Origin of the sequence: Devosia sp. ZB163 (assembly GCF_028613635.1) — a bacterium.
GTDB lineage: Bacteria > Pseudomonadota > Alphaproteobacteria > Rhizobiales > Devosiaceae > Devosia_A.
Genome location: NZ_JAQRMY010000003.1, coordinates 630,269 through 685,664 on the forward strand (window position 1 = coordinate 630,269; position 55,396 = coordinate 685,664).

General features: G+C 65.4%; 55 protein-coding genes (2 of these 55 cut by a window edge). 28 read left to right on the top strand and 27 right to left on the bottom strand.

Features of this window, described 5'->3' with window-relative positions:
• The 3 genes in view from PRN20_RS16860 to PRN20_RS16870 are tightly spaced (at most 3 nt apart) and all read left to right on the top strand, a layout consistent with a single transcriptional unit that may run on beyond the window.
• Window positions 1-289: the 3' end of a trimeric intracellular cation channel family protein gene (locus PRN20_RS16860; protein WP_273958720.1), read on the top strand. The gene continues 326 nt to the left of window position 1, outside the view; only the last 289 of its 615 coding nucleotides appear in the window; its start codon lies off the left edge, out of view; it ends in the stop codon at window positions 287-289.
• A complete protein-coding gene (locus PRN20_RS16865; protein WP_273958722.1) occupies window positions 289-648 on the top strand; it encodes a DUF4326 domain-containing protein in 360 nt (119 codons plus the stop codon). The genes PRN20_RS16860 and PRN20_RS16865 overlap by 1 nt, the downstream gene beginning before the upstream one ends.
• Before the next feature lie 3 nt (window positions 649-651).
• On the top strand, window positions 652-1,776 hold the full coding sequence (locus PRN20_RS16870) for an iron-containing alcohol dehydrogenase (protein WP_273958723.1): 1,125 nt from the start codon (window positions 652-654) through the stop codon (window positions 1,774-1,776).
• Here PRN20_RS16870 and PRN20_RS16875 read toward each other — a convergent pair.
• Entirely contained in the window at window positions 1,773-2,483 is a 711-nt protein-coding gene (locus tag PRN20_RS16875; protein ID WP_273958725.1) for a GntR family transcriptional regulator, read from the bottom strand. The genes PRN20_RS16870 and PRN20_RS16875 overlap by 4 nt on opposite strands.
• A gap of 67 nt (window positions 2,484-2,550) precedes the next feature.
• Here PRN20_RS16875 and uxuA point away from each other — a divergent pair, with 67 nt between their 5' ends.
• On the top strand, window positions 2,551-3,768 hold the full coding sequence (gene uxuA / locus PRN20_RS16880; protein WP_273958726.1) for a mannonate dehydratase: 1,218 nt from the start codon (window positions 2,551-2,553) through the stop codon (window positions 3,766-3,768).
• Here uxuA and PRN20_RS16885 read toward each other — a convergent pair.
• From PRN20_RS16885 to PRN20_RS16910, 6 genes are all read right to left on the bottom strand, one after another.
• Window positions 3,765-4,907, bottom strand: coding sequence for a succinylglutamate desuccinylase/aspartoacylase family protein (locus PRN20_RS16885; RefSeq protein ID WP_273958727.1), 1,143 nt, complete (start codon window positions 4,905-4,907; stop codon window positions 3,765-3,767). The two genes, uxuA and PRN20_RS16885, sit on opposite strands and share 4 nt — an antisense overlap.
• A gap of 13 nt (window positions 4,908-4,920) precedes the next feature.
• Window positions 4,921-5,664 carry an ABC transporter permease subunit gene (locus tag PRN20_RS16890; protein ID WP_273958728.1) on the bottom strand — a complete coding sequence of 248 codons (744 nt, stop codon included), beginning with the start codon at window positions 5,662-5,664 and terminating at the stop codon, window positions 4,921-4,923.
• Window positions 5,664-6,506 carry an ABC transporter permease subunit gene (locus tag PRN20_RS16895; RefSeq protein WP_273958730.1) on the bottom strand — a complete coding sequence of 281 codons (843 nt, stop codon included), beginning with the start codon at window positions 6,504-6,506 and terminating at the stop codon, window positions 5,664-5,666. Before PRN20_RS16895 ends, PRN20_RS16890 begins: the two co-directional genes overlap by 1 nt.
• A 52-nt stretch (window positions 6,507-6,558) precedes the next feature.
• Window positions 6,559-7,320 carry a transporter substrate-binding domain-containing protein gene (locus PRN20_RS16900; protein WP_273958731.1) on the bottom strand — a complete coding sequence of 254 codons (762 nt, stop codon included), beginning with the start codon at window positions 7,318-7,320 and terminating at the stop codon, window positions 6,559-6,561.
• A 121-nt stretch (window positions 7,321-7,441) separates the two neighbouring features.
• Complete coding sequence (gene prmB / locus PRN20_RS16905; protein ID WP_443112579.1) at window positions 7,442-8,332, bottom strand: 50S ribosomal protein L3 N(5)-glutamine methyltransferase; 891 nt, start codon at window positions 8,330-8,332, stop codon at window positions 7,442-7,444.
• 29 nt (window positions 8,333-8,361) lie between these two features.
• A complete protein-coding gene (locus PRN20_RS16910) occupies window positions 8,362-9,144 on the bottom strand; it encodes an ABC transporter ATP-binding protein (protein WP_273958735.1) in 783 nt (260 codons plus the stop codon).
• A gap of 132 nt (window positions 9,145-9,276) precedes the next feature.
• On the opposite strand from PRN20_RS16910, the gene PRN20_RS16915 reads away from it, so the two are divergent.
• Window positions 9,277-9,477, top strand: a complete 201-nt coding sequence (locus tag PRN20_RS16915; RefSeq protein ID WP_273958737.1) for a CsbD family protein — start codon at window positions 9,277-9,279, stop codon at window positions 9,475-9,477.
• Between the two features lie 170 nt (window positions 9,478-9,647).
• Here the strand turns inward: PRN20_RS16915 and PRN20_RS16920 are convergent, their stop codons facing one another.
• Window positions 9,648-9,815 carry a DUF1328 domain-containing protein gene (locus tag PRN20_RS16920; protein ID WP_273958739.1) on the bottom strand — a complete coding sequence of 56 codons (168 nt, stop codon included), beginning with the start codon at window positions 9,813-9,815 and terminating at the stop codon, window positions 9,648-9,650.
• 113 nt (window positions 9,816-9,928) lie between these two features.
• Entirely contained in the window at window positions 9,929-10,723 is a 795-nt protein-coding gene (locus tag PRN20_RS16925) for a response regulator (protein WP_273958741.1), read from the bottom strand.
• A 177-nt stretch (window positions 10,724-10,900) separates the two neighbouring features.
• Here PRN20_RS16925 and PRN20_RS16930 point away from each other — a divergent pair, with 177 nt between their 5' ends.
• Together PRN20_RS16930 and PRN20_RS16935 are read left to right on the top strand one after the other, a co-directional pair.
• Window positions 10,901-11,086 carry a NepR family anti-sigma factor gene (locus PRN20_RS16930; protein WP_273958743.1) on the top strand — a complete coding sequence of 62 codons (186 nt, stop codon included), beginning with the start codon at window positions 10,901-10,903 and terminating at the stop codon, window positions 11,084-11,086.
• A gap of 4 nt (window positions 11,087-11,090) precedes the next feature.
• Entirely contained in the window at window positions 11,091-11,645 is a 555-nt protein-coding gene (locus PRN20_RS16935) for an RNA polymerase sigma factor (RefSeq protein WP_273958745.1), read from the top strand.
• Here the strand turns inward: PRN20_RS16935 and PRN20_RS16940 are convergent.
• On the bottom strand, window positions 11,638-12,012 hold the full coding sequence (locus PRN20_RS16940; protein WP_273958747.1) for a hypothetical protein: 375 nt from the start codon (window positions 12,010-12,012) through the stop codon (window positions 11,638-11,640). The genes PRN20_RS16935 and PRN20_RS16940 overlap by 8 nt on opposite strands.
• 278 nt (window positions 12,013-12,290) lie before the next feature.
• Between PRN20_RS16940 and PRN20_RS16945 the strand changes: the two genes are divergently transcribed.
• Together PRN20_RS16945 and PRN20_RS16950 are read left to right on the top strand one after the other, a co-directional pair.
• The gene (locus tag PRN20_RS16945; RefSeq protein ID WP_273958749.1) at window positions 12,291-13,688 is read left to right on the top strand and encodes a sensor histidine kinase; all 1,398 of its coding nucleotides are present in this window, start codon (window positions 12,291-12,293) and stop codon (window positions 13,686-13,688) included.
• 80 nt (window positions 13,689-13,768) lie between these two features.
• Window positions 13,769-14,692 carry a diacylglycerol/lipid kinase family protein gene (locus PRN20_RS16950; protein WP_273958750.1) on the top strand — a complete coding sequence of 308 codons (924 nt, stop codon included), beginning with the start codon at window positions 13,769-13,771 and terminating at the stop codon, window positions 14,690-14,692.
• A gap of 58 nt (window positions 14,693-14,750) precedes the next feature.
• On the opposite strand, the gene PRN20_RS16955 is transcribed toward PRN20_RS16950, so the two are convergent.
• From PRN20_RS16955 to PRN20_RS16990, 8 genes are all read right to left on the bottom strand, one after another.
• Window positions 14,751-14,984, bottom strand: coding sequence for a hypothetical protein (locus tag PRN20_RS16955; protein ID WP_273958751.1), 234 nt, complete (start codon window positions 14,982-14,984; stop codon window positions 14,751-14,753).
• A gap of 102 nt (window positions 14,985-15,086) precedes the next feature.
• Window positions 15,087-15,554 (bottom strand): hypothetical protein, encoded by a 468-nt coding sequence (locus PRN20_RS16960; protein ID WP_273958753.1) that lies wholly within the window; start codon window positions 15,552-15,554, stop codon window positions 15,087-15,089.
• 3 nt (window positions 15,555-15,557) lie between these two features.
• Complete coding sequence (locus PRN20_RS16965) at window positions 15,558-15,953, bottom strand: DUF883 family protein (RefSeq protein ID WP_273958755.1); 396 nt, start codon at window positions 15,951-15,953, stop codon at window positions 15,558-15,560.
• A 172-nt stretch (window positions 15,954-16,125) separates the two neighbouring features.
• Complete coding sequence (locus PRN20_RS16970; protein WP_273958757.1) at window positions 16,126-16,284, bottom strand: DUF3309 family protein; 159 nt, start codon at window positions 16,282-16,284, stop codon at window positions 16,126-16,128.
• 12 nt (window positions 16,285-16,296) lie between these two features.
• Entirely contained in the window at window positions 16,297-16,464 is a 168-nt protein-coding gene (locus tag PRN20_RS16975; RefSeq protein ID WP_273958759.1) for a hypothetical protein, read from the bottom strand.
• Between the two features lie 119 nt (window positions 16,465-16,583).
• Window positions 16,584-17,462 (bottom strand): transglutaminase family protein, encoded by an 879-nt coding sequence (locus PRN20_RS16980; protein WP_273958761.1) that lies wholly within the window; start codon window positions 17,460-17,462, stop codon window positions 16,584-16,586.
• 14 nt (window positions 17,463-17,476) lie between these two features.
• Complete coding sequence (locus tag PRN20_RS16985) at window positions 17,477-19,885, bottom strand: circularly permuted type 2 ATP-grasp protein (protein ID WP_273958764.1); 2,409 nt, start codon at window positions 19,883-19,885, stop codon at window positions 17,477-17,479.
• A gap of 79 nt (window positions 19,886-19,964) precedes the next feature.
• A complete protein-coding gene (locus PRN20_RS16990) occupies window positions 19,965-23,303 on the bottom strand; it encodes a transglutaminase family protein (protein ID WP_273958766.1) in 3,339 nt (1,112 codons plus the stop codon).
• A 99-nt stretch (window positions 23,304-23,402) separates the two neighbouring features.
• Here PRN20_RS16990 and PRN20_RS16995 point away from each other — a divergent pair, with 99 nt between their 5' ends.
• Window positions 23,403-23,933, top strand: coding sequence for a hypothetical protein (locus PRN20_RS16995; RefSeq protein ID WP_273958768.1), 531 nt, complete (start codon window positions 23,403-23,405; stop codon window positions 23,931-23,933).
• A gap of 153 nt (window positions 23,934-24,086) precedes the next feature.
• Here the strand turns inward: PRN20_RS16995 and PRN20_RS17000 are convergent, their stop codons facing one another.
• Window positions 24,087-24,356, bottom strand: a complete 270-nt coding sequence (locus PRN20_RS17000) for a hypothetical protein (protein WP_273958770.1) — start codon at window positions 24,354-24,356, stop codon at window positions 24,087-24,089.
• 191 nt (window positions 24,357-24,547) lie between these two features.
• Here PRN20_RS17000 and PRN20_RS17005 point away from each other — a divergent pair, with 191 nt between their 5' ends.
• From PRN20_RS17005 to PRN20_RS17035, 7 genes are all read left to right on the top strand, one after another.
• On the top strand, window positions 24,548-25,471 hold the full coding sequence (locus tag PRN20_RS17005; protein WP_273958771.1) for a LysR substrate-binding domain-containing protein: 924 nt from the start codon (window positions 24,548-24,550) through the stop codon (window positions 25,469-25,471).
• 145 nt (window positions 25,472-25,616) lie between these two features.
• Window positions 25,617-26,774 carry an ABC transporter substrate-binding protein gene (locus tag PRN20_RS17010; protein WP_273958773.1) on the top strand — a complete coding sequence of 386 codons (1,158 nt, stop codon included), beginning with the start codon at window positions 25,617-25,619 and terminating at the stop codon, window positions 26,772-26,774.
• 151 nt (window positions 26,775-26,925) lie between these two features.
• A complete protein-coding gene (locus tag PRN20_RS17015) occupies window positions 26,926-27,927 on the top strand; it encodes an ABC transporter ATP-binding protein (protein ID WP_273958776.1) in 1,002 nt (333 codons plus the stop codon).
• Window positions 27,924-28,883, top strand: a complete 960-nt coding sequence (locus tag PRN20_RS17020) for an ABC transporter permease (protein WP_273958777.1) — start codon at window positions 27,924-27,926, stop codon at window positions 28,881-28,883. The genes PRN20_RS17015 and PRN20_RS17020 overlap by 4 nt, the downstream gene beginning before the upstream one ends.
• A 215-nt stretch (window positions 28,884-29,098) precedes the next feature.
• The gene (locus PRN20_RS17025) at window positions 29,099-29,914 is read left to right on the top strand and encodes an ABC transporter permease (protein WP_273958778.1); all 816 of its coding nucleotides are present in this window, start codon (window positions 29,099-29,101) and stop codon (window positions 29,912-29,914) included.
• Window positions 29,915-30,074: 160 nt separating this feature from the next.
• Window positions 30,075-31,502 carry a gamma-aminobutyraldehyde dehydrogenase gene (locus PRN20_RS17030; protein ID WP_273958781.1) on the top strand — a complete coding sequence of 476 codons (1,428 nt, stop codon included), beginning with the start codon at window positions 30,075-30,077 and terminating at the stop codon, window positions 31,500-31,502.
• Between the two features lie 120 nt (window positions 31,503-31,622).
• On the top strand, window positions 31,623-34,664 hold the full coding sequence (locus PRN20_RS17035; protein WP_273958783.1) for an alpha-mannosidase: 3,042 nt from the start codon (window positions 31,623-31,625) through the stop codon (window positions 34,662-34,664).
• 3 nt (window positions 34,665-34,667) lie between these two features.
• Here PRN20_RS17035 and sseA read toward each other — a convergent pair whose 3' ends face one another.
• Genes sseA through PRN20_RS17065 form a run of 6 tightly spaced genes read right to left on the bottom strand, consistent with a single transcriptional unit; the run spans window position 34,668 to window position 40,987 of the window.
• A complete protein-coding gene (sseA, locus tag PRN20_RS17040; protein WP_273958785.1) occupies window positions 34,668-35,504 on the bottom strand; it encodes a 3-mercaptopyruvate sulfurtransferase in 837 nt (278 codons plus the stop codon).
• Between the two features lie 32 nt (window positions 35,505-35,536).
• Window positions 35,537-37,051, bottom strand: coding sequence for an alkaline phosphatase family protein (locus PRN20_RS17045; RefSeq protein ID WP_273958787.1), 1,515 nt, complete (start codon window positions 37,049-37,051; stop codon window positions 35,537-35,539).
• Between the two features lie 30 nt (window positions 37,052-37,081).
• Window positions 37,082-38,149 (bottom strand): ABC transporter ATP-binding protein, encoded by a 1,068-nt coding sequence (locus tag PRN20_RS17050; protein WP_273958789.1) that lies wholly within the window; start codon window positions 38,147-38,149, stop codon window positions 37,082-37,084.
• 3 nt (window positions 38,150-38,152) lie between these two features.
• The gene (locus tag PRN20_RS17055) at window positions 38,153-38,941 is read right to left on the bottom strand and encodes an ABC transporter permease (protein ID WP_273958790.1); all 789 of its coding nucleotides are present in this window, start codon (window positions 38,939-38,941) and stop codon (window positions 38,153-38,155) included.
• Window positions 38,938-39,876, bottom strand: a complete 939-nt coding sequence (locus tag PRN20_RS17060; RefSeq protein WP_273958793.1) for an ABC transporter permease — start codon at window positions 39,874-39,876, stop codon at window positions 38,938-38,940. Before PRN20_RS17060 ends, PRN20_RS17055 begins: the two co-directional genes overlap by 4 nt.
• Before the next feature lies 1 nt (window position 39,877).
• Window positions 39,878-40,987 (bottom strand): ABC transporter substrate-binding protein, encoded by a 1,110-nt coding sequence (locus PRN20_RS17065; RefSeq protein WP_273958794.1) that lies wholly within the window; start codon window positions 40,985-40,987, stop codon window positions 39,878-39,880.
• 358 nt (window positions 40,988-41,345) lie between these two features.
• On the opposite strand from PRN20_RS17065, the gene PRN20_RS17070 reads away from it, so the two are divergent.
• From PRN20_RS17070 to PRN20_RS17085, 4 genes are all read left to right on the top strand, one after another.
• Window positions 41,346-42,599: an imelysin family protein gene (locus PRN20_RS17070; RefSeq protein WP_443112580.1), complete on the top strand. Its 1,254-nt coding sequence runs from the start codon at window positions 41,346-41,348 to the stop codon at window positions 42,597-42,599.
• 99 nt (window positions 42,600-42,698) lie between these two features.
• On the top strand, window positions 42,699-44,201 hold the full coding sequence (locus tag PRN20_RS17075) for a di-heme oxidoreductase family protein (protein ID WP_273958796.1): 1,503 nt from the start codon (window positions 42,699-42,701) through the stop codon (window positions 44,199-44,201).
• The gene (locus tag PRN20_RS17080; protein WP_273958798.1) at window positions 44,201-45,271 is read left to right on the top strand and encodes an imelysin family protein; all 1,071 of its coding nucleotides are present in this window, start codon (window positions 44,201-44,203) and stop codon (window positions 45,269-45,271) included. Before PRN20_RS17075 ends, PRN20_RS17080 begins: the two co-directional genes overlap by 1 nt.
• Window positions 45,272-45,273: 2 nt before the next feature.
• Complete coding sequence (locus PRN20_RS17085; RefSeq protein WP_273958800.1) at window positions 45,274-46,371, top strand: DUF1513 domain-containing protein; 1,098 nt, start codon at window positions 45,274-45,276, stop codon at window positions 46,369-46,371.
• Here PRN20_RS17085 and PRN20_RS17090 read toward each other — a convergent pair.
• On the bottom strand, window positions 46,368-46,814 hold the full coding sequence (locus PRN20_RS17090; RefSeq protein ID WP_273958803.1) for a multidrug/biocide efflux PACE transporter: 447 nt from the start codon (window positions 46,812-46,814) through the stop codon (window positions 46,368-46,370). The two genes, PRN20_RS17085 and PRN20_RS17090, sit on opposite strands and share 4 nt — an antisense overlap.
• Window positions 46,815-46,906: 92 nt before the next feature.
• Between PRN20_RS17090 and PRN20_RS17095 the strand changes: the two genes are divergently transcribed.
• Together PRN20_RS17095 and PRN20_RS17100 are read left to right on the top strand one after the other, a co-directional pair.
• Complete coding sequence (locus tag PRN20_RS17095; RefSeq protein ID WP_273958805.1) at window positions 46,907-47,773, top strand: LysR family transcriptional regulator; 867 nt, start codon at window positions 46,907-46,909, stop codon at window positions 47,771-47,773.
• Window positions 47,774-48,103: 330 nt separating this feature from the next.
• Window positions 48,104-48,997, top strand: a complete 894-nt coding sequence (locus tag PRN20_RS17100) for an alpha/beta hydrolase (protein ID WP_273958807.1) — start codon at window positions 48,104-48,106, stop codon at window positions 48,995-48,997.
• A 309-nt stretch (window positions 48,998-49,306) separates the two neighbouring features.
• Here the strand turns inward: PRN20_RS17100 and PRN20_RS17105 are convergent, their stop codons facing one another.
• Window positions 49,307-50,338, bottom strand: coding sequence for a substrate-binding domain-containing protein (locus PRN20_RS17105; protein ID WP_273958809.1), 1,032 nt, complete (start codon window positions 50,336-50,338; stop codon window positions 49,307-49,309).
• Window positions 50,339-50,806: 468 nt separating this feature from the next.
• Between PRN20_RS17105 and PRN20_RS17110 the strand changes: the two genes are divergently transcribed.
• The 5 genes from PRN20_RS17110 to PRN20_RS17130 all read left to right on the top strand — a co-directional run.
• Complete coding sequence (locus PRN20_RS17110; RefSeq protein ID WP_273958811.1) at window positions 50,807-52,075, top strand: ABC transporter substrate-binding protein; 1,269 nt, start codon at window positions 50,807-50,809, stop codon at window positions 52,073-52,075.
• Between the two features lie 80 nt (window positions 52,076-52,155).
• Window positions 52,156-53,136 carry a carbohydrate ABC transporter permease gene (locus PRN20_RS17115; protein ID WP_273958813.1) on the top strand — a complete coding sequence of 327 codons (981 nt, stop codon included), beginning with the start codon at window positions 52,156-52,158 and terminating at the stop codon, window positions 53,134-53,136.
• A gap of 5 nt (window positions 53,137-53,141) precedes the next feature.
• Window positions 53,142-53,975: a carbohydrate ABC transporter permease gene (locus PRN20_RS17120; protein ID WP_273959049.1), complete on the top strand. Its 834-nt coding sequence runs from the start codon at window positions 53,142-53,144 to the stop codon at window positions 53,973-53,975.
• Window positions 53,976-53,979: 4 nt separating this feature from the next.
• Window positions 53,980-54,987 (top strand): ABC transporter ATP-binding protein, encoded by a 1,008-nt coding sequence (locus PRN20_RS17125; protein WP_273958815.1) that lies wholly within the window; start codon window positions 53,980-53,982, stop codon window positions 54,985-54,987.
• Between the two features lie 167 nt (window positions 54,988-55,154).
• Window positions 55,155-55,396: the 5' portion of a ThuA domain-containing protein gene (locus PRN20_RS17130; protein ID WP_273958817.1), read on the top strand. It continues 529 nt past the right edge of the window; only the first 242 of its 771 coding nucleotides appear in the window; the start codon lies at window positions 55,155-55,157; its stop codon lies beyond the right edge, outside the window.

Genomic DNA, 55,396 nt, shown 5'->3' on the forward strand with positions numbered 1-55,396 from the left:
GATGGGCCAGCAGCCGATCATCGTCATCGTCGCGGGGCTCCTGACCGGCATTGTGGGCGGCGTCCTGCGCGACATCCTGTGCGGAGACGTGCCGCTGGTGTTCTCGTCCGAACTCTATGCAACGGTCGCCATCGTTTCTGGCGTGCTCTACTATTTCGGGCACATCTCCGATCTGCCTCATGATCTCGTAGTAATCGGCACAATCGCGTTCGGCTTCACCTTCCGGGTCCTCGCCATCCTCTTCAAAATCCAGATGCCCAAGTTCGTCTACGACAAGGAGCTCCGCTGATGCCCAGGCCGCAACGCATGCAGCTCTCGCACCGGGCCGGCTTCAACCTGCAGGAGGCGTCGCACGCCCTCAACGGCCTGCCGGCCAAGCTGATCACGCGACCGGGCAAGTGGGGCAACCCATTCACCATCGAGGATACAGGCAGGCGCTACGGCCTCGACAAGGGGGCCGCGCAGGTCAAGGCGGTCGAGCTGTGCGGGCATTGGCTGCTGGGCACGCTCGATCCCGACCTGTCCCCTGGACCGCCGCCCAGCCGCGACTTGATCCGCGCAGAACTAGCCGGCCACAACCTCGCCTGCTGGTGCAAGGCGGGCACGCCCTGCCACGCCGATGTCCTTATTGAACTCGCGAACGGATAGACCATGGCCCGCATCAATTACCTCACCAGCATCGAGTTTGGCGCGGGCGCGCTGCCCACGATAACCGAGGCACTGGAGGAACTGCATGTGCAGCGTCCGCTGCTGGTCGCCGATCACGGCATCGCCGGCGCGGGACTGGTGGCGGAAATCCTCGCGCACATGCCCGCCGGCACGCCAGTCTTCCTCGATACGCCGCCCAACCCCACCGAAGCGGCCGTCCATGCCGCGCTCGCCCTCTACCGGGCCGAGAGCTGCGACGGCGTGGTCGCCATCGGCGGCGGCTCGCCCATCGATCTCGCCAAGGGCGTGGCACTGCTCGCGACGCATGCCGGCACGCTCGAGCAGTACGCCATGATCTATGGTGGCCTCGAGCGTATCTCTGCCGTGGCGCCGATGGTCGCCGTGCCGACCACCTCAGGTACCGGAGCCGAGGTTGGACGCGCCGCGCTCATCACGCTGGACGATGGCGGCAAGCTCGGTTTCATTTCTCCTCACCTCATTCCCAAACGCGCCATCTGCGATCCGCAACTGACCTACGGCCTGCCGCCGGGGCTCACCGCGGCGACCGGGCTCGATGCGCTCAGCCACTGCATCGAGACCTATTGCTCGCCGCGCCTCAATCCGCCGGCCGAGGCCATTGCGCTCGACGGGGCAGGGCGCATCTGGCGCAACATCGAGACGGTCGTCGCAGACGGGCGCAATCACGCCGCGCGGTCCGAGATGATGATGGGGGCCCTCATGGGCGGGCTGGCGTTCCAGAAGGGATTGGGCGCCGTACACGCTCTCAGCCACGCTCTCGGCGGGCTCAAGGATGTCTCGCTGCACCACGGTACGCTCAACGCGATCCTCATGCCGCCGGTGCTGCGCTTCAACCAGCCGGAGATCGGCGAGAAGCTCGGCCGGCTCAAGGCTGCGATGGGCCTGCCGCTGGCGGCCGATCTCGCGCTCGAACTCGATGCGCTAAACCGCAGGCTCGGCATTCCGGCGAACCTGCGGGTCCTCGGCGTGCGCGAGGATCACTTCGACTGGGTGATCGAACGGGCGCTCGCCGACCACAGCCACGCGACCAACCCGCGCCTCGCCAGCGCTGCCGACTATCGGGCGCTCCTCGAAGCAGCGATGGATTAGCCCTCGGCCGCGAACAGGTCCGGATGGGTCTCGGCCAGGTGCGGGAGCGACGGCACGATCTCGTTGAGGTGCTTGTGCATCATGGCCGAGGCTGCGTCGCCATCGCGCTGCTCGAGGGCGTCGACGATCTTGGTGTGCTGGTCCACCACCTGCGGGCGGGGCGTGGCATCGGGGAAGCCGAGATAGCGCACGCGGTCGAGCTGGGCCTTGAGGCTCACGATATGCCGCCAGGCGTGCTCGCAGTCGGCGAGCCCGGCAATCGTGGAGTGGAACTCGTCGTCGAGCTGCATGAACTCTTCCAGCCGGCCCTTGAGCGCCACCTGCTGTGCCGCGAGCAGCCTGCGCAACTCGGCAATGTCGGTGGAAGTCACCGCTTCCGCGGCCTTGCGGACCACGGCGAGCTCGATCGCCTCGCGGAGGAAGCGGGAGTTCTTCACCTCGCGAATGGAAATGAGCTTCACGAAGGTGCCGCGCTGCGGCCGGACTTCAACCAGTCCCGCCTCGGTGAGCTTGATGAAGGCCTCGCGCACCGGCTGCCGTGAAACCCCGAGCTGGCGCGCCAGTTCGGCTTCGGACAACAGATGCCCCGGTCGAAGCTGCAGTTGCACGATGGCACTGCGCACCGCGTCGTAGACGCGCAAGCTCATCGACGCCTGACGCACTCCAGCACCGCTTGGCTGCGTGCCGAGCTCCAGTTCAATGGTCATGTTGACTCCCCGTCGTGTGCCATACTAGCACCGGCCGAGGCGGATGTAAGCGTCGGGAGGACACAACATGCGGCAAACTTGGCGTTGGTTCGGACCTGCGGATCTGGCGAAGATCGACGACATCGTGCAAGCCGGCGCTAAAGGTGTGGTGACGGCGCTCCACCACGTGCCCAATGGCGCGGTGTGGACCGCCGAGGAGATCGGCCGGCGCCAGGCGCAGATCCGCGTCCGCAGCGACGGCAAGCCCTCCGGTATCGAGTGGGATGTCATCGAGAGCCTGCCGGTGTCCGAGGACATCAAGAAGCAGAAGGGCGACTGGCGCGCCCATGTCGAGAATTACAAACAGAGCCTGAGGCACGTCGCGGCCGCCGGCCTGCGCGTCGTCTGCTACAACTTCATGCCTGTGCTCGACTGGACACGCACCGACCTGCGCTACGAGGTTGCCCATGGCGGCACCTGCATGCGCTTCGACATCAACGACTTCGCCGCCTTCGACATCCACATCCTGCAGCGTCCCGGCGCGAGTAGGGACTTTTCGCCCGAGGTCGTCGCCGAGGCTGGCCGCCGTTTCGCCGGCATGGATGAGCCGACGCAGAAGCAGCTCGCTCGCAACGTCACGATGGGCCTGCCGGGCTCGACCGAGAGCATGACGCTCGACGATGTTCGGGCGCATCTCGCCGAATACGGCCACATCTCCGTCGACCAGTTGCGCAAGCACTTCATCGACTTCCTTTCCGAGATCGTGCCGGTCGCCGAGGAAGTCGGCGTGCGCATGTGCTGTCACCCGGACGACCCGCCGTTCGCGCTGCTCGGACTGCCGCGCATCATGTCGACGGCTGCCGACTATCGGCAGGTGCTCGGCGCGGTCGATAGCCCCGCCAATGGCATGACGCTGTGCTCCGGCTCGCTCGGCGCACGGCCGGACAACGACCTGCCTGCGATCATGGATGAGTTCGGCCCCAAGGTGCACTTCCTGCACCTGAGGAACGTCAAGCGCGACACCGACGACATCGCCGGCTCCTTCTACGAGGCCGAGCACCTGGGTGGCGACACCGACATGGTGGCACTCATTGCCGCGATCCTCAGGGAAGAGACGCGCCGCAAGGCTGAGGGCCGCGAGGATGCGCAGATTCCGATGCGGCCCGACCACGGGCAGGACATTCTCGACGACCTCGGCCGTCGCGCTCAGCCAGGCTATCCGACGATCGGCCGCCTAAAGGGCCTCGCGGAACTGCGCGGCGTGATGACGGCGCTCGGCCACAAGGAGTTCGGGCTCAACACCTAGTCCTCCAGCAGGTACGCGCCCTTCCGGCCAACAAGCGGTGCGGTGCCGACGATCTTCATGATCCCGGCGCCGCGCGGTGCGTACTTCGCCATGGCCCGCGACAGCACCAGTCCGTCCGTTCCTGCGAGGATCGGCGTGCGCGCCATGAAGGCCTCCGGCCCGTCGAGCGCGATCAGGTCCGCCACCGGCTGGCCCTTGCGCACCAGTTCGCCGAGGTCGACCCGATAGGCCACGAGCCCGGGGCGGTCAGCGCGCACGATCTCGGTCGCATCGAACGGCGTGGCCTGCGACAGCGGGGCAGGGCGCTCGCCCGGATCGGCGTCGATCAGGTTGCGGCCGCAGAGGAACCCCCACAGCCGGCGGGCGTCGTCGGCGCCCAGTTCGTCGAACACATCGGCCTGGCCGCGATATTCCAGCGTCGCCGTCGCGCTCGCCATGGGAACGGGCTTGCCGGGATTGGCCAGCGCGACCTTGCGGTAGAGCTGCGGCAGCACCTCGTCGAACGAGCCGCCGCCGGAATCGGCTGCCGTCAGCGTCGCCGCGGCGCCCATCCAGTCGGCGAGGTCCTGTAACTCCGGCATCAGCTCGGGCGAGGTGAAGATGTGGATCAGCGAGTCATCGTCGCAGTGGAGGTCGAAGACGAACTCGGCGTCGTGCGCCTCCTTCATCACCAGCAGACGCAACTGCTCGGCCGCCGACCGCGGCTGCTGCGCGTCGATCCAGTTTGCGACGGCCTTGCGGATCAGGTTGACGTTGAAGCGCTCGTCGTCGCTCAGCCGTCCGGCAAGCTGGCTACGCACCGCCTGGAACAGGTCGGGCCAGCGCCGGTTGAAGTTTATGCCGGTGTTGGCGTCGTAGCGGCCGATATGCCGGCGCAGCGAGAAGGTCGCCATCCCGAGTGGGTTTACCAGCGGCATCACGGTGAAGCGCGCCCGCAGCAGTCCCTGATCGTCGGCCTGCCGCAGCATGGGCAGGAGATGGTGCAGCACCATGGTGCCGGGGTGTTCGTCGGCGTGCAGCGCGGCCTGCAGGTGCACCTTCTCCGGAGCATCCTTCGGTCCGACCACGTAGTAGGTAAACTCGGTGATCGCACCTGGCGTGTCGCCACGCAGTGGCACGACCTTCCTCTCGAATGCCATGACTTGTGGCCTCCTAACGCATCCAGCGCGGCGAGAATCGCATCGCCGGCGGCTTGGGCAGGTGTCGCATGAGATGGCGATAAACGCGCCCGAAAACGAAGAAGATGGCGGCCGAGATGGCGAGGAAATAGAGCGCCGCGATCGGGTAGTGAAGGAAGGCGTTGAAGTCGCGTTCGAACAGCTCGCCGGCCTTGTTCATCAGGTCCTTCTGGTCGTTGATCACCGGCAGGGTGAGGTAGACCAGCGCGGTGGCGTGGAACATGAACACCACCTCGTTGGTGTAGGCCGGCCAGGCGATGCGGATGACATTGGGCCATATCACGGCGCGGAACTGCTGGGCGCGGCTCATGCCGAAGGCGCGCGCCGCCTCCACTTCGCCCCTGGGCACCGTCATCAGTGCGCCGTGGAGGATGTTGGCCGTGTAGGCCGTGGTGTTCAGCGCCAGCACTGCCGGTCCGAGGATCAGTGGGTTGAGCACGATCCAGTCGATCCCCAGGGGCTTCCACACGCTCAGGTTGAAGGCCAGCGCCAGCGAATAGAACATGAAGAGCTGGATGAAGAAGGGCGAGCCGCGGAACGCGTAGATGTAGCCCCGGCAGAGCCTCGAGATCAGCGGGTTCGACGAGCCCTTGCCCAGCGCCATGAAGATCGCGAACACGAATCCGACGGGGATCGAGGCGATGGCGAAGTAGATGTTGAACAGCGCCGGCTTGGCCAGCAGCACGAGATCGGTGGCGATGGCGTCGAGCATGGTCATCAGACTGCTCCCGCCGTTGCCATGCCGCGACCTGCCCAGCGGGTCAGGGCAGCGAACACCTTCTCGGAGATGAAGGTGATGAGGATGTAGAAGGCGAGCAACACGAGGTAGTAGCCCCAGCGCCAGTCCGGATGGACGAGGCCCGCCGAGCGCGTGAAGTTGGGTGCGCCGAGGCGGTCTGCCCAAAGTACCATGTCGGAGATCTGCAGCAGCGACAGCAGCGAGGTCGACTTGAACAGCAGCATCCAGACATTGGAGAGGCCGGGCAGTGCATAGACCCACATCTGCCGGATATGGATGCGCGTCATCACCTGCCAGGGGCTGAGACCAAAGGCCCGGGCCGCCTCGAGCTGGCCGCGCGGCACAGCGTTCATCGCCCCGGAGATCACGTTACCGGCGAAGGCGCCGTAGACGATGCCAAGCGAAACGCCGGCGAGGATCAGGTATTCGCCCGTGCCGAGCAGAAGGTTCGCCGCAGTGCAGGGCGGCCACTGACCGGACGCCAGTTCCATGGGGCTGCACACGGCCTGCGCCCGCAGCCACTCCATCCCCTGCTCGAAGGCAAGCGGGAAGAACAGGAAGAACAGCACGTCGGGGATGCCGGGCAGCACCGAGGTGTAGATGCCGCCGACCAACCGCGCCGGGCCGAAGCGGGAGTTGCGTCCGGCGGCGGCGAGGGTGCCCAGGGCGAGCGCCACGACAGCACCAAGGACGCCGGCGGCCAGCGTGTACTGCACGCTCGCATACCAGCTCAGATGCTTGCCGTTGGTGAAGTAGCCCAGCCAGAACAGGACATCCTGCCCAAGGAAGTCCTGGAGCCATTGCGGCAGTAAGTCGACCATCAGGGTCCCGAAAGTCAGCCGGGGCGGGAAGGCCCGCCCCGGTAGGATGACATCAGCCGCCGGCGAAGATCGGGCCGGGCGCCTTGTCGGGGAACCACTTGATGATCAGCGCGTCGAGCGAGCCGTCCTTCTTCATGGCGTCGATTGCGCTGGTCAGCTTGTCGCGCAGGTCGGTATCCGCCTTGCGGACGCCGGCGCCGACGCCGTTGCCGAGCATGACCTCGGGGCCCACCACTTCGATGGCGCCGCCCGAACCGGCGACGATTTCGGAGATGTAGGAGCCGTCGGCGAGGACGACGTCAACGTTGCCGGCATTGAGGTCGGCCAGCGCCTGGTCGGCGGTCTCGAACGCCTTGATGGTGTTGCTGCCGCCGAAGGTGGTCTCGGCATAGCCGGCCTGGATGGTGCCGCCCTGGACGCCGATGTTCTTGCCGCTCAGCGCATTGAAGTCGATCTGGGTGCCGGTCCGGACCATGTAGTTGGACGGATCGGGCGGGAAGTAGTTGGTGGTGAAGTCGATGGTCTGCTTGCGCTCATCGGTGATCGACATGCCCGCCATGATCACGTCGTAGTTGCCCGCGACCAGGTTCGGGATGATCGAGTCCCACTCGTTCACCTGGAAGCTGCATTCGAGAGCGGCGCGCTTGCACAGCTCGTTGCCGAGATCGATCTCGAAACCGGCGGGCTTGCCGGCGTCGTCGAGGAAGTTCCACGGCGCATAGGCGCCCTCGGTCGCGATACGGATAGCCTGCGCGTTGGCAGAGGTCGCGAAAAGGGCAAGCACCGTCGCTGCTGCGAGGACTAGCTTATTCATACGTCTCTCCTGTCGCCGACGTTCGGTCGGCACAATTCTTGGGCCGGTCCTGACCCCGGCCATTGGCACTCTGCCCCCAAGCGGCGAGCTCGGCCTAACGCTATCGGTTTTTACCGTTTGGTCAATCGTTGCGGAATTGTTGCAGTGAATCAGCGCCCAGCCAAAAGACTTCGCCCTCACTGTCTTCGGTATCGAGCCACACGAAGGGCAGGTCCGGGTACTCTTGTTCGAGGAAATGGCGCCCGGTGCCGATCTCGCAAATCATTCCGCCGCCAGGCGTAAGGTGTTGGCCCGCCTGGGCAATGATCTCGCGCACGAGGTCCAGCCCGTCCTCGCCGCCCAGATGGGCCATCTGTGGTTCGCTGGCGTACTCGGCCGGAAAGGCTTCGACCTCGCCGGCGGCCACATAGGGCGGGTTGGTGATGATCAGGTCGTAGCGCCGCCCCGCCAAGGGGGCGAAGAGACTGCCCTCGAGCAGCTCGACATGCTCGCCGACGCCGTGGTCATCGACGTTCAGCCGGGCCACGCCCAGCGCGTCAGGGCTGAGATCGACGGCATCGATCCGGGCGTGCGGAAAGCACATGGCGGCGAGGATCGCGAGGCACCCCGACCCGGTGCAGAGATCCAGCACCGAGCCGACCTCCGACGGATCGTCGATCAGGCCGAGGCGGTCCGGGCCCAGTTCACCGTGGAGCAGCAACTCGGCGATGAAGGAGCGTGGGATGATGACCCGCTCATCGACGCGGAATGGGATGCCCTGGATATAGGCCTTGCCCACGAGATACGGAGCCGGCTTCCGCGTCTCGATGCGCGCATCGAACAGGCCCACCAGCTTCTCGCGCTCGCCGAGGGTCAGGCGGGCATCTAGCCAGGGGTTGATATCGTCGACGGGGAGGCGAAGTCCTTCGAGGATCAGGAAGGCGGCTTCGTCCAGAGCGTTAGCGGTGCCGTGGCCATAGGTGAGATTGGCCGTGTTGAAGCGGCTGACAGCATAGCGCAGCAGGTCGCGCACCGAGATGAGTTCGTCGGCAACTCTCATTGTCAGCCATGGCCTGCCGCAATGAGGAACTGCTTGAGCCGCAGGGACTTGGTGTTACCGAACACCTCAGCCACCGTGCCCTCTTCCTCGATCTTGCCCTGGTGCAGGAAGACCACCTTGCTCGCCACGGTCTTGGCGAACTGCATGTCGTGGGTGACGAGGATCATCGTCCGCCCCTCGTCGGCGAGCAGCTTGATCACCCGAAGCACTTCGACCTCGAGTTCGGGGTCGAGGGCGGAAGTCGGCTCGTCGAAGAGCATGACCTTGGGGTTGATGCAGAGGGCCCGGGCGATGGCGGCACGCTGCTGCTGGCCGCCGGAGAGCTGAGCCGGGTAGCTGTCGGCCTTGTCGCGAATGCCCACCTTGGCCAGCATCGCGAGCGCTTCCTCGCGCACTTCGGCCTTGTCGCGCTTCTGCACCCGCAGCGGCGCTTCCATGACGTTCTCGATGATCGTCATGTGGCTCCACAGGTTGAACGACTGGAACACCATGCCGAGCTCGGAGCGGATGCGCCGGATTTGCCGCTCGTCGGCGGGCCGGCGATGCGGCGGGCTGCCGACGAGCGCGATCTCTTCTCCAGCCACGCTCACCGTGCCGCTTTCGGGTACCTCGAGCATGTTGATGCAGCGCAGTAGCGTCGACTTGCCCGAGCCGGAGGAGCCGATAAGGGCCACGACATCGCCCTGGCGGGCGGTCAGCGTGATGCCCTTCAGCACCTCGACAGGGCCGTAGGACTTGTGGAGATCGGCGAGTTCGACGACGGGTTGGGGCAGGCTGTTCAGCATCGGCGCACCAAACCCAAACAAGCGCGTGCTGGCAAGCAAATTGCGGAACCCCTCCTTTCCTGACGGCGTTTGTCTTTCACTGGGGGCCCCGTGACAGGCCTCCTGTCTCAATAGCAATCAAGGAGAAGTCCGATGAATTGGAACCAGGTCGAAGGAAATTGGGAGCAGCTCAAGGGTAAGGTGCAGACCCAGTGGGGCAAGCTCACCGACAACGACCTCGACATCATCAAGGGCAACCGCAAGCAGCTCGCCGGCAAGATCCAGGAGCGCTACGGCAAGGCCCAGGAGATTGCCGAGAAGGAAGTGGACGACTGGTTCAAGCTCCTCAACTGAGGCAGATCAAGCAACCGATCAAAGGCCCCGCTCCGGCGGGGCCTTTTCTTTGGGCAGCGATTGTGAGGACGGGCCCGAAAAAGCTGGCGGCCCCATCCATTCGGAAGGGGCCGCCGCTACCTCGAACCGCGGACCCGGCAGGGACGGCTCGAGCTATCGATCCTGAATTTCTAGGATGCGCGCCGGAACAGGCCGATGATCAGCGAGATCACCAGGAAGGCGAGGAAGAGGAAGAACAGGATCTGCGCGATGCCCGACGCCGCGCCGGCGATGCCGCCGAACCCCAGGACGCCGGCGATGATCGCGACAACCAGGAAGACCAGAGCCCATTGTAGCATTTTTCTTGTTACTCCGTTGATCCGATAGGCAATAAACGGCAGGCAAGGCCAAGAGTTCCGGCAAAAAAGAGGGCCGGGCAACGGCCCGGCCCCAACATATCATGCGATAACGGCTATGCCGCTGCGCGCGAGCCTTCGTCGAAGAACAGCGCCTGGCTGATCAGTGCGCGCACCATATCGGGGTTGAACGGCTTGGTGACGAGGAAGGTCGGCTCCGGCCGCTCGCCCGTGAGCAGGCGCTCCGGGAACGCGGTGATGAAGATCACCGGGATCGGGTGTGTGTGCAGGATATCGTTCACCGCATCGATGCCCGACGAGCCGTCGGCGAGCTGGATGTCGGCGAGGATCATGCGCGGCTGGGTCTTGTGATAGAGCGCCACCGCCTCCTTGTGCGTGCGCGCGATGCCGACCACGCGATGGCCGAGACCCTCGACCATCTGCTCGATATCCATCGCGATCAGCGGCTCGTCCTCGATGATGAGGATGTCGGTCGCCACCTGGCGGGAGATGTCGGCGGAGGCCTGAGCGAGCAGGTCGGCGAAATCGCCGGCGCTCACGTCGAGCACTTCGGCCGCTTCTTCATGGCTGAAGCCCTCCACGGCCACCAGCAGGAACGCCTGGCGTGCCCGGGGGGCGAGATTGGCGAGATTGGCCGCCGCCCGCGATTCCCAGGGGAAGGTCGAGGTCGGTTCCGGCACCCGGATGGCTGAACTCGAAAACAGCTTCGAATAGAGCCGGTACAGGGCGATGCGATCGTTGGAGGCTTCAGGGAAGATCGACAGGTCGGCGATCAGGGCTTCCAGAGTTGCTGCCACATAGGCGTCGCCTGAGGTCTGCGATCCCGTTACGGCGCGCGAAAATCGGCGCAGGTAAGGAAGGTGCGGCGCAATCCGCGTGGACAAAGACATGGACAATCTACTCCCGTGACGCTTGTAGAGCTTACCATGCCCAAAACGATGGGCCGCGAACTTGGTTCCGCAAAATTGGAACTTTTCCCGTTGTGACGCATTTCTGTGCCGCGGCCGGATGCTGGGGGCTTCAGAATCCCGCTGTGGGGCGAAGGGTTTATGCGAGAAAAAACCACCATGAATGATTTGGGTTTACTGCGGCGGCGCCGGGACGATGGTCTAGGGCCGAACTCGGACATCGGAAACAAGCTTCGGGCGCTCTACGGCGCCGTCCAGAGCGAAGAGATACCCTCGAAGCTGATCGACCTGCTTGAGCAGCTCGATGCAGTCGAAAAGCAGGCCAAGCCGGCGAAGGGTGAGTGAGCTTATGGATGCCGAAAAGCCGAGCTTCAAGCGCGAGCTCCTCCAGACTCTGCCGAGCCTAAGGGCGTTCGCCGTGTCGCTTTCGGGGCGACACGACAAGGCTGACGACCTCGTGCAGGACACCGTCATGAAAGCCTGGGCGAAGCAGGAGAGCTTCGAGATGGGCACCAACATGAAGGCGTGGCTGTTCACGATCCTTCGCAACGAGTTCTACAGCCAGATGCGCAAGCGCGGACGCGAGGTGCAGGACACCGATGGTGCGTTCACCGAGAGGCTGTCGGTCCACCCGTCGCAGTACGGCTCGATGGACCTGGTCGATTTCAAGGCGGCGCTCGACAGGCTGCCGGACGACCAGCGCGAGGCGATCATCCTGATCGGTGCGTCGGGCTTCTCCTATGAGGAGGCGGCCGAAATCTGCAAGTGCGCCGTCGGGACGATGAAGAGCCGAGTCAGCCGCGCCCGCACCAAGCTGCAGGAAGTGCTGCAGGTCGCCGGCGAGTCCGACTACGGACCGGATTCCGTTTCGGCTCAGGTCACCACCGGCGCGCGGTTCACATAACCTCTTCAGGCGGGGCGACGCCACGGAGCGCCGCCTCGCACGCAGCCAGCAACGCAGCGGTATCGAAGGGCTTCTCCAGGGGGGCGGTGCCTGTGAAGAGCGACTGTATCGCTCGGTCTGCCGACGTGATCACCACAGCGACACCCGCTTCGCGCAGCCGTTCCGCGAAATCGAGAACTTCTGGGCTACCCAGCCTCGCCTCGATGACGGCGAGGGCGAAGCCACTCAGCGGGCGGCCGCTCCGGCTGAACTCCGGCACATCGCGGTACACTTCAACTCCGGGTACGCCCGCCGAGATCAGCGTCTCCTCGATATCGGACGCAATGAGGTACTCTTCCTCGATCACGAGGGCGCTCGCGTTGAGCATGTGGGGGGATTCCTTGACGCCTTCTAAGGGAGGTGCATCCTTGACCTTCGGGCGCAGCGGTTCATTAAACAATGATATGCCCGGAACGAGCGGCCTATCCGGCGGGAGCACGGGCGTTCGGACACTTGCACGACCCTGTGGATACGGTCCCCGAGGTGGCATCGGGCCCAAATCTCGCCACCCATTGCGACTAGAAGGCGGACCGGTTCCGGTCGTGGGCTCGGGGGGCGAAATCCGGGCGCGAAGGACCCATCGAGCAGGCGAAGGGCGGCGCCTCCATGACTGAGCTGAGTACGGACGGCATCATTGTCGGCACGCCGCCGCGCGCGAAATGGCGCAGGGTGATCGTGCTCACTTCGCTCGGGCTCGTCCTCGTAGCGGTCCTGGCAGCGCTGTTCATGGTCCGCACGGTCGACAGCCAGCTCGCCGACATCGGCAGGACCTACGAGATTCGGCGCGAGGCGCGGGAACTCATGCTCTCGATCGTCGACGCCGAAACGGGCCAGCGGGGGTATCTGCTCACTGGCGATCCCGTCTACCTCGATCCCTACAACCGCGCCGTCGCCAACCTCAGCGACAGGAACCAGCGCCTCATGCGGCTGATCGAAGGCAACGATGCACAGCGGCAACGGCTCGAGGGACTTCTCCCCGATCTCGATGCCAAGCGCGCCGAGATGGCGCGCACCATCGAGCTCATGTCCAGCGGACGCAACGCAGAGGCACTGGCACTGCTGCGCACCGATACCGGGCAGGAGCTGATGGAGCGCCTGCGGGAGACGCTCAGGAGCTTCATCGAGGAGGAGGATGCCCGCCTCGTCGAGCGCAATGAGCGGATGGAAGTCTATCGCCAGGCGCTGGTCATCGCCATTCTCGCGGCACTCGCAGCGGCGGCGGTGCTCGGCTACTCGCTGCTGGCGCGCACCCAGCGGCGTGTCGCTGCGCTGTCGCAGGAGCAGTCGATCCTGCGCAGCCAGAATGTCGAGCTCGAGGAGAAAATCCGGGAGCGCACCGCCGAGGCAGAGGAGGCCCGCGCCCATGCCGAGCGCGAGCGGGCGCGGCTCGAGACGCTGCTCCAGGACACCAATCACCGCATCGGCAACTCGCTGGCGACCGTGTCGTCGCTCCTCGGTCTGCAACTGGCACGAACGTCCTCCGACGAGGTGCGGCGGGCGCTTGAGGCAGCGCAGAGTCGCGTGCAGGCCATTGCCTCGGGTCACCGCCGCCTGCGGCTCGGTGCCGACCTCGAAACCACGAACGCGGCCGAATTCCTCCACGAAGTCATCGACGATCTGGCCGCCAGCGTGCCCCCCGACAAGAAGGTCGCCTTCAGCAAGAAGATCGAGCCGCTGATCATCCCGGCTCGCGACGCCACGACGATCGGTATCGTGGTGAGCGAGCTCGTGACCAATGCGCTCAAGCACGCATTCGCGGATGACGGGAGAGGTTCGATCTGGGTCGTTTTCGGCGTCAACGAGGCCGGCATTCCGAGGCTCCAGGTCGATGACGATGGGCGCGGCCTGTCGCCGACCGATGGGCCGCAGACCGGGCTCGGCGCGTTGATCATCAACCAGCTGGCCAGGCAATTCGGGGGCGATGAGCCGGCCTATTTGCCGCGCGACGGCGGGGGAACCTCGGTAATCGTCGAACTGCCCAAGCTGCGGACTGAGCCCGATTGATCCGGCCGGAACCTGTACCGGTTCTGCCCGTTCGTTGATGCCAACACAGCCAGGGGCAGGGCATGCGATTCATAGGCGTTTTGAACAAGGACGGCGGCACTTTCCGCACGACGGAGATGGAAGCGTTCGCGCGCGGCGCCGAAGCCGTGTTTGCCGAGAGCGGTCATGCGCTCGAGTGCCGTGTGGTGGCCGGTGACGAACTCGAGGCCGAACTCGAACGGGCCGCGCGCGAGCCTGGCGTGGAGGCCCTGCTTGCCGGTGGAGGTGACGGTACGATCTCTGCTGCGGCCGGCATCTGCTTCATGCACGGGATCGCGTTGGGAGTGCTGCCGGCAGGCACGATGAACCTGTTCGCCCGCTCGCTCGGCGTCCCGCTTCAGCTCGATGCCGCACTCGCCGCAATTGCCGGCGGGGATGTCGTCCAGGTGGACATCGCCACGGCAAACGGCCGGCCCTTCGTGCATCAGTATTCGGTCGGCATGCATTCGCGCCTCGTGAGGATCCGCAACGGCCTCACCTATCGCAGCCGTTGGGGGAAGATGCTCGCCAGCCTGCGAGCGGTTGCTCTTGCCCTGTCGCGGCCGCTGAAGTTCGAAGTCGAAATGACCACGAGGCAGTCGCGCGAGCGTCGCAAGGCCACGGCAGTCGCCGTCTCCAACAACGTGCTGGGCGAGGGGCACGTCCCCTATGCCGAGGCCGTCGATCGTGGTGTGCTCGGCGTCTATGTGGTCAAGCCCATGCCATCGGCGGAGCTGGCGCGCCTGGCGCTGTCGCTGGCGTTCGGCAACTGGAAAGCCCACCCCCTCGTCTCCGAGAAGGAGGTGGCGCAATTAACCCTGAGCTTTCCGCGCCGCAAGGCCTCGGCCCAGGCCGTGCTGGATGGAGAGCTGATCCCGCTGGAGCAGCGGGTCGACCTGCGAATCCATGCGGGCGGTCTCAAGGTGATTGTGCCGACGACAGAGCGGCCGGAAGCCTCGAAATCGGCGAGCGTCGAGTCGGCATGAGAAACCCCGCCTCGAGTTCATCGAGACGGGGTCCACACGTGAATGGCGAATGCTGACCCTAGAGGCTGGATGCGCCGGCTTCGACAGGCTCCTGTCCGAGGCGGCGCAAGGCATTCTCGATGGTCTTGAGATCCTCGCCATCGTCGCCGTCGACAGGGGTCATGCCCTCGGTCGCGCTACGCTCCTTGGAGAGCGAGTCCGCTTCGAGCTGGCGCAGGATGGTGATCTTCTCGTTCTCCTGCATCTGGTCGTCGGTCAGTATGGATACGATCTTCCGCTTGATGTGGGTCATGGCTCACACTCCTTGGAAATCCTTCGTTCCGTTGGCCTTTTTGTTAGCCCGCGGTTTGCGGTGCTCAGGGTAACGCGGCCTCTGCCGGCCGGTTCCTTCACATCATTCGGTGTCGTGGCCATTGGCTTGGCGGTCAGGGCGCGAGCCGGTCGGCTTGGCCAGCAGATAGGCGGCGGCCAGCGCACCGCCGATCGGGATGCCGACCTTCCTGACGAGATCGGACTTCATGACCAGCGGGATGGCTGTGAGCGCCGCCGTGGTGACGAGGGCGGTCTTCTCGGCGGTGTTGCGCCGCTGCGTGGCGTGCCGGCGGGCCGCGTTGTCGGAAATGGTGATCCCCGCCCAGATGGCAATAGCGATCACCGCTGCGGCCGCGCCGATGATCAGTGGCGCGACGATTGGCCCCCACATGCTGACGAACCATGCGTGGAGCCCGACAAGCAGGAAGACCAAGCCGATCAGCGCAAAAAGCGCCACGGCCGACCAGGCCATGGCGTTTCGCTTGACGTGTTCGAGCAGCTCGTCGACCTCGATGCCGAGGACCGAAGCCGCGAGCGCCAGCAACTGCATGGCCTACCTCGAGACGACGGCGAGGACGAAGCCGAGCGCGATCGCGCCTGCGACGGCGGTCAGCGGCTTTTCGCGGATCGTGTCCTTGATCTGCTTTTCGAGCTGGCCGAACTCGTCCTGAGCGTCCTGTATGGCGCGTTGCCCGGTCTGCGCCAGGTGACGAGACTCGCGCTTGGCCATGGCCTGCGCGTCGTTGACCTTGCCACCAGCCATGCTGGCGAGCGTCGCGGCGATCTGCTTGAGGTCGTCCTGCAACTGGTTCACCTGCGCTGCCAGATCGTCTTCACTCGTCTTTGCCGAAGCAGCGCGGCGGGGTGCAGCGCGACGGGGACCGTTCGATGCACGGCGGGCAGGTGTAGACGAGCTCCGGTTGGGAGCCATATCGGTTGTGGATGCCATTGTGGTCGCTCCTGTTAGGTTGAGTCCTTGAACGCGCTAGTTGCGGGTAAGTTCCTGCAAGCAGAATTGGCGCGTCGAGCAGCGGGCCCAAATAAAGTGCACCCCGGTTCGGGCGCGAACCGGGGTGCCTTAGGCGAGCCGAAAGGGGGGCGACCTTGGCTCGCGGAGCTCGTCAGAATACGCGCATCAACACAAGGATGACGACGATGACGAGCACGACGCCAAGGATACCGGAGGGGTAAGCTCCCCAGGAGCGGGAGTAGGGCCAGGCCGGTAGGGCGCCGATTAGTAGCAGGATCAACAGGATGATGATGATCGTGCTTAAAGTCATTGTGTAACGCTCCTACAGAACAGACAGCAGGAGCGTCGCGGCGACTGCGAGGATGCCGATCGCGGGAACCACGGCTGTCAGCACCGCACCGTAGTGCGTGCGACCGTCGTAGCCCTCCGGCACCCAGGCAAAAGCTGCACGGCTAGCGTGTTCCAGCTTGGCGATCTCGTAAGTATTCATCGCTCTCGTTCCTGTTCGTGAAATCAGTCGGTTAAGACCGGCTGAGACACGCCGCAAGCGCGTCTGCCTCACAACGGCGAGGTTCAGAACTTGGTTCCGGAGCTTTGGATTATTTCAGGTTACTCTACGCGAACCACGTCGACCGACTGCTTGGCCGAGTGTTCGCCGCTGGTGCGCAGCACCCCGACGATTGGTGAAACGTCGGAGTAGTCGCGGCCGTGACCGATGGTGATGTGGTCGGCACCGGCCACCATCGCATTGGTCGGGTCGAACTCGACCCAGCCGGCATGCTGGCCGCACCAGACGCGGACCCAGGCATGCATGGCGTCCGAGCCCTCGAGGCGCGGCTTGCCCTTGGGCGGGATGGTCCTGAGGAAACCCGAGACATAAGCGGCGGGGATGCCGACGCCGCGCAGCCCGGCGATCATCACATGGGCGAAGTCCTGGCACACGCCGCCCCTGAGGGCGAAGGCCTCGACCGGCCCCGTGTCCACCTTGGTGACATCCTTGTCGTAGCGGAAATCGCGGTGGATCCTGAGGCAGAGGTCCATCGCAGCGGCGCGAACCGAGAGCGTGCGGTCCACCGACTCCCGGGCGTAGGCCGTGATCTCCGGGGCCAGCGGGACGCGGGGCGATGCGGCGAGGAACTGTTGCGGCGAATCTGGCGCTACCGACCAGAGCGCGGCAAGCTCCTGCTTCAGCCCGGACAGGTCCGGTGAAAGGTCTGCGGAGCTGTGCAGGTCCTCAACCTGGACCCGGGCGGAGAGCCGTACGCTGAGATGATCGTGATAGCCGGAGTAGGCGATCGTGGTGACGAGGTTGCCGAAATAGTCGGTGAACGTCGTTTCCTGCTGCGGCCGCGGATCGAATGACAGCGACGAAGCGATCACCCGCTGGACCTGCGGGATCGACGCCGGGCTCACGCGCACGAGGTGGCGGTCGCCGTGCACCGAAGCTTCGTAGTCGTAGTGGAGTTCGAGCCGGACGTCGTAGAGCACGGCCCTGTCTCCCCTCAGGCGAAGTAGGCGTCGGCGATGAGGCCGGCCAGGTTGCCGATATCGATCCCCAGCCGGCTGAGGCGGGGCGTCGTCATGTCTTCTGGCTCGGCAACGCGCAATTCGGTGTCGAGCGACAGGGCGGACTTTGCGGCCGCGGAGAGATGCCCATCCTCGACGCCACCCGGCAGCTGTTCCAGCTGCTGGTGGAGCTCGGCGATCTGGAACCGGACGGAGCGCGGGTTCAGCGAATCGAGTACGAGCAGGTCGATGTAGGAGTTCACACCCGCTATCACCGAGAACCGCCGGCGGTGCGTCATGACGCTGTCGCCGATCTCGAGCAGCAGGTCGAGCGAACCCTCGGGCGCATTCTTGCGAGTGCACCAGGCGACGGCGCCTGCGATCTGGATGCCGCGTTCGAGGCGCCGTCCGATCTCGAGGAAGCGCCAGCCGGCGAAGCGGTACATGTTCTCGTGCACGAGGCCGGAGAAGCCGGCGAGCTTGCGCAGTAGCACAGTCATGGCCCGTGTCGCGTCATCGCCGGGCTGGACGCGCTCGGCGAAGGCTCGCGCCGTCTTGCGCAGGTCGACGAGCGCAAGCCACCCGTCCGGCGAGAAGCGGTCGCGGATCTGGCTGGCGCTGTGGACGGCGCTGTCGATGGCGGCGAGCAGCCCGTGCGGCAGCGGCACCGAGGCATCGACGCCGAGGCCGTCGAGATAGGCGCGCGTGTCCTTGAGCAGGGCAAGGTCGGGGTTGGAGCTCTCGGCAAGGCGGGCGTTGTACGCCCGGAGGATGCGAACGGTGGCTTCGCACCGCTCGGCATAGCGGCCAAGCCAGATCAGGTTGTCCGCAGCGCGGCTCGGCAGGCTGCCTGCCGAGATGCGCACGAGCTTCTCGCCTTCTCCGGGCAGAAGCGACACGCGCTCCACCGGTTCGCTGCTCACCACCCACACATCGGCGGCCTGGCCGCCGCGCTGCATGGCGACGGCGGCAGAGTCAGACGTAGCGCCGATGCGGGCGAAGCCACCGGGCATCACTGTCCAGCCGTCCCGGGTGCGCGCTGCATAGACGCGCAGCGTCATCGGCCTAGGCTCCAGTCTGCCCCCGATGTAGAGCGGGGCGGTGGAGAGGTGGACCTGCTCCTGGCCGACGAACGCACCACCCTCCGCCTCGAGGCGGGCGAGCAGCGCCTGTCGTTCGGCGGCGGGCAGAGTTCCGCCAATCACCGTGCCGTCGGTGTCCTCGATGGCGAGGCCGGTGGCGAACGCGGAGCCGACCATCATCTGGTCGAAGTTGTCGATCACGTGCCGGCGCTCGGCTTCCCCGCCACACCACCATGTGGCGATGGTCGGCAGTTCGAGCTCGCTGCCCGTCAGCGCCCGGCAGAGGTTGGGCATGAAGGCGGCCAGGGCGCGCGTCTCCAGTATCCCGGAGCCCAGCGCATTGACCATGGAGATCGAGCCCTGCCGGATCGCCTCGGTAATCCCGGGCGTGCCGATGCGGCTGTCGTAGCGCAGCTCGAGCGGATCGGCGAAGCTCGCATCCATGCGCCGCCACAGCACGTCGACGGGCCGGAGGCCGGAGACGGTCCGCACCATCACCTTGCCGTTCTCGACCACCAGGTCTTCGCCTTCGAGCAGCATGAAGCCGAGATAGCGCGCGATGTAGGCGTGCTCGAAATAGGTCTCGTTGTGCTGGCCCGGCGTCAGGATGCCGACACGCCCTTCGCCGCCGCTGGCGATGGCATTGAGGGCGTCACGGAAGCCGCGGAAGAAGCCGGCGAGCCGGTGCACCGGCATCTTGCCGTAGATGTCGGACAGCGCGCGCGTCGTCGCCACGCGGTTCTCGAGCGCGAAGCCGGCGCCGGAGGGGGCCTGGGTCCGATCGCCCAGCACCCACCATCCGCCGTCGGGCCCGCGACCCAGCTCGAAGGCGCAGAAGTGCAGGAAGTGTCCGCTGGCGGGGCGGATGCCGACCATCGGGCGCAGGAACTCGGCGTTGCGCGCAATCAGTTCCGGCGGTAGCAGGCCACGCTGGACCAGCTCGTTGCTTCCGTAGATGTCGGCGACGATGGTCTCGAGCAGTTCGGCCCGCTGGGTGAGGCCGCGCGTGATTGTCAGCCACTCGCTCTCATCGAGGATCAGTGGCACATGGGCCAGCGGCCAGGCGCGCTCCTTGCCTTCGACGCCATCATACTTGCGATAGTAGACGCCGGAGTCCCGCAGGTACTGGTCGGCGCGCTCGAAGCGACTAGCTACTTCCTCGGGGCCGAGCTCATCGAGGGCGCCAATCAGTTCGGTCCAGCCCGGGCGGACATGACCGTCGGCATCGAGCATTTCGTCCGGAACGCCCGGCAGGGGCCTATAGTCGGCTACCAGGCCAGGTGCCCCGTGCCTCGTCGCCTGCCATTGATTCCGTCGTGTCATGGGAAAATAGCGCTAACGGAAGCCGGCGGATTGGCAAGGGAATTTCGACTGGTTGGTCAAAATCGGCACGCCAGTGTCCTCAAAGGGGCACGCGCAGGTCGAGTGTCAGCGGAAACTCGGCGTTCGGCGCCTCTGCGGGCGGCACGTAGGGGCCCGGCGTGTAGCCGCCGGGGACGAAGCGGCTGAGGCGACGGGCCTCGGCTTCGTTGCCGTTGACCGGGAAGGTGTCGTAGTTGCGTCCGCCCGGATGCGCAGCGTGGTAGGTGCAGCCGCCGATGGCGCGACCCGTCCAGCTGTCGTAGATGGCGATGTGCAGCGGCGCATTGACGGGCAGCACCGGGTGCACGCCGGAGGCGGGTTGCCATGCCTTGAAGCGCACTCCCGCGACGGCCACTCCGGCCTCGCCGGTCGGTGTAAGCGGCACCGCGCGACCATTGCAGGTGACGCGGTAGCGGCCGGGGTTCACGCCCTCAAGCTTCACTTGAAGTCGTTCAACCGATGAATCAACGAAGCGCACCGTGCCGCCGATCGCACCGTGCTCGCCCAGTACGTGCCAGGGCTCGAGCGCGCGGTTGACGGTCAGCTTCATCCCCTCGACCTCCACTTCGCCGCAGAAGGGGAAGCGAAACTCGAGCTGCGCCGCAAACCACTCGGGTTCGAGATCGAAGCCGTTGTCCCTGAGGTCGCCGAGCACGTCGAGGAAATCGGCCCAGACAAAGTGCGGCAGCATGAACCGGTCATGCAGTGTCGTGCCCCAACGCACGAAGCTGCCTTGCTTGGGTGCCTTCCAGAAGCGCGCGATCAGGGCGCGGACCAGCAGTTGCTGTGCAAGGTTCATGCGCGCGTTCGGTGGCATCTCGAAGCCGCGGAACTCGACAAGGCCGAGCCGTCCGGTCGGGCCGTCGGGCGAGTAGAGCTTGTCGATGCAGATTTCCGAGCGGTGCGTATTGCCGGTGACATCGACGAGCAAGTTGCGGAACAAACGGTCGACCAACCAGGGCAGGGGCCTCGCGCCGTCGCCGGGCGGCGGCACCTGCTTCATGGCGATCTCGAGCTCATAGAGGCTGTCGTGCCGGGCTTCGTCGATGCGCGGCGCCTGCGAGGTCGGCCCAATGAACAGGCCCGAGAAGAGGTAACTCAGCGATGGGTGCTGCTGCCAGTGAAGGATCAGGCTCTTGAGCAGGTCCGGTCGGCGCAGGAAGGGCGAGTCCGATGGGGTCGAGCCGCCGACCACGACGTGGTTGCCACCACCGGTGCCGGTATGGCTGCCGTCGATCATGAATTTGTCGGCGCCAAGCCGGGCCAGCCGGGCTTCCTCATAGACCGCGGTGGTCGTCGCGACGCACTCCTCCCAACTGGCGGCCGGGTGGATGTTCACCTCGATCACGCCCGGGTCGGGCGCGACGCGAATGACGTTGAGACGCGGGTCATAGGGCGGAGCGTAGCCCTCGACATGGATAGGTAGTCCGATCGTCCTTGCCGCCTCTTCGGAGGCTGCGATCAGCTCGAGATAGTCCTCCACCGTCGCTATCGGCGGCAGGAAGACGCAAAGCCTTCCATCGCGCAGTTCGACCGAGATGGCGGTGCGGACGGCCCCCTGGATGTCGTCGAGCACCTGCTCGGTGCGCTGCTGCATCTGGGTGGGGTCGGGCGTGAACATCGCGGGCTGGGCGTGGTGTCCGATCCGAACTTCCACCGGCTGGTGCAGCAGTTCCTCGACCTCGGGCAGGTCGGCCAGCGCGATCAGTGGGTCGCGGGGCACGATATGCGGGTAGGCGGTCGGAGACAGATGCTTCAGGGAACCGAGGGGCAGGCGATAGCCGACAGGGGAATCGCCCGGGACGAGGAAGAGCTTGCCGCGGCGCGTGCGCCATTTCTCGGTCATCCACCTGGACCGATCGGCCAGCGCGTTCCAGCGCTGCACCGGCAGCACGTAGCCGGTGGGGTTGGTCAGGCCGCGCTCGAACACCGCGGTCATGCGGGCCCGCGCCTCGGGATCGGCCAGCTGATTGTTCGCGGGGTCGACGTTGGCGGGAAGTTGCCCCTCCTTGAGCAGCCACTCGCCCGGATCCTCATAGGCGGCTGCGACCGAGTCCCCGTCGAGGCCGAGATTGATCGCGATCTCGGAAAGGAGGCGTTCCGCGTCGCCGGGCTTGGCGTCCGTCCGCTGCCCCTCGCCGGCAACCAGGCTTTCGTCGCGCCAGACGGGCTCGCCGTCGCGGCGCCAGTAGAGCGAGAAGGTCCAGCGTGGCAGGGTCTCGCCGGGATACCACTTGCCCTGGCCGTGGTGGAGCAGGCCGCCCGGGGCGAAGCGTTCTCGCAGGCGCCGGATCAGGTCGTCAGCGCGCGCGCGCTTGGTCGGCCCCACGGCATCCGCGTTCCATTCGCCGGACTCGAAGTCGTCGATGGACACGAAAGTCGGCTCGCCGCCCATGGTCAGCCTTACGTCGTGCTGGACCAACTCTTCGTCGACCTTGCGGCCAAGGGCGTTGAGGCGGTCCCAGCTCTCGTCGGAGAATGGCTTGGTGATACGGGGATGCTCGGCGACCCGGTTCACCCTCATGTCGAAGCTGAACTCGACATTGGCGAAGCTGGTGTAGCCCGAGATGGGCGCGGCGTTGCGGTAGTGGGGCGTCGCGGCGAGGGGGATGTGGCTCTCGCCCGTCAGCAGGCCCGACGTCGGATCCAGCCCGACCCAGCCGGCACCCGGCAGGTAGACCTCGCACCAGGCGTGGAGGTCGGTGAAGTCGTGGTCGGTGCCGGCCGGTCCGTCGAGGGACACGAGGTCCGGCTTCAACTGGATCAGATAGCCGGAGACGAAGCGGGTGGCGAAGCCGAGATGCCGCAGTGCCTGCACCAGCAGCCAGCTGGAATCGCGGCACGAACCCTGCCGGCGCGCCAGCGTTTCGTCGGGCTCGAACACGCCCGTTTCGAGCCGCACGATGTAGGCAATCTCGTCCTGCACCTGTGCATTGAGCGCGGTAATGAAATTGACTGTGTTCCGCTGGCTGCGATCGACACTGGCAAGGAACTTCTGCAGCAGCGGTCCAGCCGGCTGCGGCTTCATGTAGATGGAGAGGTCCTCGCGCAGCTCTGCCGGATACTCGAAGGGCCAGTGCTCGGCGCTCTCCTCGACGAAGAAGTCGAAGGGGTTGTAGACCGTCATATCGGCGACGAGATCAACCTCGATCTTGAGTTCGGTCACCGGCTCGGGGAAGACATGACGGCTGAGGTAGTTGCCGTAGGGGTCCTGCTGCAGGTTGACGAAGTGCTTGGCAGGCGTGACCCGAAGCGAGTGGCTCAGTACCTTGGTCTTGCTCTGTGGCGCCGGCTGAAGCCGTATGATCTGTGGCTGAAGGACGACCGGCCGGTCGTATCGATAGTGCGTCAGGTGATAGATCGCGGCTTTGATCGACATGCGGTCGGATGCTCGCTACTGAGGCACAGAAACTTCCCGACAGGACGATAGCGAGAGAAGGCTGGGGCGGCTAGCCTTCGCGAGCGGCAGAGGAAAATCATGGTGGAGCAGCAGACGATACCCGCGTGGCGACGGGTGATCCGCGCCATTGGGCGCGCGGTGGTCACGGTCGCGGTGGTCATCTACACCCTGCTCGACGACCTGCTGTTCCCGCTGTTCCGGCCGCTGATCAACCGGCTCAGCGCCCTCAGGCTGTTTCAGCGGCTGGGCGAGTGGATCGGTCGCCTGCCACCCTATGCGGCGCTGGTCGCGCTCGGCGTGCCGTTCGTCGTCATCGAGCCGATGAAAGTCCTCGCCATCTGGTGGGCCGGCACCGGCCATGTCATCACGGGCACCGTCGGACTTCTGCTCGCGCACGCGCTGTCGCTGCTGGTGGTCGAGCGCATCTTCCACGCCGGCTACCAGCCGCTGATGCGGATCGACTGGTTCGCGCAGTTGCTCGGCTGGTTGTTCGGTCTGCGCGACCGAGCGATTGGCTGGGCCAAGTCGACGACGACCTGGCAGGTAGCGGTACGCTGGGTGCGTGGCGCGCGGGAGTGGGTCCGCGGCGTGATCGCGTCGATCCGATAAGGCCGATAATTCTCGGCGGGGTGCCGATCCTTGGGACCATCGGGCTCACTGGCTTCTTGCGCGGCACGCCCGGTCCCAACGACTGGGGCGACGATCCGCGTTCCCGCCCAGGATCGAATGTGGCGGTAGTTCCGTGAGCTGAACGTCGCTGCGCTAGCGCTTCTTGTTCTTCTTGATGTCCTCGCGCATCGCAACGCGGGATTCCAGCAGGAACTCCTCGACTTCGTCGAGGGTCGCGGAGAAGTCGTAGCCCTTGTTGCCGAAGACGATCTCGAACGTGTCGTCGTCGCGCAGCATGTAGCCGCCATGGGCATCGATCTTGGGGTTGCGCTTCTCGGCGATCAGCAGGCTGACGCCGAAGGGCCGGCCGATGCGGCGGACGCGGCGTTCGATGGCGGCGAGGGTGTGGGCGCGGCTCGACATGATCGGCTCCAAGAGGGCATTCAGCTGTTCAATAGCGCGGTTGTCGCCGAGGGCAAGCCCTGTGCGGCGTCCGTCTCAAGTTCGTGTCCGCCAATGCCGGCATAAGCCCGGCGATGAGGGGCAGTGACCAACACGAGCGATCCCGCTAGCGAGCGGTTGAGTGGTCCGCTTGCCGATGCTTAAGTGCCTTCATGGCTTTCACACTGAGGCAGTTGCAGTATTTCATATCGGTCGCCGAGGAGGGGACCGTTTCCGGCGCCGCCCAGCAACTGTCGATCAGCCAGTCCGCGGTGACCGATGCGATCAAGGACCTCGAGAGCGACCTGGGGGTCACGCTGTTCGAGCGCCACCGGCGGGGCCTCAGCATCACGCACAAGGGGCATCAGTTCTACCGGCATGCGACGCGGATTCTCGCCAGCGTTTCGGATGCGCGCCGCAGCTTTGGTGAGGCGGAGATGCCGGCGCAAGGGAGCCTGCAACTGGGGGTCACCTCACTCGTCGCCGGCTACGTGCTGTCCGATCTGCTGGCTCGCTACCGCCGCGCAAATCCCAACGTCAACGTCTCGGCCATCGAGGACAACGGGGACTATCTCGAGCACCTCCTCATCGGCGGCGAACTCGATGTGGCGGTCATGGTGATCTCCAACCTGCGCGACCGCGTGGCGCTGCAGGCCGAGATCTTCGAAACGTCGCCCTACCGGCTCTGGCTTCCCTTGGGACACCGGCTCGCCGGGGCGGACATCATCTCGATCTCCGACATCGTACCAGAGCCGCTGATCATGCTCACCGTCGACGAGACGGAAGAGAACACGGGCAAGCTCCTCGGGGCGTTCAGCGCCAAGCCGCACGTCGCGTTCCGCACGCGCTCGGTGGAGGCGGTCCGCAGTCTCGTTGCAACCGGCGCCGGCATCGCGCTCCTTCCCGACCTCGTCTATCGGCCGTGGTCGCTCGAAGGCGACCGGATCGAGAGCCGGGACGTTTCCGGCGCGTTGCCGGTGGTGCAGGTCGGCATGGTATGGCGGCGCGGCAGCCAGCTGACGCAGGCGGCGCGTGATTTCATCGGGCTCGCCCAGCAACAGCATCTTTCGCGTTCGCGGGCCACACAGGAACGCTGATCCTGCCCATAGACGGTATCTGGTATCGGATTCTCCGATACCTCACCCCGGTCGAATGCATTTGCGGTTGTCAATCGTGCCGATAAGGTCGCTTGCAAGGGCCTTGTGCGCATTTGGGAGCGCTGGCCCGAGCAGGGAGAAACCGATGAAATCCATCCTCAGGACGTGTACGGCCTTGACCATGGTTGCGACCTTCTCCGGTCAGGTGGTTGCGCAGGAAATGCTGCAGTCGCTTGGCGCGGGGGAGGGCGAAGTTTCGATCGTCGCTTGGGCCGGCTATATCGAACGTGGAGAAACCGATCCGAACTTCGACTGGGTCACCAAGTTCGAAGCCGATACCGGCTGCAAGGTGACGGTCAAGACCGCCAACACCTCGGACGAGATGGTGGCGCTGATGAACGAAGGCGGCTTCGACCTCGTGACCGCCTCGGGTGATGCCTCGCTGCGGCTCGTCGCCGGCAAGCGCGTCCAGCCGATCAACACCGCGCTGATCCCGTCCTGGTCGACCATCGACGAGCGGCTGCAAAGCGCCGCCTGGCACACCGTCGACGGCGTCCACTACGGCACGCCCTATGTCTGGGGCGCCAACGTCCTGATGTACAACACCGATGTGTTCGGTGACACGCCGCCGACCAGCTGGAACGTGGTGTTCGAGGAGCAGACGCTGCCCGACGGCAAGTCCAACAAGGGCCGGGTGCAGGCCTATGATGGCCCGATCTACGTGGCCGACGCCGCGCTCTACCTCATGAAGCACAAGCCTGAGCTCGGGATCACCGACCCCTATTCGCTCAACGAGGACCAGTACAAGGCGGCGCTCGACCTGCTGCGCGTGCAGCGCACGCTGGTCGGCCGCTACTGGCACGACGCCTTCATCCAGATGGACGACTTCAAGAACGAGGGCGTCGTGGCATCGTCCTCGTGGCCGTTCATGGTCAATGTGCTGAAGGCCGAAGGCCAGCCGGTCGCCTCGACCTTCCCCGAGGAAGGCATCACGGGCTGGGCCGACACGACCATGCTCCACGTCGACAGCCCGCACCCCAACTGCGCCTACATGTGGATGGAGCACTCGCTCTCGCCCAAGGTGCAGGGCGACGTGTCGGCCTGGTTCGGCACGGTTCCGTCGGTCCCGGCGGCCTGTAAGGGCAATGAGCTGCTGACCGACGAAGGCTGCGCCAACAATGGTGGCGACAACTTCGACAAGATCCGGTTCTGGCGGACCCCGACGGCCAAGTGCGAGCAGGGCGAGTGCGTGCCGTACTATCGCTGGGTCTCCGACTATGTCGGTGTGATCGGCGGCCGCTGATGGCTTTGGGGCGGGGGGCGAAGTGGCCAGTCCCGCCCCATTCCCGGCGTCACTCTCGCGAAGCCCGGATCCGTTCTGGTGGTGGGCTCGGAGAACGGAAGCTCCCGCGACTACGCGGGGGTGACCCGGTGGCCCTTTGACAAGAGTTGAGATGACGGCAGCGGTTTCGCTACAGCGTGTGTCCCGCCACTTCGGCGCGGTGAAGGCTCTCGACGAGGTCGACCTCGACGTGGGCGAGGGCGAGTTCTTCGCCATGCTCGGACCATCCGGTTCGGGCAAGACCACCTGCCTCAGGCTGATTGCGGGCTTCGAGCAACCAACCACCGGCGGCATCCGCATCTTCGATGAAGCCGTGGAGGGCGTGCCGCCCTACCGGCGCAACGTCAACACGGTGTTCCAGGACTATGCGCTCTTCCCGCACATGGATGTGCGGGAGAACGTCGAGTTCTCCATGATGCTGAAGAAGGTCGACAAGACGGCGCGGGCTCGCGAGGCCGAGGCGGCGCTCGAAATGGTGAAGCTCGGCGGCTATGGCGACCGGCGGCCCGGCCAGCTGTCGGGTGGGCAGCGACAACGCGTGGCGCTGGCCCGTGCCATCGTCAACAAGCCCAAGGTCCTGCTGCTCGACGAGCCGCTCGGGGCGCTCGACCTCAAGCTGCGCGAGCAGATGCAGGACGAACTGAAGGCGCTGCAGAAGACCCTCGGCATCACCTTCATCTTCGTTACACACGACCAGGGCGAGGCCCTGTCGATGGCCGACCGGGTCGCGGTGTTCAACCTCGGCCGGCTGATGCAGGTGGGAACGCCCGAAGAGATCTACCGCAAGCCGAACTCGCGCTTCGTCGCCGATTTCGTCGGCTCCTCCAACGTGCTGCCGCCAGCCTTCGTCCACAACATCGTCGGCGAGCGCCGCTGGGCCTCGCTCAGGCCCGAGGCCATCCACGTGATCCGGGCTGGGGCCGGCCTCTCGACCATGAGCGGCAGGGTCGTGTCGCGCTCCTATCTCGGCGCAACGACCCGGCTCGGCATCATGCTCAAGGGCATCACGCTCAACGCCGTCGTGCCGTCCGCCGAGGACGCTCCGGTCGAGGGCGAGACGGTGACGATCGGCTTCGCGAGGGAAGCTCTCCACCTGATGGAGGCCGAGGAATGAGCGCAGTCGCAGCCTCGGCTCCCGGCGCGATCCTCCCCAACCGCCGCGGTGTGCTGGGGGCGGTGAGCGACGTCTTCTGGCGTCGGCCGATGATGCTGGTGTTCCTGCTGCTGGTGCCGGCGCTGCTGTGGCTCGGCATCGTCTATATCGGCTCGCTCTTCGCGCTGCTGCTGCAAAGCTTCTTTTCGATCGACGAGTTCTCCGGGCTCATCAATCGCGAGTTCACGCTCAAGACCTATGCCGAACTCTTGCGGCCGCAGAATCTCGACGTGATCCTGCGCACGGTGATCATGGCGGCTGCCGTCACCGTAGCCTCGGCGATCATCGCCTTCCCCATCGCCTACATGGCAGCTCGCTACGCGCGCGGTGCGTGGAAAGCAGTGTTCTACCTCGGGATCATGTTGCCACTTTGGGCGAGCTATCTCGTCAAGGTCTATGCCTGGAAGCTGGTCCTCGCCAAGGAGGGGATCCTCAACTGGGTGTTCGAGCAGTTGCACCTGACCTGGCTGCTGGACGCCTGGCTCAGCCTGCCGGTGATCGGCGGCAACTCGCTCTCGATCAGCTACACGGGCACCTTCATCGTCTTCGTCTATGTCTGGATGCCCTACATGATCCTGCCGATCCAGGCGGCGATCGAGCGGGTACCGACGAACCTCCTCGATGCCTCGTCCGATCTCGGCGCACGGCCCATGCAGACGTTCTGGAAAGTGATCTTTCCGCTCGCGCTGCCGGGCATCGTCGCGGGCTCGATCTTCACCTTCTCGCTGACGCTGGGCGACTACATCATCCCGCAGATCATCGGCACGTCCGCGTTCTTCATCGGCCAGGCGGTCTTTGCGCATCAGGGCACGGCCGGGAACATCCCGCTGGCGGCGGCTTTCACCGTCGTGCCGATCGTCATCATGGGGCTCTACCTGTGGATGGCCAAGCGCATGGGAGCGTTCGATGCGCTGTAGGGTCACCAGCAGTCGATGCTGTCGCCTTCTCCCCTTGTGGGAGAAGGTGCCCGAAGGGCGGATGAGGGGTGCTCTCCGCGAACGCCGTCGCTCCTCGCTTCGCTCCGATCGCGCAACACTTCGTGTCGCGGACCCCTCATCCGGCGCTGCGCGCCACCTTCTCCCACAAGGGGAGAAGGCATGCCCGTGGTCGTCGGCACTCGTCGGTGGCCACCATGCGCCCTGACACCCCCCGCGCTCCCTGGGGCCTCAAGCTCGCCGCCGGGGCAGGGCTGTTCTTCCTGCTCGCCCCTATTGCGCTGATCTTCCTTTACGCCTTCTCGTCCGAGGAGCGGACCTACCAGTGGCCGCCGCCGGGACTGACGCTCAAGTGGTTCGAGGTCACCTGGAACCGGCCCGACGTCTGGCAGGCGCTGACGCTCTCGGTTCAGGTTGCGGCGATCTCGACGGCAATTGCGCTGGTGCTGGGAACGCTCTGCGCCGCGGCCGTCTCCGGCTCGCGGTTCTTCGGCCGCGAGACGATCTCGCTGCTCGTCATCCTGCCCATCGCCTTGCCCGGCATCATCACCGGCATCTCGCTGCGCTCGGCCTTCAACCTGCTCGATATCCCGTTCTCATTCTGGACGATCGTGCTGGGGCACGCGACCTTCTGCATCGTGGTCGTCTACAACAACGCCGTAGCGCGTTTCCGCCGGACGTCGGGATCGATGATCGAGGCGGCGATGGACCTCGGCGCCGACAAGTTCCAGACCTTCCGCTACATCATCCTGCCCAATCTGGGCACAGCGCTGCTCGCGGGGGGCATGCTCGCCTTCGCGCTGAGCTTCGACGAGGTGATCGTCACCACCTTCACCGCCGGCCAGCAGCAGACGCTGCCGATCTGGATGCTCGAGGAACTGGTGCGCCCGCGCCAGCGCCCGGTGACCAATGTGGTCGCAATGGTGGTGGTCGTCGTGACGCTCGTGCCGATCCTGCTCGCCTTCTACCTGAGCCGGGGTGGCGAACAGTCAGTGGCGGGGATGGGGAAATGAGGATGAACCGGTGCGTGTGGCCCCCCACCCTTGATCCCTCCCCACAAGGGGGAGGGAGACGAAAACTGCGAAGTTGGTGTGAGGGTCTCCCTCCCCCTTGTGGGGAGGGCGGGGTGGGGGTGAGCCCCACGCACACATGTAGGGTTAGGGAGAGAGACCAATGAACACCGAGATGCTGATCGGCTCGCGGTTCGAGGCGGGGACGGAAACCGAGGAGCAGGTGCTCAATCCCAGGACCGGGGAACTGATCAAGGGGATCCCCGAGGCCTCGCAGAGCCAGATCGACGCGGCCGTCGCTGCCGCCGAGAAGGCGTTCGCGACGTGGTCGCGGACGACGCCGGGGCAGCGCTCGAGCTACCTGCTGCGGATCGCGCAGGCGATCGAGGACGATGCCGATGGGTTCGCGGCGCTGGAGGCGCTGAACTGCGGCAAGCCGATCAATGCGGTCAAGAACGACGAGATTCCGGCGATCGTCGATTGCTGGCGGTTCTTCGCCGGCGCGGTGCGCAACATGCAAGGTTCGATCGCCGGCGAATACCTGCCGGGCCACACCTCGATGGTGCGTCGCGACCCGATCGGCATCGTCGGCTCGATCGCGCCGTGGAACTACCCGCTGATGATGATGGCGTGGAAGCTGGCGCCGGCGATCGCGGGTGGCAACACGGTGGTGTTCAAGCCGTCCGAGCAGACGCCGCTGACGGCGCTGAAGCTCGCCAGGGTGTTCGCCGACGTGCTGCCCGAGGGCGTGGTCAATGTCGTTCTCGGGCGCGGGGAAAGCGTCGGCAACGCGCTGATCAACCACCCCAAGATCAACATGATCTCGATCACCGGGGACGTCGCGACCGGCAAGAAGGTGCTGCAGGCTGCGGCCAAGTCGGTAAAGCGCACGCATCTCGAGCTCGGCGGCAAGGCGCCGGTGATCGTCTATGACGATGCCGACATCGAGGCAGTGGTGAGTGGGCTCAAGGCTTTTGGCTACTACAATGCCGGGCAGGACTGCACGGCGGCCTGCCGGATCTATGCCGGCCCGAAGATCCACGACAAGCTGGTGGCCGACCTCAGTTCGGCGGTCAACTCGATCAGGTACAACCAGCAGGACGACACGCTCAACGAGATCGGGCCCTTGATCTCGAAGCGCCAGCGCGATCGTGTCGCGAGCTTCGTCGAGCGGGCGTCGGAGCTGCCGCATATCAAGATCACGGCCGGCGGCCACATGTCCGGAGACCGGGGTTTCTTTTATGAGCCGACGGTGATCGCCGGAGCATTGCAGCAGGACGAGATCGTGCGGCGCGAGGTGTTCGGGCCGGTCGTGTCGATCACCCGCTTCACCGATCCCGAGGATGCCATCGCCTGGGCCAATGACAGCGACTATGGCCTCGCCTCATCGGTGTGGACCAAGGACGTGTCGAAGGCGATGCAGACGGCGGCGCGGCTGCAGTACGGCTGTACCTGGATCAACACCCACTTCATGCTGGTCAACGAGATGCCGCATGGCGGGCTGAAACAGTCGGGCTACGGCAAGGACATGTCTGTCTATGCGCTGGAGGATTACACCGCCGTTCGGCACGTGATGATCAACCACGGCTGATCCCCAGACAGCGCGCATTCGGATTCCGGACCTTTCGCAGCGCGCTACCCTAGCGGCCCCTCTGCACTTGTGGTTTCGTCCGCTCCGGTTTTCGGGACGTGACCTTGGGTGGAGGTAACATTGGCATTGTCGATCGGGCAGCGGCTGGACCGGGTGAAGGCGCGATTGGGCGAACTCTTGTTCTGGCGCGAGCGCGAGACGGTTCCGGTTGGGGGCTGGCTGTGCAACGGCGCGCCAATCGAGATCGGCGCGCCCTGGCCGAGCCGAGACGGCGTGCAGGGGTTCGCCGCAGCCGCAACGGTACCGGCTCACTGGCCGCTCAGTGAAACGCGGATTTTCCTCGATCTTGGTGGCGAGGCGCTGGCGACGCTGGTGTATGCCGACGAGAAGGTCGCCTTCGGCAACGATCCCTACCATAAGAGATTCCCGGTCAAGGCGCGGGACTTCCGCATCGAGGCCGAGGCCGTTGCCCGTCTGCCCTTCGGCGAGCCGGTCCGCAGTCCCGTTCTGACAGGCGCGCGCCTCTACTGGCTCGACACGGCGGTGGACTCGCTTCGGGTTCGGCTGCACCTCATCCTGGAGACTTGCGACGAGCTGGAAGACCATGAGGTCACGCCGCACCTGATCGCTGCGGCAGAAGAGGCGTTCCATGCACTCGACTGGCCGTCGGGCTCGCAGGATTACGTCGCCCGCTTCGCCCCGCAGTCGGGTCAGCAGAAGATCTGGCAGCTGCCGCCGCTGAAGGACAACCCGGCGGGCCTCGACGACGAGCAGCGGGCAAGCGTCGTTGCCGCCGACAGGCAACTCGTCGCCCGGCTCAGGGAACTGCAGAAGCGCTTCCCCCAGCAGGGGCAGATCGCCCTTACCGGTCACGCCCATATCGACCTCGCATGGCTCTGGCCCTACTCGGAGACGCGCCGGAAGATGCGGCGCACCTTCTCCACGGCGGTGTCGCTGATGGAGGGCAGCAACGAGTACCTGGCCCAATCCGGTTTCCGCTTCAACCAGTCGACCGCGCACTACTATGCGCAGATCGAGGAAGACGATCCGGCGCTGTTTGCGCGCATCAAGGCGAAGGTCGCCGCGGGTAGCTGGGAGACGGTCGGCGGGATGTGGGTCGAGCCCGACACCAACATGCCGACCGGCGAGAGCCTGACGCGGCAGATCCTCTACGGCCAGCGCTACTTCCAGCAGAAGTTCGGCGTGCGCCACACCGTCTGCTGGCTGCCGGACTGCTTCGGCTTCTCGGGCGGCTTGCCGCAACTGCTCAGGCAGGGCGGGATCGACTCGTTCTTCACCATCAAGGTGAACTGGAACGACACCAACACCATCCCGGCCGACCTGTTCTGGTGGGAGGGGATCGACGGGTCGCGCGTCCTGACCCACACGTTCGACAATCCCTGGCAGGGCTACAACGGCGCGGTGAACGCGCTCTCGATCAACAAGACGTGGAAGAACTTCAAGCAGAAGGCCGCCCACCCGACTTCGCTGCTGGCTGTCGGCTACGGTGACGGCGGCGGCGGCGTGACGCCGGAATATGTCGTGCGTGAGATGATGCTGCGCGATTTCCCGGCCTTGCCCAAGGCGCGCTGGTCGCGGGTCGAGGACTTCTTTGCAGCGGCGCACTTGACCGGACAGCAGACGCAGCTGCCGGTCTGGCAGGGCGACATCTACCTCGAACTGCACCGGGCGACGCTCACGACGCAAAGCGCGACCAAGAAGGCGCACCGACAGGCCGAGCGCGCGCTGATCACCGCCGAGACCCTGGCATCGCTTGCGACATTGCTCGGCGGCGAGCAGCCAGAGAGCCTCGAGCACATCTGGCGCGTGGTGCTGAAGAACGAGTTCCACGACATCCTGCCGGGCTCCTCGATCGCCGAAGTCTACGAGGATGCAGAGCGCGAACTGAACGACGCCTATGGCCGGGCCGTGGCGCGGCAGCAGATCGCCATGTCATCGATCGTCGGGCACATCCCGGACGGGGACGTCGACGACGCTGTCGTGGTGGTGAACCCCTCGCTCAGCCGCCGGCCACTCCGTGTCACGACGTCCGACGGCACGCATTTCTCGACTGCCGACGTCGTGCCACCCCTGTCGGTGAAGGTGTTCACGCGTGCCACGCTCGAACCGCTGGAGGGGCTCTCGGTCAGCGAGACGCACCTCGAGAACGCGCATATCCGGGCCGAGATCGGGGCGGATGGCACGGTGACAAGTCTCGTCCACAAGGCGACCGGGCGCGAGGCGCTCGACGGTCGCGGCAACCAGCTCTGGGTCTATCCGGGCGACAAGCCGCGCGACTGGGACGCCTGGGACATCGAGGAGGACTATGACAGGAGCGGCATCGAACTCGATGCGCCCGAGAGCATCAAGGTCACGGAGCATTCCAACACACGGGCGGCGGTTCGCGTCGTCCGCCGCTTCCGGGCCTCGAGAGTGATCCAGACCTATGTGCTCGAAGCCAACGGCACGCGGCTCGATATCGTCACGGAGATCGACTGGCACGATCGCCACTGCCTGCTGCGCACGATCACGCCCGTTTCGGTGCGCACCACGCACGCCACCTTCGAGCACGCCAATGGCGTGGTGCGGCGGACCACACACGACAACACCTCGTGGGACCAGGCGCAGTTCGAGGTGCCGGGGCATCGCTTCATCGACATGAGCGAGCCGGGCTTCGGCGTAGCGCTGCTCAACGATGCCAAGTACGGGCACAGCGCCAAGGGCAACGTGCTGGGCCTCAGCCTCGTGCGCTCGCCGGTCTATCCCGATCCGCTCGCCGACGAAGGCGGTCAGCGCTTCACCTATGCGCTCTATCCGCATGCCGGGGACTGGCACGAGGGCAGGGTGCGCGAAGAGGCCGAGGACCTGAACCAACCGATGCTGGCAGCGGTCGCGAGCGGCGTGGCAGCGGTGACGCTCACGCCCATCGGCACCGAGGGTATCCCGGCGGCGCTCTCGGGCCTCAAGGCGGCCGAGGATGGTGACGGCCTGATCCTGCGCGTCTACGAGCCGTCGGGCCGGCGTGGCGAGTTTGCTGTGACCGCGCCGTCGGGCTGGGAGGTCAGCGGCAGTCTCAACATTCTCGAAGAGCCGATGGATCGCGGCGAGGGCGCCGCGCTCAGGCCGTTCGAGGTGAGAAGCTGGCGGATCTCGAAGGGCTGAGCGTCACCCCTTCACCACTTCGGTGTCGTCCCGGGCACCCCATTCGGCCCAGGCGCCGTCATAGAGGATGACGTCCTTCGCCCCGGCCTGCTCGAGCGCAAGCTTCAGCGTTGCAGCGGTGACGCCGGAGCCGCAGGTCGTGACGATGGGCTTGGTGAGGTCGATCCCGGCGGCGGCGAACTGGGCGCGCAGGGTTTCGGCAGGCTTGAGGCTGCCATTCGCGACGAGGGTGTCGGCGGGCGCGCTCACCGCGTTGGGCATGTGACCGGACTTGAGGCCGGGGCGCGGTTCGGGAGCTTCGGCGCGGAAGCGGGCGCCGGGGCGAGCGTCGGCGATCTGGCGGGTGCCGGAGCGCGAGAAGGCCTGCATCTGATCGAGGCTCGCGACGGCCTTGTCGTCGAAGCTGACGGTGAAGCTGGTGGCGGGTCGCGTCGCCTCGCCGGCATCGGTCGGGCGGCCCTCGGCCTTCCACCTGGGCAGGCCACCCTCGAGGATGCGAACGTCGCGGGCGCCCATGGTCTCGAAGGTCCAGCGGACGCGGGGGGCGGAGAAGAGGCCCATGCCGTCGTAGACGACGATGGTCATGTCGCTGCCGATGCCCAGTCGGCCAATCAGCTCACCAAATGCGGCCGGCTCCATCAGCATGTGCGGCAGGTTGGTGGTGAGGTCGGCGTATTTGTCGACGTCGAACCAGATGGCGCCCGGGATGTGACCGGCGAGATACTCGGCGCGCGGGTCGCGGCTGGCTGCCGGCAGGTACCAGCTGCCGTCGACCACGACGACACTGGGGTCTTCGAGATGCTCGGCGAGCCAGGCGGTAGAGACGAACGGGTCGGTCATCGTGGTCCTCATGTTGCGCGCAACCTAGGGGCTCAGATGCGTCTCGTCACCACCCCATCGGGCGTGAGTTCCTTCAGCGCCAGGGTCTGGTCGAGGTGCTGCGCCCGCCAGCTCAGCAGACGTTCGGCCATCTCGATACGGATCGCGGCGTGCGCAGGGTCGCTGGCGAGGTTGCGGAAGTTGTGCGGGTCCGCCTTGAGGTCGAAGAGGAGCGGCGGCAGTTTGGCGAAGTGGACATACTTCCACCTGTCGGTACGAACCACGGCCATGTTGAGCAGGTTGGACTTGAGCTCGAACCAGTTCTCCGCGCTGCCGCGGGCGACATCCCGGAAATCGAACTCCCAGTGCACGGCATCGCGCCAGTATTCGGGCGGGCCTTCACCCCGGATCAGGGGGAGCAGCGAGCGGCCGTCGGGCTCGTGCATGGGCTCCACGTCCATGGCCTCGAGCAGCGTCGGGAAGATATCGATGGACTCGGTGAAGGTCTCGACGCGCCTGCCGCGCGCCTCCTTGGGGTGGCGCACGATCAGCGGGATGTGCTGGCTTCCGTCGAAGTAGCCTCCCTTGCCGAGCATGTGGTGGTCACCCATCATCTCGGCGTGGTCGGAGGTAAAGACGATGATCGTCTCTTCCCAGTCCCCACGCTCGCGCACGGCCTCGAAGACACGTCCGAGTTGGGCGTCCACCTCGGCGATCATGCCGTAGTAGGTCGCCTTGATCTGCCGGAGATCGCGCTCGCCCCAGAATGCAACCTTGCCCTCGGCCGCAGGAATGAAGCTGTCGCGGTTCACGGACTCGAGCATGTACTCGAGGAACGGGTGCTGGGCCGCCTCGGCGTCCGGCGAGACGGCACGGGTCGGTGCTGTCACTTCGTCGGGAGAGAACATGGTGTTGTAGGGCGCAGGCACGATGAACGGCGGATGCGGGCGGATGAAGGACAGGTGGGCGAACCAGTGACGCTCGCTGTCCTGCTCGGTGAGCCAGCGGATGAACTCGTTGGCGAGGAACGCGCTCTGCGTCTGGTCGGCGTCGTAGGCCGGCGGTGCGCTGGTGACCACACCAGGCGGCGCGTCGACCGGCAGATGTGCATCGTCGCTGCCCCCGAGTTCGAGGCCGTTGGAGCGCAGCCAGCTGAGCCAGGCCTTCTCGTGCTCCGGCAGCTTCACCCGGGTGGTGAATCCGGGAAGGACGCCCTCGTAGGTCGTGAGATCCGGGTCGTTCGGGTGCCGGTTGGTCGGGTCGAGCGACACGTCTGTATAGCCGAACAGGGTTGGATCGTACCCGGCGCGTCGAGCCGCCTTGGCGATGTTGTCGAAGCGGTCGGCGAGCGGGCTGCCGTTGCGGCAGACCCGGTTGTTCATCTGGTAGAGGCCGGTATAGAGCGCGGCCCGCGCCGGCGAGCAGGGCGCCGCTTGGGCGTAGTGGTTGAGGAAGGCGATGCCGTCGGCCGCCAGCGCGTCGAGGTTGGGCGTCTCCACCAGCGGATGGCCGGCGTAACCCGTGCAGTCGCCGCGCCATTGGTCGGCGGTGATGAAGAGGATGTTCAAGTCGGCGCCCCCAAGGCGATCGTCGGCCTGTCAGTCTCCTAGCACCAGAACGTCGCTGGACGCGATACCGAGGCGGACGGGCGTGCCATGCGCGGGGGGCGGGGTGCGCTGGTCGTTGAAGGTGTCGAGGCTGATGGTGTTGCCGCCGAGGTCGACCTTGAGCCGGATGACCGAACCGAGGAATGCCACTTCCGCCACCTTGCCCTCGAGCACGATGTCGCGGGCGACGCCATTGGCGAGGGAGACTGCCTCGGGGCGCATGGTCAGGGCGACGGCATCGCCGTTGCTGGCGCTGGCGGGCAGGGCAGGGATGGCGAACGTGGCATCGCCCAGTCGTACGGTTCGGCTCGCGGCATCCGTGACGGTCGCGTTGAGAGTGTTGAGCGTGCCGACGAAGGTCGCGACGAACTTGGTCGCCGGTCGGTTGTAGATGTCGAACGGCTTGCCGAATTGCTCGACGTTGCCGGCATTGAGCACCACGATGCGATCGGAGATCGACAGCGCCTCTTCCTGGTCGTGGGTGACGAACACCGTGGTGATGCCGAGCTCGCGCTGGATCTCGCGGATCTGCTCGCGCAGCGAGACGCGGATCTTGGCATCGAGGGCTGAGAGCGGTTCGTCGAGAAGCAGCATGCGGGGACTCGGCGCCAGGGCACGCGCAAGGGCGACGCGCTGCTGCTGGCCGCCGGACAGTTCGAACGGGTAGCGCTTGCCGTAGCCCGAAAGCCCAATCAGCTTCAGCATCTCCTCGACGCGGTCGTCGCGCTCGGGCTTGGGCATGCCGGCGATCTTCAGCCCGAAGCCGATGTTGTCGGCGACGTTCATGTTGGGGAACAGCGCATAGGCCTGGAACACCATGCCGATCTTGCGCCTGTTCGGCGCGAGGCCGGAGATGTCGCTGCCTTCGACGACGATACGGCCGGAGTCCGGGCGTTCGAACCCGGCGATCATCCTCAGGATCGTGGTCTTGCCGCAGCCGGATGGACCCAGCAGGGTGACGAACTCACCCTTGTTGAAGCCGAGGTCGACGCCCTTGACGACGGGGTTGCCGCCGAAGCTCTTGACCAGCTTCTCGATGCGCAGGAATTCCTCGGCCATGGTCTAGTCCCTACGGGCTGTCTTGGGGGCGAAACGCGCGAGCAGCTGGATCATGCCCATGGCGCCCCAGGTGATGACGAACGAGATGACGGCGAGCGCAGCAGGCTCGAAGGCCCGGTTGGCGCCGACGTTCTGCATGTAGACGCCGAACACCTGCCGGTTGAGCAGGCTCGCGATGGTGAACTCGCCGATGACGATGGCGAGCGTCAGGAATGCGCCCGACAGCACTGCGACGATGATGTTGGGAAAGATCACCTGCACGATGATCGTCGCCTGGTTGGCGCCGAGGATGTTGGCGGCTTCGGTGAGCGTCTGCACGTCGATGGTGCGGAGCCCCGTGTCTACCGCCCGGTACATGTAGGGCAGCGCCAGCGCCACGTAGGCCAGCGTCAGGAGGATGTCGGTGCCGACGTTGGTGCCCAGCAGCGGCAGCGGCGACGAGGTGTTGTACATGCGGATGTAGCCGAACACCAGGATGATGGCCGGGATGATCAAAGGCAGCAGGGTGATGAACTCGATGATCGGTCGGAGGTGCGGGGCGCGCAGCCGCACGTAGTAAGCTGCCGGTACGACGATCAGGAGGCCGACGATGATGGCGCAGATGCCGATGATCAGCGAGTAGCTGAACGAGGCCTGGAAGCGCCCGTCGGAGAACACCGAGGTATAGGCATCGAAGGTGTAGCCCTCGCGGCGGATGCGCAGCGAGAACTCGAAGGTGGCGAGCAGCGGCAAGAGGAAATAGCCCGCGCCCAGCCCGAAGATGATCCAGCTCCAGAGCCTGCCCGACTTCATTTGAGCCACCGTTCGGCGCGGGTGCGGATCACGAGGTAGATGATGTTGGCGAAGGCGGTGATGACGATCATGCCGAGTGCCAGCGCGGCACCGAGCCCGGGATTGTGCAGCACGTCGCCGCGGATCTGCGCATAGAGCAGGATCGGCACGATGTTGAGCGACGAGCCGGTGAGCGCGTAGGCGGTCGCGATGGCGCCGAAGGCGTTGGCGAACAGCAGCGACAGCGTGCCGAGCAGGTTCGGCCACAGCACCGGCAGCCCGATATAGCGCCAGAACTGGCCGTTGGTCGCGCCCAGCGTCGCGGCGGCCTCCCCCCACTCCTTCTTCAGCCCGTCGATCGCCGGCGCGATGATCAGGATCATCAGCGGGATCTGGAAGTAGAGGTAGGTGATGGTGAGGCCCCAGAAGCTCAGCAGGTTGAAGCCGGACTTGTAGAGGTCGAAGCCGACGAACTTCAGCAGCACGGTGACGAGCCCGAGCCGGCCGAGCGTGGCGAGGAAGGCGAAGGCCAGCGGGATACCGGCGAAGTTCGAGGCGACACCCGAGAAGGTCATCACCGTCGAGCGGATGGCCTGAGGCAGGCGACCGCGAATGATGGCGAGGGCGATGACGAGCCCGATGCCGGCGCCAAGGATGGCCGAGGCAGCCGAGACGCGGATCGAAATCCAGAACGAGGCGAGGATCTGCGGCGTGCCCAGATCGATGATGTTCTGCAGCGTGAAGTTGCCTGATCCGTCCTGGAAAGCGCCGACCACGAGGCCGAGGGTCGGGATCAAGAGGAACAGCAGCGCAAAGATGATGAACGGCGCGATGGCGATGATGTCGCCGAGGCGGAGCCTTGAAATGAACCGGAACGGGTTGCCACCGACGCGCACGGCCGGCCCGGTGGAAACCGGGCCGGCCGATGGGTCAGCCACAGAGCTGACGTTGGTCATGTTACTGGACGTTGGCGCCGACGGTGGCGTCCCACTGGCTGGTGATCACTTCCTTGGCTGCGGCCTGCTCCTCGAGGGTCGGGAACACGGCCTTGGCGTAGGCTTCGGCCGGCGGCAGCTTGTCGAGCAGGGCCTGCGGGATCGCCCCCTTGGCCGCGAGGTCGTTGAAGCGGATCGGGTGGCAATAGCCAGCGAGCCAGCCGAGCTGACCTTCGTCGGAGTAGAGGTATTCCATCCACAGCTTGGCCGCGTTCGGATGCGGCGCGAACGCCGAGATCGCCTGGATGTAGACGCCGGCGACGACGCTGTCCGACGGCACGACGACTTCTGCCTTGGGGTTGCCCGCAAAGCCGTCGCGCCAGGCGAGGGCATTGTAGTCCCAGGCGACGACGATCGGGGTGGTGCCCTGAGCGGTCGAGGCGGCCTTGCCGATCACCGGCACGAAGTTGCCGGCCTTGTTGAGCTCGGCGAAGTAGGCGAGCCCGGCTTCGGCAGCAGCCTTGGCGTCGGTGGCGCCGGTCGACAGGCCTGCGCCGTAGACGCCCTGGATGGCCTGGTTGGCAGCGCGCGGATCACCGGCGAGGGCCACGGAGTTGGCGTAGTCGGCGGCCTTGAGGTCGGCCCACGAGGTCGGGACCTTCGACACGAGGTCGGTGTTCACGAGGAACGACAGCACGCCGTAGTAGTCGCCGTACCAGTAGCCCTCGGCGTCCTTGGCCGAGTCCGGGATCGAGTCCCAGGTCGAGACCTTGTACGGCTGGATCAGGCCTTCGGCCTTGGCGGACGGGCCGAAGCTGAGGCCGACGTCGATCACGTCGGGGGCCTGCGGGCCGGTGTTGCCCTTGTTGGCCTTGATGGCTTCGATTTCGTCAGCCGAGCCGGCATCCGGGTTCAGCTCGTTGATGGTGATGCCCGGATACTTGGCTTTGAAGCCTTCGATCACGGCGCCGTAGCCGCACCAGTCGTGCGGCAGGGCGATTGTGGTCAGCTGTCCCTCAGCCTTCGCAGCTTCGTAGAGGGCAGCGAGGTCGGTCTGCGCAGAAACGGAGAAGGTCGAAGCGGCGAGGGCCGCGACCGAAACCGAAGCGACGAGCGCATTCTTGAAGATCATTCTCAAGTCTCCCTGGAATTCTGGCTTCTTGTCCTGACTCGGAGGAGCCCCAAAGCCGCGTGTCACCTAGTTTGGCCACGTGACAGACGCGTGACACCCAACCCCCGGGTGCACAGCGCCGATTGCCGGGCGATTGCCCGAAAGCCTCGTGGAACAAGGCGATACGGTGCCTCAACGCCTCCAGAACCAATTGTGACATTTGTGACATTGCCTCTTTTACTTGGGGGAGTCGAGATGGGCGGTGGCGGGCGCAGTTTAGAGCCGTTCCAGCCTGGGCGGATATTTCTTGAAGCGGGCAGTCCACTTTGATAGTCCCGCCGGAATGGACGCGCCCGCGTCCGCCGGAGACCCCCCCGAAATGAAGACGATCAGCACGCTTGCCCTTTCGATCGGCATGGCGGCGATGAGCACCAGCTTCGTCGCAGCTGCCGAGCCCACCGCCGAAGAGATCCTCAAGACCTATGCGGACATCGCGCTCGCCGGTTACGAGGATGCGCTCACGACGGCCAGGGCACTCGATGCGGCAACAGATGCGCTGATCGCCAACCCGGGCGAAGAGACGCTGAGCGCCGCGCGGGAAGCCTGGCGCGCCTCGCGCCCGTCGTACCAGCAGACCGAGGCCTTCCGCTTCGGCAACACCATCGTCGACGAGTGGGAGGGCAAGGTGAATGCCTGGCCGCTCGACGAGGGGCTGATCGACTATGTCGATACGAGCTACGGCAGCGAGAGCGACGAGAACGGCCTCTACACGGCCAACGTGATCGCCAACAGCAAGATCACCATCGACGGCGCCGAAGTCGACGCGGCCGAGATCACGCCGGCGTTCCTCCAGGATACGCTGCAGGAAGCGGGCGGGATCGAAGCCAATGTGGCGACGGGCTACCACGCCGTCGAGTTCCTGCTCTGGGGCCAGGACCTGCACGGGACCGAGGCGGGCGCCGGCGAGCGGCCCGTCACCGACTATTCCACCGACGCCAACGCCAAGCGCCGCGGCCAGTATCTCGACGCTGTCACCGACCTGCTGGTGACCGACCTCGAGGAGATGGTGGCCAACTGGAAGGAAGGCGGCGCGGCGCGGACGGCCCTCGCCGAGAGCGGCATCGCGACGATCCTCACCGGCATGGGCTCGCTGTCGTTCGGCGAACTGGCGGGCGAGCGCATGAAGCTTGGCCTGCTGCTCCACGATCCGGAGGAAGAGCACGACTGCTTCTCCGACAACACGCACGTCTCGCACCTGAACGATGCGGTGGGCATCCAGAACGTCTACCTGGGCAAGTACACGCGCGTCGATGGTTCGGTCATCGAAGGCCCCTCCATCTCGCAGCTGATCGCGGCGCGCGATCCGGCGCTCGACACCGAGATCCGGGGCCTCCTCGATGCGACGCTGACGGCGATGCACGAGATGTCGGCCCGGGCCGAGGGCGGCGAGGCCTATGACCAGATGATCGCCGAGGGCAACGAGGCGGGCAACGCCGCGGTGCAGAAGGCAATCGACGGGCTGGTTGCGCAGACGCGCGGCATCGAGCGCGCCGTGGCGCTGCTCGAGCTGGGCGATACGGTGACGATCGAGCAGTCCGACAGCCTCACCAACCCGGATGCCGTGTTCCAGTAAGGGGCGGTTTTCCAGAGCTATCTCGGCATCGCAGGTGGACAGAATCTGCGACGCTGACTTTGATCCCGGTCTATGGCCGGGAAGCCAAGAGTGCCTGACATGCACATGCGCTTGACCGCGTTCCTGGTCATAACCCTTATCGCGGGTCTCGCCTTCGCTACCGAGGGCGGGACCCGTTCCGACCTCACGCCGAAGGATCTTGAGCGCGTTCGCGCCGTGACGGCGCCGGCCACGGATTTCTCCAAGCCCGAGAACTTCGAGCAGTTGCCGGCGGGCGCGGCGACGGTGAAGAAGCGCGTCAACCAGGACATCTTCTCGTTCTCGTCGGCCAACCTCACCTTCGAGCAGGAAGAGCAGTTCAAGCTGGGCAACGCGCTGTTCCGCAAGCTCTGGGTCTCGTCCCCGGCCTCGACCGAGGCATCGGACGGGCTCGGGCCGCTGTTCAACGCGCGCGGCTGCCAGAACTGCCACCTCAAGGACGGGCGCGGCCACACGCCGAGCGGGGCAGGGGACAATGCGGTCTCGATGTTCCTGAGGCTTTCGGTGCCGGCACATGGCGAGGCCGACCAGCAGGCGCTGGCGGAAGGCGCCAAGGTGATCCCCGAGCCGACCTATGGCGGGCAACTGCAGGATTTCGCCGTCCAGGGCCTCAAGCCCGAAGGCAGGATGGCGATCAGCTACACCGACGAGCCGGTCACGCTCGGCGACGGCACGGTGGTGACGCTGCGCCGGCCGGATTACTCGGTGACCGACCTCGCCTACGGACCGATGGCGGACGACGTGATGCTCAGCCCGCGCGTTGCGCCGCAGATGATCGGGCTTGGCCTCCTCGAACAGGTGCCGGCGGAGGACATCCTCGCCAATGCCGATCCGGACGATCGTGACGGCGACGGCATCTCGGGCCGGGCCAACTTCGCCACCGAAGAGGGTGTACGCCAACTCGGGCGGTTCGGCTGGAAGGCCGGCACGGCCAGCATCCGCGCCCAGTCGGCCGATGCGTTCGCCGGCGATATCGGCATCGCGACTCCGCCAGTGATGAAGCCCCATGGCGACTGCACCGCGGCCCAGGCCGATTGCCTCGCTGCGCCCACCGGCGAACAGGAGCGGCTGGGCCCGAGCGAGGCCCCCGATCCGGTGCTCGAGCTCGTGACGTTCTATTCGCAGAACCTCGGCGTGCCCCAACGCCGAAATGTCGGCAATCCTGAGATACTGAGAGGCAAGCAGGCCTTCTACGAGGCCAACTGCATCTCCTGCCATACGCCCAAGTTCGTGACCTCGCGCGACGCGCCGACACCGGCGCACCGGTTCCAGCTGGTCTGGCCCTACAGCGACCTGCTGCTGCACGACATGGGCGACGGCCTTGCCGACCACCGGCCGGAAGGTGAGGCAGACGGGTACGAGTGGCGCACGCCGCCGCTGTGGGGGATCGGCCTCACCGAGACCGTTTCCGGCCATACCGAATTCCTGCATGACGGGCGCGCGCGCAACCTGACCGAGGCGATCCTCTGGCATGGCGGGGAAGCGCAGGCGGCGCGCGATGCGTTCGCGCAAATGTCGAAATCGGAGCGCGATGATCTGGTCGCGTTCCTGGAGTCCCTGTGATGCGGTTGTTGATTGCTCTTCTCGTCGCCCTGATCGCGGTTCCGGCTTTGGCGCAGGAGCAGAAGCTGACCGCCAACGAGGTGGTGGAACTCGCCATCACCGAGGCGATCCGTCCCGGCTTCGCCCGGTTCGCCGAGGAAGCGGGTTCGCTGAAGCTCAACGTCGAAGCCTTGGGTGCGACGCCGTCCGAGGCGACGCTGGAAACGGCGCGAAACCAGTTCAAGTCCGCCGTGACCGCGTGGTCGCGCATCGAGCTCTATCGCATTGGGCCGCTGATGGCGGAGAACCGCAGTGACGCCATCCTGTTCTGGCCCGATCGCAAGGGCATCGCCCTCAAGCAGGTGCAGGGTGCACTGGCCGAAGCGGATCAGACCGCAGCCAGCGCCGAGACGCTTGCCGGCAAGAGTGTCGCCATGCAGGGGCTAGGCGCTCTCGAGTTCCTGCTGTTCGGCGCGGATTCAGAGACACTGGCCGCCGGGGCGGACTTCCGCTGCAAGTATGCTGCCGCTATCGCCGAACTCATCAGCGGGCGGGCCGACGAGATGTCGGCAGAGTGGGCCGACCCGGCCGGCTTCTCGAAGCGGCTGCTCGAGCCCAGCGCATCGGACCCGGACTACCGCAGCACCCGCGAGGTGCTGGAGGCGCTGACGGGGCTTCTCGCCCATGGCACGGAGGCGATCCGCGACCAGCGGCTGCTGCCATTCCTGGGGCGCGACGGTGCGGCTCCCAAGCCGAAATCGGCGCTGTTCTGGCGCTCGGGCATGACTGTGCCGTCCATCAGCGCCAACTTCGAGGGGCTCAAGGCCCTGCTGCGGGACTCGCGTATCGCCGAGGCGACGAGCCCGGATCAACAGTGGGTAGGGCAGAGCGCGGGGTTCGAGTTCGGCAATGCCGAGCGTGCCGAGAAACTGGTGACCAAGCCGGTGGAGCAGGCCGTCGGCGATCCCAAGCAGAAGAAGGCTCTCGACTACATGGTGATCGTGACGCAGTCGCTCGACACGATCCTGGGCGAAAACCTCGCGGCGGCGCTGGGGCTGTCGGTGGGGTTCTCGTCGCTCGACGGAGACTGACCATGTGGCGGCGGCGGGCATTCCTGAAGGCAGCTGGCGCGGGTTTCGCGGCCTCGCTGCTGCCACGACGGGCTGCAGCGCTCGAGCGGGCCGAGCTGGTGTTCGCCTCTTCGGTGCAGAAGCGCGAAGGGGGGTATGCTGCGGCGCTCGTCACGGAGGCGGGGGACCTCGTCTCGAGTGTCGACCTGCCGGAGCGCGGGCACGACATCACCTTCTCGCCGACTACGGGGCAGGGCGTCGTCTTCGCCCGACAACCGGGGACGTTCGCTGTCATCTTCGACCCGTCGGACGGGACCCCGCCAAGGACGCTGACCAGCGTCGAGGGACGGCATTTCTTCGGGCACGGCGCGTTCTCGCCCGATGGCAAGCTGCTCTACGCGACCGAGAACGACTTCGAGAATGCCCGCGGCGTCATCGGCATCTACGACGTGGCGGGCGGCTACACGCGGATCGGCGAGTTCGACACCTACGGCACCGGTCCGCACGAAATGCTGCTAATGCCGGACGGCGAGACGTTCGTTGTCGCCAATGGCGGGATCGAGACCCACCCCGACTACGGCCGGTCCGAGCTCAACCTCGAGACCATGGACCCATCGATCGCGTTCATCGAGCGGCGGACCGGACGGCTGATCGGACAGCTCCGGCTCGAGGCCGGGCTGCACCAGCTCTCCATCCGCCACATGGCGTTCGATCACCGCGGCCGGGTGTGGTTCGGCTGCCAGTTCCGCGGGCCGTCGGCAGATCGCCCGCAACTGGTCGGCTACGCGACGCAGGACGGCGAGATCCGCCTGATCGAGCTGCCAGAGACGACGCTGGGCGAGTTGCGCAACTATGTCGGCTCGGTCGCGGCGTCGGCCGATGGGGGGCGGATCGGCGTGTCATCGCCCGAGGGGAACACCATCCTCGCCATCGACCCCGACACCGCGACCGTCGTCGCCAGCCTCGGCCTCGAGAACGGCTGCGGTATCGCTCCCGACAGCGTCGGCCTGCTGGCGTCGAGCGGGGATGGGGCACTCGGCGGTTTCGCCGGTTCCCCAGCCCCGATGACGACGTTCGAGCTGAACTTCGACAACCACCTGCGGCTGCTGAAGGCGGTCTAGCGCAGCTCCGCCGCCGGCTTCCGCTCGACCCATAGCTGCCGCAGCCCGTCGTACACCCAGTTGTAGACGAACGCATACGGCAGGAAGAACAGGAAGAAGCCGATATCGAGCACGAAGGCCTGGAGCAGCGAGATGTCGAGCATCCACGCCGCAAGCGGCACGCCGACCAGTACCAGGCCCGCTTCGAAGCCAAGCGCATGCAAGGCCCGGACCTTGAGCGTACGTGGCACGCTGGCCAGCGGCCACAGCCGGTCGAAGATCACGTTGTAGATGACGTTCCACGTCATGGCGGTGGTTGAGAGCATGAGCGCCAGCAGGCCGACATGGGTGATTGGTCGGTCGAGCAGCCAGGCGGCGATCGGTGCGCAAACGATGAGCGCGATGACCTCGAAGCCGACCGCGTGGCCGATCCGCTCGATGAAAGACCTGTTCTTGAGCTGCATGGTGTTCTCACACTTCAATCCCTGAATGTGACGTGGACGTATCATCGATTTTTCTGGTAACCCAAGATGGGTACCATCGAGAAAGTCGATAGATGCAATACTCGCCCGAAGCGCTCGAGGCGTTTGCCGCCGCAGCAGCGCTCGGCTCGTTCTCGGCAGCGGCACGGCGGCTCCGCAAGAGCCAGTCGACCATCAGCACGGCGATCGCCAATCTCGAGGCGGACCTCGACCTGGTGCTGTTCGATCGCACGGGCCGCCTGCCGGTGCTGACCCCAGCCGGGCGCCGCGTGCTGTCACATGTGCAGGAGATCCTCGCTGCCAATGAGCGGCTGGAGGCGCTGAGCGTGCGGCTTTCCGACAAGGTGGAACCGCGGCTCACGATTGTCCTGTCGGACACGTACGGGCAGAGCGACCATATCGGGCTGATGCAGGAGTTCGAGCAGCGCTACCGCGACATCGAGCTCGAGTGCCTGATTGCCGAGGGCGACGATGTCATCGACCTGCTGCAGTCGGGCCGAGCACATCTGGCCGTCACCGCCGGGCAGGAAACCTATCCCTCGGACATCGCTTCGGCCCGGTTGGCGGAGCCGACCCGGATGGGGCTGTTCGTGGCGCATGGGCACCCACTTGCTGCCATCACCAGCCCCAGCGCCGAACAGCTCGCCGCGACGCGTCAGATCTACCTCAACACCTATGTCGGTGGCAGTACGCGGCCGCTGGGCCTCGCCTGGTCGGCGCCGAGCTACCTGATGCTGCTGGAACTGACACAGCAGGGTTTCGGCTGGGCCGAACTGCCCGACTGGCTCGTCCGACAGTATGCCGGCGACACACTGGTGGAACTGACGCCACGAGGCTGGCCGCGCCTGCTGCCGGTCGATGCGCTCTGGTCCCGCGCTGCGCCGCCCGGCCCCGCCGGTCAGTGGTTACTGGACAGCTTTCTGAGTGAGACGCGGGGGTAGTTCACCGGTCGCGCCACAACGCCCCCTCGCCCCTCTGGGGAGAGGGCCGGGGTGAGGGGCGCCAAGTGCGCCGGCGTCACACGCAGACGCCCGGAGATCGCGGCGGCAGCTACTCACAGGTGTGCTTGGTGCCCCTCACCCTAACCCTCTCCCCAGAGGGGCGAGGGGACGCATCTTGTACCGGCCGTGCCACACATTAGCTCCCAAGCACCCACCTTTCGACCAGTTGCCGAACCACCGCAACACCCGTACGATGCAACTAGGAAAACGTTTTCCCAATTGTTCAAAACACACAATCCGCCGCATACCGGCGATCCGAGGGGACCAATCTTGAAACTGAAACTTGTGGCTGCGCTTGGTGCGGCGGTGATGATGCTCGCCGGTTCGGCGGCGAAGGGCGCGGGGATCGTGGAGTTCGGGCTCAAGGCCGAAAGTCCGATCCTGGGGCGACCGATCCCCTATGCCGTCTACAAGCCGTTTCCGGCGCCAGCCGAGGGGGAACGCTGGCCGGTGGTGTATCTGCTGCACGGCACGACCGGTGCGGATGGCGACTGGTTCACCTGGGGCAACCTCGCGCCGATCCTCGACCGAGCGATTGCCGATGGCCGCATCCCGCCGCTGGTCGTGGTGGCGCCAGGGGCGGGGGACAGCTGGTACGTCGACAACCCCGATCCCGGTGGCTTCGGGCTGATCGACACGGCGTTCGCGACGGACCTCGTGGCGGCCATCGACGCAACGCTGCCGACAGCGAAATGCCGCGCGGGCAGGGCGATCGGCGGCGTCTCGATGGGCGGCGTCGGCGCGGTGCTGCAGGCGATCAACCACCCCGACACCTACACTGCGGCAATGAGCTTCGCGGGGGCGCTGCACCAGCCGCTGGAAAAGGCCGATCCGCGCAGCCGCTGGATCCCGGACCTCTATCGGAATATCTTCGGCACGCCCTTCGATCGCGCCCGCTTCAACGCCGCCAACGCCTTCACGCTGATGCCCAAGCTGAAGCGAGCAGCCGACAAACCCGCCTTCTATTTCGCCATCGGCGACAACGATTTTCCCGACCTGATCACGGCCGCCGCCGAGTATCACATCGGCCTCCAACAGATCGGCATGGAAACGACGCTGCGGGTCGGCCCCGGCCGCCACTACTGGGACACCTGGCAGCAGCAGATCGTGCCGGCGCTGGAGTGGGTGGTGCCGAAGCTTGATGCGACGTGCGGGCGAGGATAGGGCGCGTTAGCATCGGGGATGGGCCCGCATCGTTCCCTGCGGAGGAGCGATGTAAGCCTACTTCCCGCATAGAATGCGTTCATGTCCGTTCAGACAATGGCATTGCGCACGTCAGCGCTCCTGACCCATCCAGTGGGCAGCCAGCCGCACCGGCTCTTTGCAGTCACCGCCAACGCCTTGCAGGCGCATGGTTTTTCTCAATCCATCCTCGCCACTGACGTCCATGGGACAATGGTCCCGCTGATCAGGGGGAGGGCGATGGACAAAGGAAAAACCGGGATGGCACTGAACGAAATGGCTCAGGATCGTTCAGCCGGACTGTCTCGGGGCCGGTCCTGTCGACTCGCGCAGCACCAGTTCCACCGGCCACAGCTCGTGGACGGAACTCGCCGGCTTTCCCTCCTGCATCTGCAGCAGGAGCTCGGCGATGCGGGCACCGGCGGCACGGATGGACGAGCGCGTCGTCGACATGGAGGGGACCATGTTGTCGGCGTTGAGATATGGGAACACGTCGTCGTGGGCGATCATGGATACGTCGCTCCCGAGCTCCAGCCCGGCCGAGCGGATGGCGCGGAAGACGCCGAGTGCCGTCATCATCGAGCCGGCGAGGAACGCTGTGGGGCGCGGGGTCCGCTCGAGGAAAGCCTGCGCCAGGCGGAAACCGTTCTCGTCGGTGAAGCGGCCACCGCCGATCAACTGCGGGTCAGGGGTAAGGCCGCGGGCCTGCATGGCGGCGCGGAAGCCGCGATCGCGATGGATGGCGAAGGTCTGGTCCTCGGGACCGTTGATCATGGCAATGTGGCGGTGGCCGAGGTCGATCAGGTGACTGGTCGCTCGGTGGAATGCGCCCTCGTTGTCGATGTCGAGCCAGGCGTGAGGGATCGTCACGTTGTCGGCGCGGCCATGCAGCAGGAAGGGCATGCCAAGTTCGGTGAGGGCGGCGATACGGGCGTCATTCGGCGTAGGGGCCGAGATCACCAGGGCATCGACGCGCTTGCTGGAGACGAGGCGGCGGAAGACCGGAACCTCGTCGTCGGCATCGATGGGGGTGACGACGATGTCGATGTCGTATTGAGCCAGTCGCTCGCTGATGCCGGAGAGGAATTCGGACGTGTGGGGGCCGAAATGGAGCGAGCGCTGCAGGGGCAGGGTGACGCCGATGGCTCCGGCCCGACCGGTGGCGAGGCGCTGCGCGTTGACATTGGCGCGATAGCCCAGCCGTCGCGCCGCCTCGCTCACGCGCTCACGGGTCGCCTCGTTGACCTCAGGGTAGCCGTTGAGCGCCCGACTCACGGTCGTTTGCGAAAGGCCAAGCTCCGCAGCTAAGTCTTTGAGTTTCATGATCAATTCATGCACGCCCAACATGCGGCCAAGCGGATTCCCGCTCGCGGCCGAGCCCTTTCCCGGGACACTAGCGCCGGACGTCCTCCTTCACCAACTCTACCACTCAAAGCGATTTGAATCACGAAAGCAAGAGGGGCCCGCCAGCTACCATTCCTGATGTTCGTACCTCACGCCAGATTGACCTCGTTTCGAAGCTGTTAACAGTTGGCGTGCCGCAAGATATTGAAAATACTTATGAATTTATGGTGTCATTCTCTGCGTTAACGATCGCGGGGGCGAAACCTGCTTGACAGCATTTCGTTGCAGTGGGTAGCTTGTTTCAAAGCGCTTTGGAGGCATTAAGCGGGGACGTCAGTGCCCCGTCCTGGCGTTTTGGTGGGAGGAAACTGCAGTCGGTCAACGCCCGAACGGCGTTGGTCGCCTTTGGCTTACCTCCCGGTCATACTGTCCCTTGGGAGGAAGATAATGAAAATGAAGTCCCTGATCGCGGCCCTGCTTGCCAGCGCCACGCTCGGCGTCGTTGCGGCCCAGGCCGCCGACCTCGCGGTTGTTTCGGGCGACACCGGCAACGGCCTCGAGTTCCTGCGTTCGCAACTCGACCGCTTCGAGCAGGAGACCGGCAACAAGGTGACGATCGTCCCGATGCCGTCCTCGACCACCGACCAGTTCGGCCAGTACAAGTTGTGGCTCGCCGCCGGTAACGCCGACATCGACGTGTACCAGACCGACGTGATCTGGGCTCCGCAGCTCGCGGACCAGTTCCTCGACCTCGCCGATGCCGCCAAGGACGTGGTGGGCGAGCACTTCCCGTCGATCATCGAAAGCCAGACGGTGAACGGCAAGCTCGTCGCTCTGCCGGCCTTCACCGACGCTCCGGCGCTCTACTACCGCAAGGATCTGCTCGACAAGTACGGCAAGTCCGTTCCCAAGACCTGGTCCGAGCTCGCTGCGACCGCCAAGGAAGTTCAGGATGGCGAACGTGCTGCCGGCAACGCCGACATGCAGGGTTTCGTGTTCCAGGGCAACGCCTATGAAGGCCTGACCTGCGACGCCCTGGAGTGGGTGAAGTCGTACGGTGGCGGCCAGATCATCGAGGCCGACGGCTCGATCTCGATCAACAACCCGCAGGCCGTGGCCGCTCTCGAGCAGGCCAAGAGCTGGATCGGCACCATCGCGCCGCAGGGCGTGTTGAGCTACCAGGAAGAAGAAAGCCGCGGCGTGTGGCAGCTCGGCAATGCCGTGTTCATGCGCAACTGGCCGTATGCCTACCAGCTCGGCAACGGCGACGACTCGGCCGTGAAGGGTAAGTTCGACGTGGCCCCGCTCCCGGCCGGTGAAGGCGAGGGCGCCCGTTCGGCGGCCACGCTCGGCGGCTGGAACGTCGCCGTGTCGAAGTACTCCAAGAACCCGGATGAGGCGATCAAGCTCGCGCTGTTCCTCTCGTCCAAGGACGTCCAGAAGGAACGTGCGATCAAGCAGTCCAACCTGCCTACGATCGTCGCGCTCTACGACGACGCCGATATCGCCGAGTCGCAGCCGATCATCCCGAACTGGAAGGAAGTGTTCCAGAACGCCGTGCCGCGTCCGTCGGCTCCGGCGAAGGTGAAGTACAACGAGGTTTCCTCGCTGTTCTGGTCGGCCGTCCACGAGACGCTCTCGGGTAAGGGCACCGCTGCCGAGAACCTCGAGCTGCTCGAGGCCAAGCTGACTGAGCTCAAGGGCGACGCCTGGTAAGTACCGGCGTAGACTTCGGAGCGGGCGGCCCCTGGGCTGCCCGCGCCCCATTCTCCCTTCTGCAGCAGGAAGAGCCTGAGATGACAGTGGAAGCCACGGCGGGGGCCGTTTCCCGCACCCAGCCAAAGATAGCAAACGAACTGTTAAAGTCGCGCGTCGGCGCGGCGATGTGGTTCCTGCTTCCCATGCTCATCGCGCTGGCCATCGTTGCCGGCTGGCCGCTGCTCCGAACGATCTATTTTTCGTTCACGAACACCTCGCTGAGCTCGCTCTACACAGGCGAGTGGATCGGCTTCAAGAATTACCTCAACTGGACGACGCTGAAGAGCGGACGCACCGTATTCTCGGGCCTCCTCGTAGATCCGGCCTGGTGGAATGCGGTGTGGAACACCGTACGTTTCGCGGTGGTCTCGGTGTCGCTCGAGACTGTCATCGGCATGATCGTGGCTCTCGTACTGAACGCCGAGTTCAAGGGGCGCGGCATCGTTCGCGCCGCCATCCTCATTCCGTGGGCGATCCCCACGATCGTGTCGGCCAAGATGTGGTCGTGGATGCTCAACGATCAGTTCGGCATCCTCAATGACCTTTTCCTGCGCCTGGGGCTGATCAGCCACAAGGTCGCCTGGACCGCGTCTGCAGACACGGCCATGACCGCCGTGCTGATCGTCGACATCTGGAAGACCACGCCGTTCATGGCGCTGCTCATTCTTGCGGGCCTGCAGATGGTGCCCAAGGACGTGTACGAAGCGGCCAAGATCGACGGTGTGCATCCCGTGAAGGTGTTCTTCAAGGTGACGCTGCCGCTCGTGCGTCCGGCCGTGATGGTGGCGGTGATCTTCCGCCTGCTAGACGCCATGCGCATTTTCGACCTGATCTATGTGCTGACGCCAAACAGCGCTTCGACCAAGACCATGTCGGTGATCTCTAGAGAGAACCTTTTCGACTTCGATAAGTTCGCCTACGGCTCGGCCCAGTCGACGCTGCTGTTCCTCATCATCGCGGTGATGACCGCGCTCTACATATGGCTCGGCAAGGTCCGGTTCGACGGGGGTGACCGCTGATGACTATGGACCTCTGGACGATCACCAAGAAGGTAGCGTTCTACGCGCTGGTGATCTTCATCGTCGTGTTGGCGGTGTTCCCGTTCTACTACGCGATCCTCACCAGTTTCAAAGCGGGCACCGACTTGTTCCGCGTCAGCTACTGGCCGACGTCGCTGTCGCTCGACAACTACCTGAACGTGCTCAACTCGGGCAGCTTCCCGCAGAACCTGCTGAACTCGATCTTCGTTGCGTCGATCACCGTGTTGCTGGCGCTGTTCCTCGCGGTCACCGCCTCGTTCGCCCTGAGCCGCGTGCGGTTCCGGGGCAGGGGGCTGATCCTGATGACCATCCTCGCGGTCTCGATGTTCCCGCAGATCGCGGTGCTCGCGGGCCTGTTCGAGGTGATCCGCTTCCTCGGCATCTACAACACGCCCTGGGCTCTGATCTTCAGCTACACGATCTTCACGCTGCCGTTCACCGTGTGGGTGCTCACCACCTTCATGCGCGACCTGCCGATCGAGATCGAGGAGGCTGCGATCGTCGACGGTGCGACGCCGTGGATCATCATCACCAAGGTGTTCATGCCGCTGATGTGGCCGGCGCTGGTGACGACGGGACTGCTCGCCTTCATCGGGGCGTGGAACGAGTTCCTGTTCGCGCTGACGTTCACGTCGTCGAACGCGACTCGCACCGTGCCCGTTGCCATTGCGCTGCTCTCGGGCGGCAGCCAGTACGAAATTCCGTGGGGCAACATCATGGCGGCTTCGGTCATCGTCACCGTGCCGCTGGTGATCCTCGTCCTCGTCTTCCAGCGCAAGATCATTTCCGGCCTCACCGCCGGTGGCGTAAAGGGCTAATTCCATGGCGCATATCGAACTCAAGAACATCAAGAAGTCCTTTGGCCTCGTCGACGTGATCAAGGGCGTGGACCTCGAGATCTACTCGGGCGAGTTCATGGTCTTCGTCGGTCCGTCAGGCTGCGGGAAGTCGACCTTGCTGCGCCTGATGGCCGGACTCGAGGACATTACCTCGGGCGAGATGACGTTCGACGGCACCATGGTCAATGCGCTCGCACCCTCGAAGCGCGGTATCGCCATGGTGTTCCAGAGCTACGCCCTCTACCCGCACATGACGGTCTACGAGAACATGGCCTTCGGCATGCAGCTCGCCAAGTCCGACAAGGATGCGATCAAGAAGCGCGTCGAGAAGGCGGCGGAACTGCTCCAGATCTCGCAGTATCTGGGGCGCCTGCCCAAGCAGCTTTCGGGCGGCCAGCGCCAGCGCGTCGCCATCGGACGCGCCATCGTGCGCGATCCGAAAGTGTTCCTGTTCGACGAGCCGCTGTCGAACCTCGATGCGGCGCTGCGCGTCGCGACGCGTCTCGAGATCGCCAAGCTCCATCATGCGATGAACAGCGCCACCATGGTCTACGTGACTCACGACCAGGTTGAGGCGATGACGCTTGCGGACCGCATTTGCGTGCTGCGCGACGGGCTGATCGAGCAGGTGGGTACTCCGCTCGAGCTCTACGAGAACCCGCAGTCGCTGTTCGTCGCGGGCTTCATAGGCTCGCCCAAGATGAACTTCCTCAACGGTGAGATCGCTTCGAAGTTCGGTGCCAACACCATCGGCATCCGCTCCGAGCACATCGAGATCACCGACCGCGACGGGGCCTGGAAGGGCAAGGTGGTCCACTCCGAAAACCTTGGCTCGGACAGCTACACCTATGTCGATATCGGCGCAGGCGAGCCGGTCATCGTTCGCGAGGAAGGCACGAGCCGGCACAGCCCGAACGACGTGATCTCGATCGCGCCGATCCCGACCAAGATCCATCGTTTCGACGAGGCGGGAAAGCCACTCAAGCACTGATGTTCCGCCCGGCGGCAGTTTTGCCGCACTTGCCCCGATTTCTACCGCACACGCTTGCCAATCCTTGCGCGCCGATGCAGTGGATCGCTTCAAAGACCAAACCGCTTTGGAAGTATTTCGGGCCGGCGCCAAGACCGGCCCTTTCCACGATTACAAGGAGACCCACCATGTCGATCCGCGTCACCGTCTGGGGTGAGAATGTCCATGAGCAGAAGAACAAGTTCGTGGCCGAGAACTACCCCAAGGGCATGCACGGCCAGATCGCCGCGCTGATCGGCGAGGACAAGAACCTCGAGCCGACGACCGTGACCCTGCAGGATGCCGAGCACGGCCTGACGGTCGAGAAGCTCGCCAACACTGACGTGCTGGTCTGGTGGGGCCACGCTGCGCATGGCGAGGTGAAGGACGA

Excerpts from the sequence above, each read along its gene's own strand:
- PRN20_RS16865 (WP_273958722.1), top strand. The coding sequence starts at position 289 with ATGCCCAGGCCGCAACGCATGCAGCTCTCGCACCGGGCCGGCTTCAAC.
- PRN20_RS16870 (WP_273958723.1), top strand. The coding sequence starts at position 652 with ATGGCCCGCATCAATTACCTCACCAGCATCGAGTTTGGCGCGGGCGCG.
- PRN20_RS16875 (WP_273958725.1), bottom strand. The coding sequence starts at position 2,483 with ATGACCATTGAACTGGAGCTCGGCACGCAGCCAAGCGGTGCTGGAGTG.
- uxuA (WP_273958726.1), top strand. The coding sequence starts at position 2,551 with ATGCGGCAAACTTGGCGTTGGTTCGGACCTGCGGATCTGGCGAAGATC.
- PRN20_RS16885 (WP_273958727.1), bottom strand. The coding sequence starts at position 4,907 with ATGGCATTCGAGAGGAAGGTCGTGCCACTGCGTGGCGACACGCCAGGT.
- PRN20_RS16890 (WP_273958728.1), bottom strand. The coding sequence starts at position 5,664 with ATGACCATGCTCGACGCCATCGCCACCGATCTCGTGCTGCTGGCCAAG.
- PRN20_RS16895 (WP_273958730.1), bottom strand. The coding sequence starts at position 6,506 with ATGGTCGACTTACTGCCGCAATGGCTCCAGGACTTCCTTGGGCAGGAT.
- PRN20_RS16900 (WP_273958731.1), bottom strand. The coding sequence starts at position 7,320 with ATGAATAAGCTAGTCCTCGCAGCAGCGACGGTGCTTGCCCTTTTCGCG.
- PRN20_RS16910 (WP_273958735.1), bottom strand. The coding sequence starts at position 9,144 with ATGCTGAACAGCCTGCCCCAACCCGTCGTCGAACTCGCCGATCTCCAC.
- PRN20_RS16915 (WP_273958737.1), top strand. The coding sequence starts at position 9,277 with ATGAATTGGAACCAGGTCGAAGGAAATTGGGAGCAGCTCAAGGGTAAG.
- PRN20_RS16920 (WP_273958739.1), bottom strand. The coding sequence starts at position 9,815 with ATGCTACAATGGGCTCTGGTCTTCCTGGTTGTCGCGATCATCGCCGGC.
- PRN20_RS16925 (WP_273958741.1), bottom strand. The coding sequence starts at position 10,723 with ATGTCTTTGTCCACGCGGATTGCGCCGCACCTTCCTTACCTGCGCCGA.
- PRN20_RS16930 (WP_273958743.1), top strand. The coding sequence starts at position 10,901 with ATGAATGATTTGGGTTTACTGCGGCGGCGCCGGGACGATGGTCTAGGG.
- PRN20_RS16935 (WP_273958745.1), top strand. The coding sequence starts at position 11,091 with ATGGATGCCGAAAAGCCGAGCTTCAAGCGCGAGCTCCTCCAGACTCTG.
- PRN20_RS16940 (WP_273958747.1), bottom strand. The coding sequence starts at position 12,012 with ATGCTCAACGCGAGCGCCCTCGTGATCGAGGAAGAGTACCTCATTGCG.
- PRN20_RS16945 (WP_273958749.1), top strand. The coding sequence starts at position 12,291 with ATGACTGAGCTGAGTACGGACGGCATCATTGTCGGCACGCCGCCGCGC.
- PRN20_RS16955 (WP_273958751.1), bottom strand. The coding sequence starts at position 14,984 with ATGACCCACATCAAGCGGAAGATCGTATCCATACTGACCGACGACCAG.
- PRN20_RS16960 (WP_273958753.1), bottom strand. The coding sequence starts at position 15,554 with ATGCAGTTGCTGGCGCTCGCGGCTTCGGTCCTCGGCATCGAGGTCGAC.
- PRN20_RS16965 (WP_273958755.1), bottom strand. The coding sequence starts at position 15,953 with ATGGCATCCACAACCGATATGGCTCCCAACCGGAGCTCGTCTACACCT.
- PRN20_RS16970 (WP_273958757.1), bottom strand. The coding sequence starts at position 16,284 with ATGACTTTAAGCACGATCATCATCATCCTGTTGATCCTGCTACTAATC.
- PRN20_RS16975 (WP_273958759.1), bottom strand. The coding sequence starts at position 16,464 with ATGAATACTTACGAGATCGCCAAGCTGGAACACGCTAGCCGTGCAGCT.
- PRN20_RS16985 (WP_273958764.1), bottom strand. The coding sequence starts at position 19,885 with ATGACACGACGGAATCAATGGCAGGCGACGAGGCACGGGGCACCTGGC.
- PRN20_RS16990 (WP_273958766.1), bottom strand. The coding sequence starts at position 23,303 with ATGTCGATCAAAGCCGCGATCTATCACCTGACGCACTATCGATACGAC.
- PRN20_RS16995 (WP_273958768.1), top strand. The coding sequence starts at position 23,403 with ATGGTGGAGCAGCAGACGATACCCGCGTGGCGACGGGTGATCCGCGCC.
- PRN20_RS17000 (WP_273958770.1), bottom strand. The coding sequence starts at position 24,356 with ATGTCGAGCCGCGCCCACACCCTCGCCGCCATCGAACGCCGCGTCCGC.
- PRN20_RS17005 (WP_273958771.1), top strand. The coding sequence starts at position 24,548 with ATGGCTTTCACACTGAGGCAGTTGCAGTATTTCATATCGGTCGCCGAG.
- PRN20_RS17010 (WP_273958773.1), top strand. The coding sequence starts at position 25,617 with ATGAAATCCATCCTCAGGACGTGTACGGCCTTGACCATGGTTGCGACC.
- PRN20_RS17015 (WP_273958776.1), top strand. The coding sequence starts at position 26,926 with ATGACGGCAGCGGTTTCGCTACAGCGTGTGTCCCGCCACTTCGGCGCG.
- PRN20_RS17020 (WP_273958777.1), top strand. The coding sequence starts at position 27,924 with ATGAGCGCAGTCGCAGCCTCGGCTCCCGGCGCGATCCTCCCCAACCGC.
- PRN20_RS17025 (WP_273958778.1), top strand. The coding sequence starts at position 29,099 with ATGCGCCCTGACACCCCCCGCGCTCCCTGGGGCCTCAAGCTCGCCGCC.
- PRN20_RS17030 (WP_273958781.1), top strand. The coding sequence starts at position 30,075 with ATGAACACCGAGATGCTGATCGGCTCGCGGTTCGAGGCGGGGACGGAA.
- sseA (WP_273958785.1), bottom strand. The coding sequence starts at position 35,504 with ATGACCGACCCGTTCGTCTCTACCGCCTGGCTCGCCGAGCATCTCGAA.
- PRN20_RS17050 (WP_273958789.1), bottom strand. The coding sequence starts at position 38,149 with ATGGCCGAGGAATTCCTGCGCATCGAGAAGCTGGTCAAGAGCTTCGGC.
- PRN20_RS17055 (WP_273958790.1), bottom strand. The coding sequence starts at position 38,941 with ATGAAGTCGGGCAGGCTCTGGAGCTGGATCATCTTCGGGCTGGGCGCG.
- PRN20_RS17060 (WP_273958793.1), bottom strand. The coding sequence starts at position 39,876 with ATGACCAACGTCAGCTCTGTGGCTGACCCATCGGCCGGCCCGGTTTCC.
- PRN20_RS17065 (WP_273958794.1), bottom strand. The coding sequence starts at position 40,987 with ATGATCTTCAAGAATGCGCTCGTCGCTTCGGTTTCGGTCGCGGCCCTC.
- PRN20_RS17070 (WP_443112580.1), top strand. The coding sequence starts at position 41,346 with ATGAAGACGATCAGCACGCTTGCCCTTTCGATCGGCATGGCGGCGATG.
- PRN20_RS17075 (WP_273958796.1), top strand. The coding sequence starts at position 42,699 with ATGCACATGCGCTTGACCGCGTTCCTGGTCATAACCCTTATCGCGGGT.
- PRN20_RS17080 (WP_273958798.1), top strand. The coding sequence starts at position 44,201 with ATGCGGTTGTTGATTGCTCTTCTCGTCGCCCTGATCGCGGTTCCGGCT.
- PRN20_RS17085 (WP_273958800.1), top strand. The coding sequence starts at position 45,274 with ATGTGGCGGCGGCGGGCATTCCTGAAGGCAGCTGGCGCGGGTTTCGCG.
- PRN20_RS17090 (WP_273958803.1), bottom strand. The coding sequence starts at position 46,814 with ATGCAGCTCAAGAACAGGTCTTTCATCGAGCGGATCGGCCACGCGGTC.
- PRN20_RS17095 (WP_273958805.1), top strand. The coding sequence starts at position 46,907 with ATGCAATACTCGCCCGAAGCGCTCGAGGCGTTTGCCGCCGCAGCAGCG.
- PRN20_RS17105 (WP_273958809.1), bottom strand. The coding sequence starts at position 50,338 with ATGAAACTCAAAGACTTAGCTGCGGAGCTTGGCCTTTCGCAAACGACC.
- PRN20_RS17110 (WP_273958811.1), top strand. The coding sequence starts at position 50,807 with ATGAAAATGAAGTCCCTGATCGCGGCCCTGCTTGCCAGCGCCACGCTC.
- PRN20_RS17115 (WP_273958813.1), top strand. The coding sequence starts at position 52,156 with ATGACAGTGGAAGCCACGGCGGGGGCCGTTTCCCGCACCCAGCCAAAG.
- PRN20_RS17120 (WP_273959049.1), top strand. The coding sequence starts at position 53,142 with ATGGACCTCTGGACGATCACCAAGAAGGTAGCGTTCTACGCGCTGGTG.
- PRN20_RS17125 (WP_273958815.1), top strand. The coding sequence starts at position 53,980 with ATGGCGCATATCGAACTCAAGAACATCAAGAAGTCCTTTGGCCTCGTC.